General features: G+C 45.6%; 49 protein-coding genes (1 of these 49 running past the window's edge). All 49 read right to left on the bottom strand.

Annotated elements, in window-relative coordinates:
* Positions 1 to 1,727 carry the 5' portion of a JAB domain-containing protein gene (locus G636_RS18230; RefSeq protein ID WP_051226898.1) on the bottom strand. 784 nt of this gene lie to the left of the window's left edge, so only the first 1,727 of its 2,511 coding nucleotides appear in the window; the start codon lies at positions 1,725 to 1,727; its stop codon lies beyond the left edge, outside the window.
* The gene (locus tag G636_RS20550; protein ID WP_196803093.1) at positions 1,720 to 1,866 is read right to left on the bottom strand and encodes a hypothetical protein; all 147 of its coding nucleotides are present in this window, start codon (positions 1,864 to 1,866) and stop codon (positions 1,720 to 1,722) included. Before G636_RS20550 ends, G636_RS18230 begins: the two co-directional genes overlap by 8 nt.
* Before the next feature lie 60 nt (positions 1,867 to 1,926).
* Positions 1,927 to 9,942 carry a DEAD/DEAH box helicase family protein gene (locus G636_RS21285; protein ID WP_026508078.1) on the bottom strand — a complete coding sequence of 2,672 codons (8,016 nt, stop codon included), beginning with the start codon at positions 9,940 to 9,942 and terminating at the stop codon, positions 1,927 to 1,929.
* A gap of 173 nt (positions 9,943 to 10,115) precedes the next feature.
* Positions 10,116 to 10,982, bottom strand: a complete 867-nt coding sequence (locus G636_RS0110825) for an EamA family transporter (protein ID WP_026508077.1) — start codon at positions 10,980 to 10,982, stop codon at positions 10,116 to 10,118.
* A 127-nt stretch (positions 10,983 to 11,109) separates the two neighbouring features.
* Positions 11,110 to 11,520: an iron chaperone gene (locus tag G636_RS0110820; protein ID WP_026508076.1), complete on the bottom strand. Its 411-nt coding sequence runs from the start codon at positions 11,518 to 11,520 to the stop codon at positions 11,110 to 11,112.
* Positions 11,521 to 11,568: 48 nt separating this feature from the next.
* Positions 11,569 to 12,048, bottom strand: coding sequence for a GNAT family N-acetyltransferase (locus G636_RS0110815; RefSeq protein WP_026508075.1), 480 nt, complete (start codon positions 12,046 to 12,048; stop codon positions 11,569 to 11,571).
* A 19-nt stretch (positions 12,049 to 12,067) separates the two neighbouring features.
* Entirely contained in the window at positions 12,068 to 12,724 is a 657-nt protein-coding gene (locus tag G636_RS0110810) for a YoaK family protein (RefSeq protein ID WP_026508074.1), read from the bottom strand.
* A 241-nt stretch (positions 12,725 to 12,965) separates the two neighbouring features.
* A complete protein-coding gene (locus tag G636_RS0110800) occupies positions 12,966 to 14,117 on the bottom strand; it encodes a DUF5688 family protein (protein ID WP_051226896.1) in 1,152 nt (383 codons plus the stop codon).
* On the bottom strand, positions 14,114 to 14,281 hold the full coding sequence (locus G636_RS20330) for a hypothetical protein (RefSeq protein WP_155832380.1): 168 nt from the start codon (positions 14,279 to 14,281) through the stop codon (positions 14,114 to 14,116). Before G636_RS20330 ends, G636_RS0110800 begins: the two co-directional genes overlap by 4 nt.
* On the bottom strand, positions 14,274 to 14,513 hold the full coding sequence (locus tag G636_RS0110790; protein WP_026508072.1) for a hypothetical protein: 240 nt from the start codon (positions 14,511 to 14,513) through the stop codon (positions 14,274 to 14,276). The genes G636_RS20330 and G636_RS0110790 overlap by 8 nt, the downstream gene beginning before the upstream one ends.
* A 2-nt stretch (positions 14,514 to 14,515) precedes the next feature.
* On the bottom strand, positions 14,516 to 16,621 hold the full coding sequence (locus G636_RS0110785) for a type IA DNA topoisomerase (RefSeq protein ID WP_026508071.1): 2,106 nt from the start codon (positions 16,619 to 16,621) through the stop codon (positions 14,516 to 14,518).
* A 10-nt stretch (positions 16,622 to 16,631) separates the two neighbouring features.
* Positions 16,632 to 17,249, bottom strand: a complete 618-nt coding sequence (locus G636_RS0110780; protein ID WP_026508070.1) for a hypothetical protein — start codon at positions 17,247 to 17,249, stop codon at positions 16,632 to 16,634.
* An 88-nt stretch (positions 17,250 to 17,337) separates the two neighbouring features.
* A complete protein-coding gene (locus G636_RS18225) occupies positions 17,338 to 19,173 on the bottom strand; it encodes a CD1107 family mobile element protein (protein ID WP_035779528.1) in 1,836 nt (611 codons plus the stop codon).
* A complete protein-coding gene (locus tag G636_RS0110770) occupies positions 19,151 to 19,477 on the bottom strand; it encodes a hypothetical protein (RefSeq protein WP_026508069.1) in 327 nt (108 codons plus the stop codon). Before G636_RS0110770 ends, G636_RS18225 begins: the two co-directional genes overlap by 23 nt.
* A 17-nt stretch (positions 19,478 to 19,494) precedes the next feature.
* Complete coding sequence (locus G636_RS0110765; RefSeq protein WP_026508068.1) at positions 19,495 to 21,972, bottom strand: CD1108 family mobile element protein; 2,478 nt, start codon at positions 21,970 to 21,972, stop codon at positions 19,495 to 19,497.
* Positions 21,953 to 24,394 (bottom strand): VirB4-like conjugal transfer ATPase, CD1110 family, encoded by a 2,442-nt coding sequence (locus G636_RS18220; protein WP_442855992.1) that lies wholly within the window; start codon positions 24,392 to 24,394, stop codon positions 21,953 to 21,955. Before G636_RS18220 ends, G636_RS0110765 begins: the two co-directional genes overlap by 20 nt.
* A gap of 61 nt (positions 24,395 to 24,455) precedes the next feature.
* A complete protein-coding gene (locus tag G636_RS0110755; protein ID WP_026508067.1) occupies positions 24,456 to 24,875 on the bottom strand; it encodes a PrgI family protein in 420 nt (139 codons plus the stop codon).
* Positions 24,876 to 24,895: 20 nt separating this feature from the next.
* Positions 24,896 to 25,768, bottom strand: a complete 873-nt coding sequence (locus G636_RS0110750; protein WP_026508066.1) for a VirB6/TrbL-like conjugal transfer protein, CD1112 family — start codon at positions 25,766 to 25,768, stop codon at positions 24,896 to 24,898.
* A gap of 17 nt (positions 25,769 to 25,785) precedes the next feature.
* Positions 25,786 to 26,001: a Maff2 family mobile element protein gene (locus tag G636_RS0110745; protein ID WP_026508065.1), complete on the bottom strand. Its 216-nt coding sequence runs from the start codon at positions 25,999 to 26,001 to the stop codon at positions 25,786 to 25,788.
* Positions 26,002 to 26,302: 301 nt separating this feature from the next.
* Positions 26,303 to 28,111 carry a VirD4-like conjugal transfer protein, CD1115 family gene (locus G636_RS0110740; RefSeq protein WP_442855991.1) on the bottom strand — a complete coding sequence of 603 codons (1,809 nt, stop codon included), beginning with the start codon at positions 28,109 to 28,111 and terminating at the stop codon, positions 26,303 to 26,305.
* A 110-nt stretch (positions 28,112 to 28,221) separates the two neighbouring features.
* Positions 28,222 to 28,704: a PcfB family protein gene (locus G636_RS0110735; RefSeq protein WP_026508063.1), complete on the bottom strand. Its 483-nt coding sequence runs from the start codon at positions 28,702 to 28,704 to the stop codon at positions 28,222 to 28,224.
* A 91-nt stretch (positions 28,705 to 28,795) separates the two neighbouring features.
* Positions 28,796 to 29,281, bottom strand: a complete 486-nt coding sequence (locus G636_RS0110730) for a hypothetical protein (RefSeq protein ID WP_026508062.1) — start codon at positions 29,279 to 29,281, stop codon at positions 28,796 to 28,798.
* A gap of 11 nt (positions 29,282 to 29,292) precedes the next feature.
* Positions 29,293 to 29,478, bottom strand: coding sequence for a hypothetical protein (locus G636_RS0110725; protein ID WP_026508061.1), 186 nt, complete (start codon positions 29,476 to 29,478; stop codon positions 29,293 to 29,295).
* A gap of 114 nt (positions 29,479 to 29,592) precedes the next feature.
* A complete protein-coding gene (locus G636_RS0110720) occupies positions 29,593 to 30,249 on the bottom strand; it encodes a hypothetical protein (RefSeq protein ID WP_026508060.1) in 657 nt (218 codons plus the stop codon).
* A gap of 157 nt (positions 30,250 to 30,406) precedes the next feature.
* Entirely contained in the window at positions 30,407 to 31,450 is a 1,044-nt protein-coding gene (locus tag G636_RS19610; RefSeq protein WP_051226892.1) for a zinc-ribbon domain-containing protein, read from the bottom strand.
* Positions 31,451 to 31,454: 4 nt separating this feature from the next.
* Complete coding sequence (locus G636_RS19605) at positions 31,455 to 32,735, bottom strand: DUF6017 domain-containing protein (RefSeq protein ID WP_051226890.1); 1,281 nt, start codon at positions 32,733 to 32,735, stop codon at positions 31,455 to 31,457.
* Between the two features lie 2 nt (positions 32,736 to 32,737).
* Entirely contained in the window at positions 32,738 to 33,604 is an 867-nt protein-coding gene (locus G636_RS0110705) for a ParB/RepB/Spo0J family partition protein (protein WP_026508059.1), read from the bottom strand.
* Positions 33,601 to 34,380, bottom strand: a complete 780-nt coding sequence (locus G636_RS0110700) for a ParA family protein (RefSeq protein ID WP_026508058.1) — start codon at positions 34,378 to 34,380, stop codon at positions 33,601 to 33,603. The genes G636_RS0110705 and G636_RS0110700 overlap by 4 nt, the downstream gene beginning before the upstream one ends.
* Before the next feature lie 14 nt (positions 34,381 to 34,394).
* A complete protein-coding gene (locus tag G636_RS20325; RefSeq protein ID WP_196803092.1) occupies positions 34,395 to 34,817 on the bottom strand; it encodes a hypothetical protein in 423 nt (140 codons plus the stop codon).
* Positions 34,818 to 35,076: 259 nt separating this feature from the next.
* Complete coding sequence (locus G636_RS0110690) at positions 35,077 to 35,256, bottom strand: hypothetical protein (RefSeq protein ID WP_026508056.1); 180 nt, start codon at positions 35,254 to 35,256, stop codon at positions 35,077 to 35,079.
* Positions 35,244 to 35,849, bottom strand: a complete 606-nt coding sequence (locus tag G636_RS0110685; protein WP_026508055.1) for an HD domain-containing protein — start codon at positions 35,847 to 35,849, stop codon at positions 35,244 to 35,246. The genes G636_RS0110690 and G636_RS0110685 overlap by 13 nt, the downstream gene beginning before the upstream one ends.
* A gap of 206 nt (positions 35,850 to 36,055) precedes the next feature.
* The gene (locus G636_RS0110680; RefSeq protein ID WP_305803591.1) at positions 36,056 to 37,111 is read right to left on the bottom strand and encodes a branched-chain amino acid aminotransferase; all 1,056 of its coding nucleotides are present in this window, start codon (positions 37,109 to 37,111) and stop codon (positions 36,056 to 36,058) included.
* A gap of 145 nt (positions 37,112 to 37,256) precedes the next feature.
* Complete coding sequence (locus tag G636_RS18205) at positions 37,257 to 38,537, bottom strand: AI-2E family transporter (protein WP_242826958.1); 1,281 nt, start codon at positions 38,535 to 38,537, stop codon at positions 37,257 to 37,259.
* Between the two features lie 164 nt (positions 38,538 to 38,701).
* The gene (locus G636_RS0110670; RefSeq protein ID WP_026508053.1) at positions 38,702 to 39,529 is read right to left on the bottom strand and encodes an Mrp/NBP35 family ATP-binding protein; all 828 of its coding nucleotides are present in this window, start codon (positions 39,527 to 39,529) and stop codon (positions 38,702 to 38,704) included.
* An 87-nt stretch (positions 39,530 to 39,616) separates the two neighbouring features.
* Positions 39,617 to 40,108, bottom strand: a complete 492-nt coding sequence (gene leuD / locus G636_RS0110665; RefSeq protein WP_026508052.1) for a 3-isopropylmalate dehydratase small subunit — start codon at positions 40,106 to 40,108, stop codon at positions 39,617 to 39,619.
* Between the two features lie 28 nt (positions 40,109 to 40,136).
* Positions 40,137 to 41,402 (bottom strand): 3-isopropylmalate dehydratase large subunit, encoded by a 1,266-nt coding sequence (leuC, locus tag G636_RS0110660; RefSeq protein WP_026508051.1) that lies wholly within the window; start codon positions 41,400 to 41,402, stop codon positions 40,137 to 40,139.
* 31 nt (positions 41,403 to 41,433) lie between these two features.
* A complete protein-coding gene (locus G636_RS0110655; protein WP_026508050.1) occupies positions 41,434 to 43,917 on the bottom strand; it encodes a YfhO family protein in 2,484 nt (827 codons plus the stop codon).
* A gap of 98 nt (positions 43,918 to 44,015) precedes the next feature.
* A complete protein-coding gene (gene ilvC / locus G636_RS0110650) occupies positions 44,016 to 45,035 on the bottom strand; it encodes a ketol-acid reductoisomerase (protein ID WP_026508049.1) in 1,020 nt (339 codons plus the stop codon).
* Between the two features lie 129 nt (positions 45,036 to 45,164).
* On the bottom strand, positions 45,165 to 45,689 hold the full coding sequence (ilvN, locus tag G636_RS0110645; RefSeq protein WP_242826957.1) for an acetolactate synthase small subunit: 525 nt from the start codon (positions 45,687 to 45,689) through the stop codon (positions 45,165 to 45,167).
* A gap of 509 nt (positions 45,690 to 46,198) precedes the next feature.
* Positions 46,199 to 46,687 carry an acetolactate synthase small subunit gene (gene ilvN, locus G636_RS0110635; protein ID WP_026508047.1) on the bottom strand — a complete coding sequence of 163 codons (489 nt, stop codon included), beginning with the start codon at positions 46,685 to 46,687 and terminating at the stop codon, positions 46,199 to 46,201.
* A gap of 11 nt (positions 46,688 to 46,698) precedes the next feature.
* On the bottom strand, positions 46,699 to 48,327 hold the full coding sequence (ilvB, locus tag G636_RS0110630) for a biosynthetic-type acetolactate synthase large subunit (RefSeq protein ID WP_026508046.1): 1,629 nt from the start codon (positions 48,325 to 48,327) through the stop codon (positions 46,699 to 46,701).
* 47 nt (positions 48,328 to 48,374) lie between these two features.
* A complete protein-coding gene (locus G636_RS0110625) occupies positions 48,375 to 50,918 on the bottom strand; it encodes a homocysteine S-methyltransferase family protein (protein WP_026508045.1) in 2,544 nt (847 codons plus the stop codon).
* Positions 50,919 to 51,070: 152 nt separating this feature from the next.
* On the bottom strand, positions 51,071 to 51,508 hold the full coding sequence (locus G636_RS18200) for a FoF1 ATP synthase subunit delta/epsilon (RefSeq protein WP_035779519.1): 438 nt from the start codon (positions 51,506 to 51,508) through the stop codon (positions 51,071 to 51,073).
* Positions 51,509 to 51,590: 82 nt separating this feature from the next.
* Positions 51,591 to 52,979, bottom strand: a complete 1,389-nt coding sequence (gene atpD / locus G636_RS0110615) for a F0F1 ATP synthase subunit beta (RefSeq protein WP_026508044.1) — start codon at positions 52,977 to 52,979, stop codon at positions 51,591 to 51,593.
* On the bottom strand, positions 52,966 to 53,904 hold the full coding sequence (gene atpG, locus G636_RS0110610) for an ATP synthase F1 subunit gamma (RefSeq protein WP_026508043.1): 939 nt from the start codon (positions 53,902 to 53,904) through the stop codon (positions 52,966 to 52,968). Before atpG ends, atpD begins: the two co-directional genes overlap by 14 nt.
* Complete coding sequence (gene atpA / locus G636_RS0110605; protein WP_026508042.1) at positions 53,904 to 55,682, bottom strand: F0F1 ATP synthase subunit alpha; 1,779 nt, start codon at positions 55,680 to 55,682, stop codon at positions 53,904 to 53,906. The genes atpG and atpA overlap by 1 nt, the downstream gene beginning before the upstream one ends.
* A gap of 22 nt (positions 55,683 to 55,704) precedes the next feature.
* The gene (locus G636_RS0110600) at positions 55,705 to 56,211 is read right to left on the bottom strand and encodes an ATP synthase F0 subunit B (RefSeq protein ID WP_026508041.1); all 507 of its coding nucleotides are present in this window, start codon (positions 56,209 to 56,211) and stop codon (positions 55,705 to 55,707) included.
* A gap of 23 nt (positions 56,212 to 56,234) precedes the next feature.
* Complete coding sequence (gene atpE, locus G636_RS0110595; RefSeq protein ID WP_026508040.1) at positions 56,235 to 56,450, bottom strand: ATP synthase F0 subunit C; 216 nt, start codon at positions 56,448 to 56,450, stop codon at positions 56,235 to 56,237.
* 184 nt (positions 56,451 to 56,634) lie between these two features.
* Entirely contained in the window at positions 56,635 to 57,330 is a 696-nt protein-coding gene (locus G636_RS0110590; RefSeq protein ID WP_026508039.1) for a F0F1 ATP synthase subunit A, read from the bottom strand.
* Positions 57,331 to 57,671 lie beyond the last annotated feature (341 nt).

Raw genomic sequence — 57,671 nt, 5'->3', positions numbered from 1 at the left:
AGCTGTTCATATACCTTAAGTGCATCCTCAAGTCTGGGGATACCCTCATGCAGCTCTCCGAAGCTGTGGAACTCACTGCTTTCTGCTACCGTAAAAGTCACCACCTGCTTCGGTGTTTCCTTCTCCGCTACTTCAATAGTCTTATTCTGTTCTATCTGTGCCGCCTTTTCCGTCAGATACTTCTCCACTCCCGGCAAATACTGTGCCAGAGTTCCGGTCTCTTCTGTATTGATCGGATTGATATCAAGCTCAACCGTACCAAAGAGCATCCGCTCATCATGCAGGACATTGAAGAAATCATCCTCCCGCTCACTTCCGGAATAGGACACCACCACATCAAGGTCTGAATCTGTATTCTCAAGCCCACGGCATCGGCTCCCGGATACGATCACATCCTCAACGGTCACATCCAGGCCGTAATCCTCCGCGATCTGCAGAACACGCTCCCTGACAGCCTCCTCGATCACGGAAGGACCCATGCCATCCAGAGCCTTAGTATCAAACTTCTCTTCCGTTTTTGCCCGAAAGTCTGATACAATCTCCTGCTCTGACCTTACAGCCTGTATCTCTTCCTGTCCGATGGCATCTGTTTTTTCCATCAGATCATCATAATCCACCGCCACAGGCATATCCTTCTGTCTGATATTTCCTTGCAGCTCCGTATGGGTATACCGGTCATGCTCCGCATCATATACAGGCTGTTTCAGCTCGTCAGTTATCTGCTTCAAAGCCTCTCCTATACTGATATCGGGATCATCCAGCACTCCTCCGTCCAGAAGATGATATTTCTCGTCAAATATCGAGTAATCAAAGCCTTCCTCCGTGCGCTGTATGCTGATATACCGGTCTCCAAGCTTATATGCGGCTTCATCCAGTTCCAGATCTGCGACCTTTTCAAGCAGGAACTCCGGCACCTCCGTAAATCCAAAACGGTCCACATAGAAAGCCTTATCCTCATCACCCTGATGAAGCACCACGATATCACTCACGGACATGGAATGCCCTCTGAAATCCTCCGGATGCTGCATATTAAACTGATAATACAGATCATCCAGGCTTGTTCCCGGTTTTAACTCTGACTCATAGACCAGGTTATAATTGTCCCTATCCACCTTGTTCCCTTCAGCCTGCAGTCTTTCCAATCCTTCAAAGCGGATATACCGAAGCGAATCATCTTCCTTCAGCTGATATATGGCAAAGCTGTCTCCATCTATGGGCAGTCTCTCCCGAGGCTCCCGCACGACATAAGACATGCTCTCGGACACATTAAACATCTCAGGACTCTCTTCCCTGAAGCTGAACCGTTCCTTTGTACCACCACCCACGATGATATGATCAAGCACCGGGATATTCATGATCTTGCCTGCCTCGATCAAACGCTTTGTCACGTCGATATCCTCACGGCTTGCCTTTACTGATCCGCTGGGATGATTGTGAAACATCATGATACTGGCTGCATTTGAGAGTATCGCGCTCTTAAACACATTCTGGATCGGCACATGAGCCTGATTCACATCCCCGATACTCACCACATTGAAATTGATGGGATGATTGGCTCCGTCCAGATTCACCACACAGCAATACTCCCTGTCCATTTGTGAGAGAACCTGTGCCATGACCTCCGCAGCCTTATCTGGTGTTGTGATCTGCTCCGTGCTGTATATGGGATCCGCCTCGGCAAGCTTAAGCCTGACTTTCACCTGCTTCAGTTCATATTCCTCAGCCATTCTGATCACCGCCTTCCGCTTCCTTATCCTCTCCCGCCAGTTCCAGTACCACACTGACGATGCTCTTATCATCCGCGTTATTCTTCAGATATTCTCCGAACTGCTCTACGCTCTCTATCATTACTTCCTTTTCTTCCATATTGCTTTCCTTTCCGGGAAAAGGATCCCGACCGGTGAACCGATCGGGACCTCCCTGTTTTTATAATGATGTCTGCTTACTCTTTTCCTCTGCAGGCTTTGGGGGCGACTGCTTTGCCACCTCACCTTTCTTTGCCTCAAGCTTGTCGTGGAAAGGTCTGCCGGATTCAGCCTTTTCAGGCTTCTTTGCGGCATATTCCACTTTGAATTCAGATACCTTACCTCCGTAGCTTACAGAAGGCTCGGATGCCTTACGGACTTCCACCTGAGTATCCACATAGGTGATATTGCTGTGCTGAGTCTGTCCGTCCTGTCTGTCCGCTTGTGTTTCCTGCTTCGGGGCATCATCATCCATATCCACGGCTTCATCACCCTTCTCATCCATGTTAAGGAGCGCATTAAGCTCCGCCAGACGGTCCAGCTTCTCGGCCAGCTCTGCTTCCTGTGCAAAAGGCTTCACCACTTCCACCTTAGCCGTTTCCAGCTGATGCTCCACATTTTCAAGCTTTGCTACAGCCTCCTCCAACTGTTTTGTCATGCTCTCCAGTGCATTGTTGATACGGGTGATATTACCGGAAGGGTCTGATCCGATTTCCACGTTATGGCTAAGGTTCCCTTTTAAGGTCAGTGTGAACTTCTTAAAAAATGAATCAAAGGTCACAGCCATCTTCATCCCCAGATACTCACCCACGGATACCGGTGTATTGGCAGACTTCATTTCCTTGCAGACTGCGATCAGCGCAGTTCCCGCTTCCTTTCTGTCCTCATAAGTCTTTCCTGCCACGGTCATGGCAAAGATCTCCTTATCGGCAGGCTTCCTTGCGTTGTAATCCGCGATATCAGCCTTCAAACCTTCGATCTTTTCCTTAAGTGCCGAGATCTGCTTCGGATATCTCTGTGCGATATCATCCTCCAACCGATACTTCTGACTGGTATGATTCGCCTTCATGAGCTTAAGCTTGCTGACCTGGATATCTAAGTCCATCTTTTCCTTGATGTATGGATTACCTGTTGCCAGAGCCTTAACCTCTGCATAGGTAAGCGCGGCATCGTCAATATCCTCACAGCTTCTGACCGGAGATTTGCTCGTCATGATCTGACCGATGAACTTCTGCTTATTCTCGATCAGCTGCCAGCTGTAGGCATCGAATGTCCCTTCCGTGACATACCTGAAGATCTTCACCTTCGGATTGGTATTACCCTGTCGTAAGATACGGCCTTCCTGCTGTTCAATGTCAGATGGTCTCCAGGGCACATCCAAATGATGCAGCGCTATCAGCTTATCCTGCACATTCGTACCGGCTCCCATCTTTGCAGTGGATCCCAATAAAAAACGGACCTGCCCGCTTCTTACTTTCGCAAACAACTCCGCTTTCCTCAGTTCCGTATTCGCATCATGGATAAAGGCAATCTCTTCTGGTGGCACTCCTTTTGCTATGAGCTTATCCCTGATATCCTCATACACATTAAAGGTTCCGTCTCCCTTCGGTGTACTTAAGTCGCAAAAGATCAGCTGCGCTGACCTCTTATCTGCTGTCTTTTCCCATATCTCAAAGGCTTTCTCCACACATACATTTGCCTTACTGTTCGGATCATCCGGCAGCATATCGTTCATAAGCCTCTGATCCAGTGCCAGCTTTCGTCCGTCATTGGTTATTTTGAGCATATTATCGACAGAAGAATCCACCATACGGTTACGCACTCTCTCTGCTCTCTCAGCCAATGACTCCACCATCTGCTTCTGTGCTTCGGACGGTTTTAAGGTCACATTCTCATACTCAGCCTCCGGCACAGGAAGTTTCAGCATATCCGGTGTCTGTATATCGGCACTTTCCTTAAAGAGCGCGATCAGTTCCGGCAGGTTAAAGAACTTCGCAAACCTTGTCTTGGCACGATACCCTGTGCCCTCTGGTGCAAGCTCTATCGCCGTCTGTGTCTCGCCAAAGGTTGCAGCCCAGGAATCGAACTGTCCCAGTCCCATCTTCTGAAGCGTCGCATACTGAAGATATCTCATGTTGGTATAAAGCTCCGTCATACTGTTGCTGATAGGCGTTCCGGTTGCAAAGGTCACACCCTTACCGCCTGTCAGTTCATCCAGATACTGGCACTTATTGAACATATCCTGAGACTTCTGCGCTTCGGTCTGTGCGATACCCGCCACATTTCTCATTTTTGTATAGAGAAACAGGTTCTTATAATTATGGCTCTCATCCACAAACAGTCTGTCCACACCAAGCTGCTCAAAAGTTACTACATTATCCTTCCTGGTGGTATCGTTCAGCTTATCAAGCTTCGCCACAAGGGATTTACGGCTCTTCTCCATCTCCTTGATGGTATAGCGCTCGCCCCGCTCCGCCTTTGCCAGTGCTATGGCCGTTTCAATTTCCTCGATCTGACGCTCTATGATAGCGATCTGTCTCTCCGTGGAAAGCGGGATCTTCTCAAACTGACTGTGCCCGATGATGACTGCATCATAATCCCCGGTAGCGATACGGGAACAAAACTTCTTCCTGTTGGCAGGCTCAAAATCCTTTTTCGTAGCCGCCAGGATATTTGCTCCGGGATAGAGTCTTAAGAAATCACTAGCCCACTGCTCCGTTAAGTGGTTTGGCACCACAAAGAGCGATTTATGACAAAGCCCCAGTCTCTTACTCTCCATTGCCGCTGCAGTCATTTCAAAAGTCTTGCCGGCACCAACGCAATGAGCCAGAAGCGTATTATCTCCATACAGAACATGCGCTACAGCATTTTTCTGATGAGGCTTCAGTTCAATATCCGGTGTCATGCCCGGGAACTTAAGATGTGATCCGTCATACTCTCTCGGTCTGGTTGAGTTGAACAACTCGTTATATTTTGCCGTAAGCGCTGCTCGTCTCTCCGGATCCCTGAAGATCCAATCCTTAAATGCTTCACGAATCGCTTCCTGCTTCTGACTGGCAAGAGTTGTCTCCTTTTTATTGAGCACTCTTTTTTCCTTGCCATCCTCCACCACTGTATCATAGATACGGGTATCCTTCAGATTAAGACTATCCTCCAGGATTTTATATGCATTAGCCCTGCCGGTACCAAAGGTACTGTGTACAAGGGTATTGCCATAATCGGCATTCTTGCCCTTCACATTCCACTGCCCAGTGATACCTGAGAACTGCACACCTACCACATCCCTGTTAAAGAGATAATCCGGTGTCTGGAAAGTTTCACGCATGAAGTCTTCGATATACTTCGGATCGATCCAGGTAGCACCGATACGCACCTCTATCTCCGATGCATCCAGTTCCTTGGGCTGCACACACTCAAGTGCAGATACATTCACCGCATACTCCGGATGATTTTCCGCATAATTCCTTGCCACAGACAGCTTCTCTCTTACATTTCCGGACAGATATTCATCAGCGGTCTCCCACTTATCAGTCAGAGGATTCTTAAAGATAACTCCTGCAAGCTCATCGGCTATCTCGTCCTCAGATTTACCTGCAAGCTCCGCCATATACGGCAGATCTACCCTTGCTTTTTCGGATAAGGATACAGCCAGCGCTTCACTTGCCGTATCAACACTGGTTACAACCTCCGCACGCTTGATGGTACGCTTCGTGAACATATCTGCCTTGCCTTCAAACTTTCCCTCATCATCCAGCTTCTCCAGTGAGCAGAGCAGGCAGTAGCTTGAATCCTGGTTAAATGCACGCTTATTTGTCTGGGAACTGATCAGACCGAACTTCTTTGAAAAATCATCATATCTGTCGTTCAGTTCCTGCTGTTTGGCCGTGATCGCCGCATCGGAATATTCTTCCATCTGCATATTGATAAGTTCCTGCGTACAGTCACGAATCCCGATCATCCCCTTGATGCGCTCTTCCATGCTTTCCGACACATCTGCAGGCTTCATGATACTGTTCTCACGGTAATAGACCTTATCATCCACCACACAATAGCTGTAATTCTTCACATTCGGATCCGCTGGGATAGTATCAAAGACAAGCTCCTCGCCTTCTTCCAGTTCTACCGCTTCATAGGTGGCGGAGATATTGCTGATTGCGTCTCTTAACTGATCCTCAAAAGGTCTGCTCTCATCCAGCAGGCAGGCTGTCTCCATACCGTGAGGTCCCGATACCTCAGCCATCCTACCTACGATCATCTCAGGATGATCTGCAAAATACTGGTTCATGGAGATACCATCTGCATTGGTAGACAGATGCACCCAGTCCGGCTCGATATCCATCAGCCTGTCACGCTTCTTGAAAAAAAGAATGTCGGACGTTACTTCTGTTCCGGCATTCTCCTTAAAGGCTGTATTCGGTAATCTCACCGCTCCTACAAGCTCCGCCCTCTGTGCGAGGTACTTTCTCACCTGTGGCGACTGCTTATCCATCGTCCCCTTGCTTGTAACAAATGCGACGATACCGCCCGGTCTTACCTTATCAAGCGTCTTTGCAAAGAAATAATCGTGGATCTGGAAACCCAGCTTATCATAAGCTCTGTCCGGTACCTGATAGTTACCAAAAGGCACGTTACCGATCGCCACATCAAAGAAATCATTCTGAAAATCAGTCTTTTCAAATCCGCTGATACGGACATCCGCCTTGGGATATAACTGTCTTGCGATACGGCCTGTGATATCATCAAGCTCCACACCGTAAAGCCGCGAGTCCTGCATCTTTTCAGGCAGCATACCGAAGAAGTTACCGACACCCATGGCAGGCTCTAAGACATTGCCTTTTTCAAAGCCCATATTTCCAAGTGCTTCATAGATACTGCGGATGATCACAGGACTTGTATAGTGCGCATTTAAGGTACTCTCCCTTGCCGCCTTATACTCCTCGTCCGTGAGCAGTCCTTTCAGCTGGACATATTCATCCGACCAGTTACTCTTGCTTTCATCAAAAGCATCCGCAAGACCGCCCCAGCCGACATACTGGGAGAGTATCTGCTGCTCTTCCGGTGTTGCCACACGATTCTCGCTCTCAACCTGCTTTAAGGTCTCTATTGCAGCAATATTCCTTCTGAACTTCTCCTTCGGGCCGCCTGCACCAAGGTGATCATCCGTGATGCGGAAATTCTCTGCGCCGGTCTTGTCGATGGCAGGAGCCTGTTCTTTACTCTCATCCCTCGTCTCAGGTACTAAAGCAAGATCATCGTCGGGTGTCGGTGAAAGATCATTCTCCTTTTGCCCATAGGCTTCCCAAAATCTTCCTGTCAGCCTGCGCGGAAATGACTCGTCATCCATAAACTCGAAACGGATGTTATCGAGGTCTTCCATAGATTCTGCTTTTTCTATCTTCTGAGCATACCTGCCGACTCTTACCTCATCAGATAGCTTTTCTTCAAGCTTAGTAAGCTCTGCCCCGGATAAACGGTCATAGACATCATTTTCATCCGTATGGATAGAAAAGCTCTCCTCGTCTCCGTCATGTCTTGTAACCTCATAGTGCAGGGTCTGCCTTTCACCATCAACATCGGCTTCAAGCTCATACTCCGCTGTATGTCCGAAGTTACTGTATTCGGCGCTGATATACTGGATGTTCTGAATATCATCCGCTGTCAGGACTTTTTCAGCACTTTCTTCGACAGGTTGTATAATCTCTGCTATCTCACGCTCTTCATCAGCCATTGCCCGATCCACTGTATTCTCTTCATCCGATAATTCCTCCGCAGCACTCTCCAGATATCTGTTTTCGAGTTCTTCCTTCTCTGCCTGATTCAGATACCGGTCTTCGGCTACAAGCTCACGGATACGCTTTTCAACAATATTCCAGGAAAGGATTGCTGTTGCATAAGGCTCCATGATACTGCCCTTGGAGAGTTTTATCCCCTTTGCATCATGATCCTCCCAGCTCTGATCATTACCGATAAGGGCATGTGACCTGCCGCCGGTCCCGTATTCATTTTTAAGAAAGGCAATATTATCCTTGCTATCGTGTCTCTGCTGAAAATACTCATAGATACGGAGCTTTCCCCCGGATACTCCACTGCCGCCTGTCAGAATAGAGTCGATCTCATCCTGCGTAATGAAGCTCTCCTGCTTGATATCCACCTCATCAGGTGTAGGAAACTCTATCTTCTCCGTATCAAGATCCGCAACCTCATCAAGCAGATACTCCGGTGATTTGATATATCTCCATCTAAGCTCAACCTCTCCGCTATCAAGTGCCGACTTTGCCTTTTCAAGCTCCGCGCTGATCGTGTTGCGCCCCTCGTGCGTAGAAAGCAGCTCCATAAGGTGTGCTTCCCCATCGGGATAATTATTTCCCGCAATCCCAAGAGACTCCGGCATCTCGTCCAGTCCGTCACGGAAAAAGAAGTAGATATGATTGGCTACTCTGGCGCGTTCCGTCTGATCAACAAGGAAGGCTTCTGCACGATTCATATATGTGCCGCCCTCGACCATTCCTCTGACATAACTTTCTACTTCAGCCCAGCCCATCTCAAGAACCGTATTCTCTCTTGCAGATGTGCCAAAGCCTGCCTTCATTCCGCCCTCGTCAAACCAGACGGACACGGGACTGTCGCCAAAGGTGAAGCCTTTCCCGGTAGTACGGTACTCAGCCTTTAAGAACTCTGCCATTTCTGTAGGAGACTTATGTTCCTGGTACTTCGCATAGATACGCTTGCGGCTATTCTCCATTCCTCCGCCGGTGCGAAGGATCTCGTTTATCTGGTTATCAGACAAAGAAAATGCAGCGGGTTTTTCGTGTTTTACACTTGCCTCCGCTGCTATCATATTTCCCATCTGTTCTTCAAAGCTTGGGAACAGATCGAAAAGATTCAGTTGTTTTAGTTCTTCCTCTGGGGGATTTAGCTGTAGATCAGCTCCGATAAAACTATCTCCTCCGCTGAGTTCCTGATGTTGTTCATCAGACCTACCCACTTCATCTGATCGTTGCGCTTCATCTGTTCGTCCACGCCCTGATCCTTCGCCATCTGCTCTGTCAGAAGATCCATCCTCTGATCTGCCTGCTCCTGTATCGTCAGACAATGTTCTTTCAGTGTTCCCTTCAGAAGCATCCCGCTGTAGACTCCTCTCCTGTGCTCCTTCAGAAAGTTCTTCCTCATCAGTCCGTACTTCGTGAGCATCCCCTCCGGCTCTTTGTTCGCTGTCAGGTTCGGGATCTGAAAGTCTCCGCTCTGAATGTACTCTATCTGCATAATCGCTCCTTTCCGCGCCTTTGTCTGCGCTCTCGATATATTCATTACCTCGCTCCTCACCACTTGGCGTTAAGGCATTATAGCCACGCTCTGGCGCATTTGCAAGTCTTTTCTCGCCTCTTTCGCTCTGGCGGTCGATATATTCTTCGCGTGAGGCTCTGACGGCTTCCTGAGCCTTCTCACGGTCATATATCGAAATGCTCCTGCCGATCTCACGAAGAATGGGACCGGATAATTCGGATGAAGCCTCACCCATAACGGATAAAGATTCAATGGAGTTGAACTCATGAAGATAGGGAAACTCCACTCCCACTATATCCGCATCCATACCGCATCGTTCAAGAACCGTATAAGCGATACTTGCCGCCAAAGTCTGCTGTAACCTCACCTCCAGATTCAGTTCATCCAGTCCGTCGAGATAGCTGCCTTCAACAGACATTGATAACTGGTCTGATACGATATCCGGAGCCATCTCCGACGCGATCCTGTTTGCCAGCTCCATGATCCTGTTCTCAAAAGGCCGGCTCGCATCAGTCTCCCCGTAAATCTTCTCCAGAGAATCGATCACATAATTCTTATGCTCTTCCTCCATACTCCAGAGCCTGGGCTTGTGCCCTACAAACCTTGCTTCGTGCACATCTTTGACATCAAAAACATATTTCAGCCCCGATCTGTGCACCCCCTCCTCGTCAATGAGTGCGATGCCCTGCGCGCCTTTGTTGACCCAACAGTTCATCTTCTCATTCCAAAGTTCCAGTGAAGCACAGGCCGTTGCATCCGGTCTCTGAGCATGGATCAGCATCTGCTCTCTGAAAGGGTACTTGTACATATGTCCCGCCGTATGCAGAAACTTCTTCCACTGCTCTTCATCCGACACGATGGTCTTAGCCATGTACTCCGCAAGTCCTTTGATTTCATGGTATCGTCTTGCCATTTGATACATTTCCTCCTTCCATTTTTCTTTATAAAAAAAGCGGTGACCCTAAATCTTTCGATCTAAAGCCACCGCTTTGGTTACCGTATTCTGTTTTTCTTTTTTCACTTTATCTTCCGGTATAACGCGCTAACACATTATCTCTACAACTTGAATTTGCCGTTATTTGTTTCCTATGCCCAGATCGCCATCGCCAAAGTGCCGACAACGATCAGAATCAACCCGGCAAACGCCTTTCTGCTCAACTTTTCTTTGAATACGAAATAGGAAAAAGCGACGGAAACGATAATGCTGAGCTTATCGATCGGTACGACAACGCTGACGACGCCGTTCTGTATGGAGTAATAGTAACAGAGCCATGATGCGCCTGTGGCAATCCCGGACAGAGCTATGAATACAAGTTCTTTGGAATCAGTATTTTTCAGTTCAGCACCTTTACCTTTAACGAAGACGATCAGCCAAGCCATAACAAGAACAACACCTGTACGGATCGCCGTCCCGAGATTTGATTCTACATCCGTTATGCCGATCTTTCCCAGAATAGAGGTCAGGGCAGCAAAAACAGCGGAACCGATCGCGTAGGGCAGCCACGTGCGCTTTGTGTCCTTTGCTTCAGTTTTCTTCTTTTCGATCATCAGAAACACGCCTGCCGCAAGAAGTGCAGTACCGATCAGCTTGACCGCCAGATGTTCTGTCTCACTGAAAAGGATGATTGCGAGAAGCACTGTCAGAACCGTGCTGGATTTATCGACGGGTACGACCTTGTTCACATCGCCGACGGACAGGGCTTTAAAATAGCAGATCCACGAGGCTCCTGTCGCAAGGCCGGACAGAATTAAGAAGATGATAGATTTTGCCGATATTTCCGTGATCGTTCCGGCAGAGCCAACGATAAACACCATGATCCAGGCAAAAAGGAGTACAACGACCGTCCGCAGAGCAGTCGCCACGTCTGAATCAGTCTTTTTGATCCCGCATTTCGCAAGTATCGCCGTAAGTCCGGCAAAGAGCGCGGACAAAGCCGCCATGATCAGCCACATATCTTCCCCTTATTCATTGTCATATATTCTGGTAATTCTCGTCCATCAATTATCTCTAAGATAAATCCCGACTTTGCGTCATCCCGACAAACGGGAATCTACAGTGCTAATTCCAGCAGCCAGCAATCTACTTTTTGGAATAGTTCTCAAAGCACCATTTTGCGATCCTTATGATCAGTGCTTCCGGCAAAGGCTGATCATAGGGGATCCGTATCGTGCCCTTGCTTACGTCATAATCGGAGAGTTCCTCCGTAAATACAGCTATAGCCTCATCACCGGGATAAATGCCCAGATGTTTCTTTGATGCTGCGAAATGAATGATATTACGACCTTTCCAATAAGTGGGCATCGACCAGGAGATCCGTTCCTCCGCGTCCGGCAGTGCATCACGAAGGATCTCCCGGATCTCCATTAATCTGGGCTTATATTTCTCATCCTGGGCAGCAATGTATTCATCAATATTCTGCGGTTTCACACAGTAATGGTCCTGGTTTTGTCTGCTGAACTCTCTGCCGCATTTCGGACATTTCCATGCCATGGCTTCACCTCTTCAAATCTCGATTTGCTTAACCGTTTATACTGAAAGTTAAAGTGTATGATAGTACGGACAGATATTCTCGTAATGCCCGTCTTTCATTCTGAATCCACCCGGTATCGTTCCCAACTGCACAAAGCCTAATCGCTCATATAAATGTCTCGCATGCACATTGCTCTCAACTACAGCATTAAACTGCAATACCCGAAAGCCAAGTTCTTTACCTTTGGATAGACAATCTATTACCAGCTTTTCTCCAATATGCAACCCTCGACACTTTGAACTTACTGCATAACTTGCATTACAAATATGTCCACATCTACCGACATTATTCGGATGCAAAATATATAAACCAACAATCTGTCCATCGTCTTCAGCAACTCCAGTATAACTCTGCAATTCAAAAAACTCCCGGCCTGACACATCGTCAAGCAGATCTTCCTGAGGAAACGCTATTCCATCCTCGACAACTTCATTCCAGATTTCTATCATCTTACTAATGTCTTTTTCTTCATATTTTCGAATAATCATTCATATGCCTCCTCGTATCTCACTCCCTGACCATCATCAAAGCTACCACAAGAAGAATTGCCGGAGAGATCCATATCGTACCGGTACCGAACCTTGAAGAAAGTATCCCACCAATGCCGGCTCCTATGGCAAAGATAAAAATAATACCAAAGAAATGAAATGCCTTGTACAGGGATCCCTTCTCCTTCGTTCTGAAATACTGTGACAGGCTTTCCGTACCGCTCCTCAGATTGCCGATACACATCGTACTGGCATATCCATATCCATGGACCTTTCTGAATGTCTGCACCTGCATGGCACATGAAAATGATACCATGATATTTGCGAGCATACTTAACCCTGACGGCATAAACCCAACAGCCAAAAGCATTACGATCTCGATGAAAAGTATGATCTGTCTCCAGTGAATCTTGCTGCCTGTCTTAAACCTGCTCTCGATCCTTTCAGCCAAAAAAATACCAGCGGCAAAAGATATGAGTGGAAGCATATATCGTAACCCCTTATGCCACTCTCCCTGCATAAAATTCTGACTCATCAGTACCACGTTACCGGTCTGGGCATTAGCGAATACACCATCCCTCACATTATAAGTATATGCATCCTGTAGTCCTCCCGAAAATGAAAGCAACGCACTTAATCGAAAGCTCTCAGAGGTCTGCGTTTTTGCTATCGACATCTCTTTCCTCCAAATATGCCCATTAAAGTTATATCGACATATTTACCTTCGGATATTATAGCATGGCAAGCAAAAACATCAGGATAAATCTGCCTACACAGGATGCTGCAAATACACCCGCTATTACAAGTACAACATCCTCACTATCGTAATCGTCCATCTTCATTCCCCTCGTAAAGAATCGGGGCAGCCTTTCGACTGCCCCAATCCGACAACATTTCCTGCAAACGGTCATGCAGCTTTACGCCAGTGCCGTCTCCTTCGTCTTGCTTGGTACCGGATGTTCCCGGTTTGCTTCGTTTTTTGCGACTTCCGCCTTCTTCTCGGGAAGCTTCTCCTTCATGGATACACGCTCGCGCTCCGGCTTCTTTTCACCGCGCTCTGTCTTATCGGGCTTATCAGCCTGTTCAGCTTCCTTGGCATCCTTCTGAGCTTCAGCTCTCTGCTGCTGGCGTTCCTCCATCTTGTCGGCAAGGACAAGCTCCTTAGCCTGAGAATCATACATATAAACATGATCGGAAAGCCTTTCCTCTGGAGCGACCTGGCCTGCATTAACATCCTGCACCATTGCTTCCAGGGTATGTCTATCCATATCCTCATTCAGAGGCAAAACGATGGTCTCATGGATACTTGAAGGTAAAACCACGAAATCGCCGCCCAGCTTCTCGGAAATATCTTCCATTGTTTTAGCATCCAAAAGTGCGGCAGCTCCGTTAAGCTTGTCCGCATTGGAAAGCACGTACATGGAAGGATTCTCCTCTTCGGGCGGGAGCATGAACGCTCTGGGATCCCCTTCCTGGATTCCATCAGGGAACATCATATCCACCAGTACATCCCTCATTGTCTTGAACTCGATCTGAGACTCAGATAGATTCTGAAGTGCGATATCATGAAGTTCCTCCGTGGTCACTCCGTACTGTTCCATAAGATTGTTGGTGATAGGTGCGCTCATACGACCGCCTTCACCACCGCCGAGGTCTACCGCATATACGACTGCAAGATCCTCCACAAGAGTGTGGGGCTTATCTGCAAGGTAATCTGCGTTCATCTCGGCATTTACAAGCTTACAGATGATATGATCCTTCACCTGGTCAAAATCCGTAATCTTGCTCACGTCAAAGGCCTGTTCCATCTCATGGTTCACACGGATATCAGCGATATGCTGAAGAATATTCCCCAGATTCTCTCCATCCTGATACTGTGCGAAGAAGTTCTCAAGATAGATATTCGGAGCGATATTGCTGTCCTCGGTTCTGATAAGAAGACCGGTCAGCACGGTATCGTTATTCTTGGTCACATTCTGCAGATCGACAGTTGCATCTGCATACTTCTCAGGCAGATAATCCTTGATCTGTTCTGCCACACTTGCCTTAAACTCTTCAAAATCCATCATACTGCGCCTCCTACTCTGGCAGCCTTCTCGCGGCTGTTCTTCTCTGACTGTACCCTCTGCTCCAGCTTACGAAGTCCCTGCATATATGCGGTATATCTCGCACGCTGTGCGCCCTTGCTTACGCTTTCTGTTTCAACCTTTGGCATAGTTTTAATCTCACTCATCTTCGTTGTCCTCCTCAAAAATGAAATCCTCACGATCACATCCGTTTTTACCATGGATATAATCTGTAAACTCCTCCATCGTATTGGCATAATCTTCCATCAACTCGATGTGAGCATCCTGAAGTCGCTCATATTTCTTGCAATTCCTGTGATTTACGATCACGCCGGTGATAATACCTGTGACAGCAGCACATACAGCCGCAGCTGCCGCATAAATGATGTGTTTCTTCATGATCACTTCTCCTCCTTCTTCGGGAATTCCATCTTGAAATTGTACTCATAGCCGGTTGCCTGGGATCCGTCCTTCTTTGTATAGGAATACTCCCTGACACCATCCGGTATAAGATAGGCATTGTAAGTGCCGCCCTTCTTGGACTTGATACCTTCAACAAAGATCTTCTTGCCCTCAAGCAGATCCTTCACCTGCTCCTCGGAAAGCTCCTTACCAAAGGCTCTTCCAATGTTCATGCCGCACTTTTCAGAGCAGTACAGTCCGTACTTGCCTCTGATCACATCGCCTCCACACTTAGGGCACTTACCCAGTGCATCATTTGATCCAAACATATTTCTGTTCTCCTCTCCGACCCCGTTATAGGTCTTTACTAAATCTGTTACCATGTTCCTTATCCCGTTCATGAACTGCTCCGCGGAATATTCGCCTTTTGCCACGAGAGTTAATGCGTTTTCCCAGTCAGCAGTAAGCTTGGGACTCTTGACTACATCCGGCAGGACGGTGATGAGCTTTATTCCGTCATCTGTCGGGATCATCTGTTTCTTCTCCCTTTTTACAAAGCCATCTTTGACCAGCTTTTCGATGATATCCGCACGGGTGGCGGGAGTTCCAAGCCCCTTGCGTTCCACATCATCGCCCATATCCTCTGCGCCGGCACGCTCCATAGCAGAGAGCAGGCTGTCTTCCGTGAAATGCTTCGGCGGCTGTGTAAAGCCCTCAACCACCTTGCACTCGGAAGGCGAATACATGAATCCTTCTGTCAACGGAGGCAGCGACTTAAGCTCTTCATCCTCCTTTTCCATCCTGACCTTATACTCACTCCGAAGCGCCGCGTCATACCTCTTCCATCCGGGTTCCACCACAGTTGTTCCCGATGCAGTAAAGGTATTACCTCCGCATTCCAGTTCTGCCTTGATACTCCTGTACTGATACTTTTCTGCAGTTGCCATACAAAGCTTGGCAGAGATCAGCGCAAGGATCTTCTGCTCTCCGTCTGAAAGCTGTACATTGTGGTAGTTCTCGATCTGCACTGTAGGAATGATCGCATGGTGATCGGATACCTTTTTGCTGTTCATAACACGCTTAAAATCCACGCTCACCGTTCTTTCATCCTGCAGATATGGAAATGTACTCTGCACAACGGAAAGTACGTTCTTTGCCGTATCTTCCATATCATCAGAAAGGTATTGCGAATCCGTCCTCGGATACGTACAGAGCTTCTTTTCATAAAGCGACTGTGTATATTCCAGTGTCTTTTTTGCAGTAAATCCAAAGATTCGGTTGGCATCTCTCTGAAGTGTCGTCAAGTCATAAAGCCTTGGTGCAGCTACAGATTTATCCTCGGAAACTACAGATTTCACCGTAGCCGGATGATCCTTACAGGAAGCGGCAACAGAGTCAGCCCTTGCTTTGTCCGGATATTTTTCTGATACCGCATCCATTCCTGCTCCGATCAGATGGACTGTATAAAAAGGCGTCTTTTTAAAGCTCTGTATCGCTGCCTCCCTGTCCACCAGCATTGCAAGCGTGGGAGTCTGCACCCGACCAACCTTAAGGACCTTGCTTCTGTAAAGCACTGTAAAAAGTCTTGTGCCGTTCAGCCCCACAAGCCAGTCCGCCTGCTGACGACAGAGTGCTGAAGCATAAAGATTGTCATAATCGGATCCGGGTCTTAAGTGATCAAACCCGTCACGGATCGCACTCTCCTCCATAGACGAGATCCACAGCCTCTTGATCGGCTTTGAACATCTCGCCTGCTCATAAACAAGCCGAAAGATCAGTTCCCCCTCTCTTCCGGCATCCGTTGCACATACTATAGCGGTGATATCCCCGTTTTTCATAAGGTCTTTCAATACCTTGAACTGGGCTTTGGTGTCCTTCTTGATCACATATTTCCAGTCCGTCGGCATGATAGGCAGCGTATTGTATGTCCATCTTTTTAAGGTTTCATCGTAGGCCTCGGGAGTTGCAAGCTCCACCAGATGACCGACGCACCAGGAAACAATGTAGCCGTTTCCCTTAAGGTACCCATCGCACCTTTCTTTTGCGCCGATCACCATGGCGATGGACTGTGCAACCGAAGGTTTTTCAGTTATCACAAGCTCCATATGCTCCTCCTTATAAAGCTGCTTCCTTGGACTTTGCCTTGGCCTGATAGTTCTCCGCCGGCTTCTGCTCCGCAACAACAGCCTTCTTTTCCGCAAGCTTCTCCTTCATGGAACTACGGTCACGATCCTTATCCTTATAGGCTTCCACCATCTTCTTAAGGTCCTTATTTGATACCTTGGTCTTCTCGGTATCCCAGATAGGCTTGCCCTGTTCATCCTGCCCGACCTTTACGCTCCTGTGAAGTGTTGTTGTCCCATTGGCGGGAAGCTTGCACCACATGCCTTTACCGTACTGGTTCTCATGCACATGATTTGCCTTTACGACAAAGGTCTGCCAGGGGCGGTGATCATCCTTGTCCTGATTGGGAACCAGGATCTCCTTATACTTCACGCCATCTTTCCCCTGGAACTCATCACCAACGCAGCCTTTACCGAACTTAAGGGTGATCTCATCCATCTTCTTTTGACCATCCTCTGTCCCTTCCGGTTGTGCCTGCTCTGCCTTGCTGTCTGCAAACTGATCTGCAAGAGTCTTCTCCTCTTTGGCAGTCTCCTGCGTGGCTTCTCTTTTGGCAGCGATGTCATCCATCACATCCTGTACCACTTCATTTGTTGTTCTTTCGTCCATGATCTTCCTCCTTATCATGATCAGAGCCGGGGCTTTCGCCTCGGCTCTTTATACTTGGTGCATGTGCACCGGTTTATTGGTTTATCTCTTACTCTTTGTCAGAGTCAGATTCATAAGGATCATCATCCTCGTCAGCATCCTCTATGGTATCGGCCACATCATCAGCTGAAGGCGCGGGTCTCTCAGATTCCTTCTTCTCCGTTTCACTAAAGAAATCATCCTCTGAGGAAGCCTCCTCTTCGGATTCATAATCTTCATCCTCGTCCTCTTCGTCCTCATCCTCTACAAAATCTCCGTCCTGCTTCTTCTTTACCACCTTGAAGTAATAAGCAGCACCGATCACTCCTGCACCAAGGATACCCATGATAAGATATCCCACCAACGGATTGCTCTTTACAGGTTCCTTTTCTTCCTCCGCAGGCTCTTCAGAAGGCTCTTCTGTACTTTCCTCTGCAGGTGTCTCAGTCGGAGTAGCCACCTCATGTGTCTCCTCATAATCCGTATTGTTATTCGGGAGTGCGCTTTCCGTCACAGGGATCTGTGATTCAAGGGCCGCAGAATTCTTAGGCAGTGTTTCGGAATTGTCTGTCGTTACATTGAGCAGATCGTTCTCCGTGATCTCCGTTAAGAAGTACACCATTTCCTCTTCGCCATCACGGTCAATGATCAGATAAAAGACCTTACCGCTTGCAGCCTCGATGGTATAAAACTCTTTGCCAAGATTCATATCTTCGCCCTTTTCATCATCCGATAACGCTGCTTCTTCTGCATCAGCCCTGGCGAACTCCTCCTTTTTCTGCTGTTCCGGAGTCTTCGGTGTCTGGCTTGTGGTATTGCCGTTACTGTCAGTCTGTGTATGCTGAGTTACAGTTGCCGTGGCACTGGAAGGATTTGTCGCCTCCGCACTGACAGGCAGCTGTTCTGCGGGATTGGAATCATCCTCTGACTTTGGATCCTTATAGTAAGGATTTTTCGTCTTATATACCTCAGACACATTGCCGGCATTATCCATAGCCGTAATGGTGAAATACTCATAACCTGCATCAAACTGAGACAGACGGATGTTCAATGTTCCGTTTGTAATGTCATCCTTAAATTCATATCCGTTCACATAGATGACTTTGATCCCGGACTCTGTATCAGATGCCTGTACCGTAAGAAGTCCCTCTGATACTGCCGCATTAAGCGTAGGCTTTGTGGTATCAAAACAGTTGATGGAACGGCTGCGCTCATAACTCTTATCATTCGCATCCGTTACCAGGACATATACAGAACAGTTCTCCGTGATCTCGATATACATATCCTCGGTAACATCCTGATAGCTTCCGTTCTGTCCGATCTTTGCCCTGACAGACTTAACTGCGAAGTTGCCGGTATCAAGGATATCCTCAACTTTGAACTTCACCTTTACAGAGCTTCCTCTTCCATACCAACCGCTTGGTGCGTCGATGGTGATCTTCACACTCGGATCCTTGTACTGGCAATCCTTATAGTTTGCACTGCACACAGGGCAGTCCTTGTTGTAGTCATACTGACTGCACTTATGCTCACAGATACACTCCGGTTCGGGTTCAGGCGTCGGCTCCGGTGTGGGTTCGGGATCATCTCCCTCTTCTCCGCCTTCCCCGGATTCATCACCTTCACCGTTGTCGGAATTTCCGTTACCGGTTTCTCCGTCACCGGCATTTCCGTTATCGGTATTCCCGTCACCGGTTTCTCCTCCGATCGTCTCACCGTCTGTAGCATCTCCTGTGCCATCACCGGGATTCGTATTATCACCCGATTCATTCCCGGACACATCATCTTCCGCATATGCCGTGACAGCATTTGAAGTGTTCGCAATAAAGGCTCCCACCGGCAGTGCAAAAAGCATCACCGAAAGGATCAGCGATGCCGTAATCCTACGAAATAGTTTCTTTTGCATGATTTTGATTCTCCTTTTCTTTCTTATCTTCCGTCACCTCCAAAGGCTCCGGCTTTTCAGGTTCTTCGATCTCTTCCTCTATGAACTCCAGAACCTTCTGTAATTGTTGTTTACTTGCATATTTGAGCTTAAGAAGCTCGTCAGCGCTTAAGTGATGCCTTGCAAATATCTTTTGCGTGGCAGCTGCGACAGCCAGATCACGTTCCCGCTCCAGGTCGGATATTTTTTTGTCCATCTGCTCGTTATACGCCTGCTTTTGCGCTTTCCACTTCTCGATCAGCTCATTCATCTTCTCAATCTTCATAAGCCTCCTCCGTGAATCTATGGTGAAGCAGGCAAACGACCAAAGGCATAGAAATGATTCTGCCAGTATGGCGTATTGATCGAGGTATACTTGATGGGATCACCGCAGTGGATCATCTGTCCGTTTCCGGCATAGATTCCTACGTGGGTTACCGGATTACCGGAGTTGTATGTTCCCGTGAAGAAAATGATGTCTCCTGCTTTTGCCTCCGATGCGCTGATATGCTGGCACTGGTTATAAATGCCCTGTGCTGTTGTCCTCGGCAGATTGTAATAACCACTGTGGGTCACCACGTAGCAGACAAATCCCGAGCAGTCAAAACTCGTTGAAGGACTTGAACCGCCCCATACATAAGGGTATCCAAGATACCTTTCCGCCTCGTCAAACAATGCCGCCACATCACCGTTACCACCTATGGGGTCCGTTGTGCCATAGATCGAACCGTCTCCGTTCTCAAAATAAAAGAGTGGATTGTAATACTCTCCACTCGCAAGGCACTCCAGATGTAAATGGCTTCCGGTACTGGATCCGGTATTTCCTGTTTTTCCTATAACCGCTCCATGCTTGACAGTCTGTCCGGCAGAAACATTCATACTCGACAGGTGTGCATATTTCGTCACAAACCCGTTCGCATCTTCTATGACGATATAGTTTCCGTATTCACTGTTATACTCTGCCGTTGTTACCGTTCCGTCCTGTGCCGCATAGACCTCTGTACCTTCCGGAACCGCTATATCAATCCCGCGATGGAACTGATTCTCTCCCGTGACGGGATTCTTACGATATCCGTAATAGCTTGAGATCAGGTTGTACCAATCGACATCAAGAGGCGTGTAAAACTGCTGAAGTGCACCGTTTGTAGCCTGATAAGCCACATAAAGCGAACTGGCATCATCATTCCCGGTAAGTCTGTCCGCCACGATATCCTCAAGCGGCTTTCTGGTCAGCTCCACATCAAGGATCGTTACCGTGTATTCCTCTTCCACTTCTTCCTCTTCACCTGTTTCTTCATTGGTCTGCGTGACCGTTCTTGTTCTTGTTTCTTCTCTTGGCGTAAGGGTCAGCTCATACATTTCATTAAAAAGTGATTCGATCTCGGCATCACAGTCCGCAGCCACCACATTCACCTTTGTCGCTGAAAGATAATTGATCAGCGTGAACGGATTATGCCCGATCTCTGCAAGGTTATAGTTGTACTCGTCGTAGTCCGGGTAGTCCGTTTCAATGGAATCAATGGTATTCTGCAAAGCCATCTCCCTTGAGGTCATAGCCTCATCGGATGCATCCAGCTGTGCAGGCACACTCTGGTAGCTCCCTGCCATGGTCGTTGAAACCCCGCCGTTAAAGATGGCAGCACAGCTCGATACACCCGCCGCGATCAGCATAAAGAAAAGCCCGAAGAGTCCTATAGTTGCGATCGCTCCTATGTGCTTCCGGGCAAATTCCTGTAACTTTCTTGCGATTGTCGTGGTTGTCTGAGCTGCTTTCTTGGCGTATCCCGCCGCCTGCTTTGCCTCCGTTCCTTTCCTTAATGCTTTGGCATATTCCCGCTTGATCTTCTGTTTCTGCAACCTCTTCTGTATGGCTTTTTTCTTCACCTCCGGGTGTTCTTCCAGAAACTTCTGATAACGGAAATTGACTTCTGCCTTAAACTGTTTCTTCTCCAGAGCTGCTACTTTGTTGGCACGGCGGGCATATTTGTCACGCTTAAAACGTCTTGCATAATCTATCACCGCCTCTCCTGCCTGTTCAGTCTTATGAGCACCTTCGACACCTGCGTTTTCCTTTTCATTTTCCGCGATCTTCTGGTGCACAAAGCCTGTGGCTTCCATCGCAGCCCTGCGCTGTGCCGCCGTTATGGGATTTCCGTTTTTTGGTCTCTTTGGAACTTTATTTGTCTGAAGCTCATAAGTGACCTTCCCCGTCTTTTCATCAAAGTGGCGTACCAGTTTGTATTCCTTACGCTGTGGCAGCTTCTTACGCGCCTTTTCTGTTTTCTTTCCCGCTTTTTCTGCTTTCTTTTCAAGCTTGTCCAGCTTTTTGCTATCCAACTCAGCTCCGGCTTCCTCCACAAATCCTGTCTTATCATGGAAATCACCGTCTGACTGTATGAAGCTGTCCTTAACGCGGGTCCGCGTATCGTGCTGCCTGTGAATGCGTCTTGCTCTTGTCTCCTCGCGCTGGGATGCATATTCGGTATTTCTTTCATCCTCCTGCTCATGCTTGCTAAAGAACTCCTGATTTGCCTTTCTGCTCTGCTGTTCAGACTTGGAACCGACTTTGTTCTCAGTCCCCTGCGTGAACATCTCCTGCGCCTCGGAAACAGTTTTTTCCTTCGGGGATAAATTCTTACCCCCGGTCTTCGCGGATCCTTTCGGACCCGCTCTTTCATTCTTAAACTCTCCGGTATCAGACTTTGCGTTAAAGCTCTCCTGCTTCATGGCATTCTTCTTTAACACATCATCCTTTGCCGGATTATTCTGTTTCTTTGCCATCCGCATCATCTCCCTGTTTAGCTGCACCCGCCGGCTCGTCTACTTCCTCCGGCTTCGTATTCATGATCTTGTATGTCTTGGTATCTGTAGGATATCTGTCAACAAACGGGATCACTACGTCATTAAAAAGAATGAGTCCGCAACCTGATTCAGAGTTTGTTACATACTGAAGCTGCTTTGCTGAAAGCCCCAGCTTATCGGCCAAGATCACCTGGTCCTTTGCGTTCTGATTCAGAAGATATACAAAGTCACTGTTACCGAGGATTCCCTCGATCTCTTCCGAACGCAGGAAATCACCAACGTTCTGAGTCAGTCCCGTAGGAATTCCGCCCCACTTTCTGAATCTTTTCCAGATCTCAACAGAGTACTGTGCCGTCTGCTTATCACGAAGGAGCAGATGGAACTCATCACAGTAGTATCTGGTCGCCACATGTCTTTCACGGTTCCTTGATACTCTGTTCCAGACCGCATCCTGCACGATCAGCATGCCCAGTTCCTTCAGCTGTTTTCCCAGGTCTCTGATATCGAAGCAGACAATACGGTTCTGAGAATCCACATTTGTTCTGTGATTGAAATAGTTCTGAGAGCCATGGACATAGAGCACAAGGCTGTTTGCGATACGTACCGCTTTCTGCCTTGCATCCACTGCAAGCTGTTCTGATACTGCTTTATCCGGCTCGTACTGGATCAGCGCATTATACAGGTCTTCCAATAGGGGCATGTTCTCCGGTCTCGGATCCTTAAAATATTCATCGTAGATCTTCTCGATACAGCGGTCGATAATACCCTTCTCATCATTAGCAAGGCCTGTCTCACCGCCTGCGATAGCATCACAGAGCGTGATAAGGAAGTCTGACTTAAGCTTTAATGCTTCTCGATCATTCTTATGGGATAACTGGATATCCATAGGATTTAAGTAATCCTTTGAATTGGTTGCCAGCTTTACGACTTCACCTCCGAGTGCTTTTACAAGCGGGTAATACTCACCCTCAGGATCACAGATTAAAATGTCATCCCTTGATACCAGGAAGCTCCCAAGGATCTCTCTTTTTGCTGAGAAGGATTTACCGGAACCGGGCGTACCTAAGATTACGCCGTTCGGTGTCCTGAGTTTCTTACGGTCTGCCATGATCATGTTGTTGGATAAGGCATTAAGGCCGTAATACAATGACTGTCCCTGCTGGAACAGTTCCTGTGTATTGAACGGTACCAGGATCGCCAGGTTCTTTGTGATCAGATGCCTTCCCTCTTTTGTATCATTGATACCGATTGGAGCTGCGGCATTCATAGCCACTTCCTGCTTATACTGAAGATCGATCAGTCTGCAGTTGGCCTGCTGAATGATACCCGATATCCTCTGGGTCACACTCTCCAGTTCCTTCTTGTTCCTTCCGAAACCGGATATCAAGATCGTGGTCCAGATAAGCTTCTGGTTACTGGTATTCAGATCATCCAAAAGTTCCATGGTGTTCTTCTCATACAGAACGATATCCGTAGGTAAGATATCCATGTCATATCCGGCTCTTACTGCCTTCTTCTGCTCGTCGATCTTGGTCTTCTGTACATCGGACAAGGCACGTTTCAAGAGCTTGATAGCCTCAATCGGCTCTATGGTCTGCATATGGATGGATATGGATATGTTGCTGTCGATATCCAACAGACGCTTCAAAAGCTCATCATTTAACTTCGGCGATATGATATCCAGATACTTGGTCGCGCCAAACATATGCCCCATCTTGTATCTTCCGGGGAAACGGAACTCGAAGCCCTGCGGTGCGATATAATCCTTCACACTGTTGCCGGACTCTGCCATTTCCTTAAATGAAAAATGGAAAGGTTCCATCTTGTCCTGGTTGAAGAACTCATACAGGACTCTGAGGCGTTCCTTTCCATCAAGGGACTTGGCATTGGTACCAAGGTTTCTTAAGTTCTTTATGATATCCGCTTCGATGCTTATGAACCTCTGGCGCGCTTCTTTTAAGTTCTCCGCTTCGATTCCGAAGATTAGGTACTTACTTTTGATCACGCCGTTATTACCTCTTGAGGAAAGGTTTTTGAGCATGTCTGAAAACTCCTCACGGATGTCATCAAACTTATCTCCCTGGGCGGCGATATCAAACTGCGCCGCAAGGACTTCTTCATTCACATGCCTGTTAAAAAGGAAGATCTGAAAGCCGATACTGGGATCAAAGTAATTGATCAGCTGTGAGTACAGCCCCAGGATATCTGCTCTCTCATCCTCATCCAACAGGACATAGTTCAGATCGAAGAATTCGATCATCTTCGTATAATAGTTTTTTCTTACTTTGCAGATGCCGTCCTTATACATCTTGTCAAAGGTTATGGTTTGCTGCGTGGAAATCTGCTTACCGGACTGTACCGGATCTCCCGATAATTCTTTCTTAAGCTTCTTTAGTTTCAGATGCTCAGAAAGCGTAAGCCCTGTAAACTTCTGAAAAAGCGATACGGTATTGGCAGGCTTCTTAGCCGGCCTGCTTTTCTGTTTGACCGTAGCGCTCTTCTTTCCACCTTTTTTGTTTGCGTTCAAGAGCTTCCACCTCCTTCTCTTTAAGTTCTCTTTCTTTCAACTGCTCGTAGAGGTTTTCTACCTTATATCTGCGTATCCCGGGCCGGATAAATTTCATCTCAATGACCTGCTTTAAATACTGCTCCGCAGGCACTCCGTCCTTCTCATACATTGCTATGAAGAAGAACGGGAGCATGACTGCCACCATCATTAGGGCAGCCACGTCCGTCCCGATTACCTTTCTTGTCAGCAGATAGAAGGGAATACCAACCACGGCAGCCGCTCCAAAGCAAATGACCTGGCGCTTGGTGAAGTTTCCGATGAACTTCGACTTGATCGCCTTGGGGTCTTTTGCCACATCTACTGCGATTGCCATAGGCTCGTCACCTCCGTCTTTTAATGTGCATTGAGGATGCTCTTTGCAAGAGAGCCTGTCTTAAACAAGGTAAAGCAAAGCACCACGGTATAAGCCATTACCTGCCACAAAGCTGAGTGCAGGTTTGAAGCCACCGTAACCGTGTTGACCAGGACTGCATATATCGCAACGCAGACCATGATGAAAAATCCCTGAAAAGCCAAGGCTATACATCCCTTGATATAGTTTGATCCGATACCGCCCCATTCCCTGTTTACAAGGGTTGCAAACGGCACCGGTGCTACCGATACATAAAGGTAGATTTCGATCATACGTCCGTACAAAATGACGGTGATCAAAACGGACATGATCTTCATACAGAAGCTGCAAAACATCGTTTCTATGCCGAGACCAATTAACTCACCTATCTCCATGGTTGACAGCTGCGATGAGAACATCGACTGGATGGTTGCTCCGACATTAAGCGCAGTAGAACCCGTGATCGCAGTGGCGGCTTCATTTACCATGTGACCGCCAACATCAAAGATCGCCATGACGATATCCGAAGTCTTGCTAAGAAGCATTACTGCGATGCAAGCCTTAAAGAGATACCGGAAGAAAAGCGAAGTATCGAATTCATGCATGTTGTTTTTGTCTATGACCATCGTGATCAGCTCATAACATAGCACGTAGGTTATGATGATCCCGGCTATCGGTATGATGACCGTATCTGACAAGGTCTGTATCATAGTGAAAACGCTGGCATTCCATGCGCTTGGGGTCTGACTAACCTCTCCGGCGATGGTGCCTACCTTTGTATTCACATCGGTAAACATTCCTTCGAGGTTAGACATTACCCAGCCTTGCAGCATTTCCTTTATGAGTTCGGTAATCTTCTCAACGATAGTATTCATCTATCGCGAAGTTCTCCTTATGAAAAGAGAGTTGTGAGCTGAGGGATCACCGTCTGGGCGATGATTACGATACCTCCGCCCGCCATCAGCTGTTTAATTCCCTGGCTCTTTGCACCGGGGTTATCATTTCCGTAGCCCTCAAGCAGGTTGATGATTCCCCATACGGCTACACCCGCTCCGATGGCGGTTACGACGGTCTTCAGTGCTGTTACGCTATTAGTAAAAAATCCCATTTCTTTGTTTTCCAAAATCTTATTTCTCGGTTTTTTTGTTCATAACCGGGAGTGATCTTGGATTTCCTCCTTCCGATTGTTTGAAAAATGTTTACGTTACTTCCGGAAGGCATAAAAAAGCCCTGCGCCATCTTCTCTTGTGATAAAATGAACACAGGGTCTGGTTATGCCATTCCCGCTTGGGGCAGATGATGATGTTTGCTTGGTAGGCGCTCATCGTCTGCTTCCTTTATTCAGTTGTAGTAGCTCCGGTATCAGGTTTGCTCTTATGAGTCCGTTTAGCCTTATGCCTATTCAGTTGTCAGGCATCATCTTCGACGACACCCATTTCGTATGTTTCCACGATCTGACTCTTTTTCATCTTCAGCTTCGTAGATAAAAATGCTTCGACATCAAACAGGTTCGCTTCATCAAAATCCGACAGTTCTTTGTACCGCTTATGCTTTGTTATATCAAACTTGTCTGAGAAAAATGGTCTCACGCCTCTAAGCTGCATGATACATTTCCCGCCGTCCATGACTGCGATCTCATCCTGCGACATCAGTTCTTTCCCCGTTTTCTGATAATTCAAACCGTAGGACGGGGACTGTCCTCTGGTATCCGATGTATTGTAGAGGTCAATGGTCTCTTTACCCAAAATCTCCGACATCTCTTTCAGTGTCGTCTTCTCTTTTCCTCCCAGGAACAGGGTGGTATCACAGTTGCCCTCTATCGTATCGGCATTATCCTTGTAGATTGCTTTCAGCTGACTCTTTGACTGCAAAATAATAGAAGCAGAGATTTCCCTGCTTCGTATCGTCGCGATCAGCTTATCAAATTGTGGTATCTGGCCGATATTGGCAAACTCGTCCAAAAGAAATCTCACATGAACAGGCAGCTTGCCGTTATGCTTATCGTCAGCGCATTCGCATAAAAGATTGAACATCTGTGACTGCATCATCGCCAGTATAAAGTTGAAGGTTCCATCGGTGTCCGACATGATCATAAACAGTGCGGTCTTTCTTTCACCGATCTGATCAAGTTCCATTTCGTCGTATTCTGTCAGGTCACGAAGCTCCTTGATATCGAAGGGAGCAAGCCTTGCACCGCAGGAAATCAAAATAGATTTCGCGGTCTTGCCGGCCGCCAGCTTATACTTTTTATATTGCTTTACAGCAAAGTGATCCGGCTCGTCTGCTTCCAGTTCTTCAAAGATCAGATCTATCGCATTTTTGAAGCTCTCATCATCCTCTCTCGTCTCCGACGCATTGATCATATCTATGAGCGTTATGAAGTTTTGTTCCTCTTCCACACACTCATAAAATATGTATCCAATGTATGCCTGATACAGCAGCTTCTCTGCTTTGACCCAGAAATCCTCGGTGGCCTGTTGTCCCTCGCCTTTGGTGTTTACAATGAGCGTATTCACCAGTTTTAAGATGTCTTTTTCATCGTGAAGATAGGCGAAGGGATTGTAGTGCATCGACTTCTTGAAGTTGATCGTGTTGAGTACCTTGATCTCGTATCCGGCATCATAAAGCATTTGGCCCACTTCGAGCAAAACGGTTCCTTTCGGATCCGTTACCACATATGAAGAATGGAGCTGCATCAGGTTCGGTTTCACAAAAAAGCGAGTCTTACCGGAACCTGATCCACCTATGACCAGGATGTTTTTATTCCTGGCATACTTAGGCCCCTTTGGCTTACCGTTCATGATAAGTCCTTCTGTCTGGGTAAGGATCACGTTATTTTCCGGATCATTCAGATCCATGTAGGGTTCGATATCCTTTGCATTGCCCCACCGGGCGCTACCGTATTCCTCGCCCTTGCGAAACTTCTTTGCATTCTTGCTTTTGAAATATACAACAAGTCGCATGCCAACTCCGAATACCGCTCCGAAGAGCAGATCTGCAAGATTGAAACTTGGCAGGATATTCTCAAAGGCCGGTCCGAGATTGGAAAGACTTCCCATCAGTTTATTGAAAAAGTCCGGTGCTTCCGTCACACGATACGCATATGCCATCTTGTTTCCGAAGTATCCAAAGAGCAGATAGGGGAACACTTTCAAAAGCAGCTTTGTGCCGCCTGCTTTAACAAACTTCTTCGCTACCAATGTCAGTGCCTGATCAATTGGATTACTCTTCACAGATTTCTTTTGCGCCGGTTTCCTCGCACCGCTTTTCTTTGGCTTTGTTCTGCCTTTACCGGTACTCTTTTTGGCGGCAGGCTTTTTTACTTCACTCATAAGCTCTGCCCCCTGTTCTTCTGTCTGGTCTTCTCCCTCTCGCGGTTCTTGTCCATACTCATGGAACGATCGCGGAACTTCTTCAAAACCTGCCTAAACGGTGTGCGTTCCTTCTTTCGGTTATTGCTTGCAATAAACTCCTTAAACGCCATCGTCATCGCATCCTGATCCCTGCTTTTGAAGAAAACGAAATACTTCGGTGGATCAAGCGTCTTGTCCTTTTTCACAGCGTAGTCGATATGATACTTTCTCGCCACGCGGTCGAAGGACTTGATATTGCTCTCGTCCACCTCGATATTTGTCGCCCCGGCATTTTGTTCCATCAGCTGTTTTAACGACTGTTTCCCGTGTTTGAACTGATGTGACTTCTGCTTCTGTGCATCCAAAAACATCTTCATCGCCTTAGCCAGCACATTTGCAGTAAGCTTCCCTGTTCGGATCCCGAGGGATACGACCTTCTGATTTACTTCTTCATGCATCTGTTACTCCTTTCCGGGCATAGCCCTGTATTTGCAGTGGCGTCAGGGAGGCACCACCAGCCTGCGTAAGAATCTTTTCATATTGATCTCCTTAATAATCGTCGTGATACTTTTTCCTGTCTTCCATGAGAGACTCGTATGCTTTGATCACATCTCCTGATCCTTCCACATAATCCATGAATGTGTGCATATCAATGTCACTCTCACCAAAGCCCAATGGCAACAGCCAATCCAGCATTGTAGAGAATTCATCATAGAATCTCTCCTGTTTATACAGGTCAGTCGTAAACTCAAAAACCCGCTGCTTGTGCTCGATGTGACAAGCCTCATTTACGGTCACATCAATGTCTCCACTGGTGAAAATCGCGATATTCAGATACTGACCATATCTTCTCACCGAGAAATATCTGTTAGTGTTTGTGATCTGAATTTGAATCTTGTTGGAGGTTCTCATATCAATGGAATTCTCCAGCATTTTTGTCATCAGTATTTCATAGCATTTTTCCTTAAAATGCCTTCTGTTTTTTGCATCTTCTCTTGCCTGAGCTGTTTTGCTCAGCTTTTTCTCTTCTGCCATCCTTTACCTCCTCACGCGTAATTGTATTGATGAAGAAACTTCGGTTTTTCTTTCAAGAGATTGTTACGCCACAGGATGTCACAGATCACTTCATCATCTACAGCATTAAGCTGAGCAAGAATCGGTATCATGCGCTTTCCACCGCCGTTTCGCCGGAATCTGTGGCATATTTCACTCTCTGTCATTTCAAGCTGCAATCCATCCTCCTTTCCACTTCAGGACCGTCGGTCCTAAAGTTCCTTAAACGCAAAAAAGCGCGGATCCAAGATTTCTCTCAAACCCGCGCTTATCGCTGTTCCTTGCAAGTTACTTTATTTCAAAAAATATATCGTATAGAGTTTTGCTTCAAACAATCCATCTACCGGATGTATATCATCCAAAAGTAAACACTGGAAAGGGACTGCCCGAACATCTGATAAATGATAGATCTGCTTATTGATATCCCCATCTATATAATATGGGGCATCCCGGAATGCCAGGTCTTTTCGATTCATAATGCTGAGCAGATATAATCCGTTTATAATATGTTTTCCCGACATAGGAAATGCATATGTTTCAGTTCCTTCATATACAAAACGATACCGATCAAGCTCTGCCTCCGGAAATGAAAAGAAGCATGGCACTGTTTCCACAAAGGTTTTGCCTTCATACACCGGCTTAAGCCTTTTGGCATAGGTTATTGCGTTCAGATAGTTGGCATTACGCTCCATCACATTATTCCGCCTGTGGAAACTATCCCCGCGAAGAAGATGATTTTCGGTATAAACATTATTTCTCGTCATATCATTTGCCAGATTTTCATACTCTGCAATTCTCAAAAGATAAACGAGAACCTCCTTCAGCTTTGATTCTGATGTGATCTCCTGTAATGCATCAGGTCTGTAATCTATATGCTCAAATGCCATCGGAGCACTTCCTTTCTTTATTTCTTTGTCGATCATCCTTCTGATATCTCTTGTTGACTCCATGTTCTCTCCTTTCAACTTCAGGACCGACGGTCCTAAAGTTCACAAAAAAAGAGCAGCTACAAGATTTCTCTCATAACTGCCCTATCGCTGTTTGTTTTCGTCCGGATCTGAACTTCGTTCAGATCTTACCACAAAAATGTTGCGTTGTGCGCAACTTTCAAAACTTTTTTGAAATACTTTTAATCTCCAGTAAATCCCTTTCTATATCAACATCTGCATCAATTCCGAGCATATCGAAGATCATTTGTATCGCCAGACTGAGGACTTCAAGCGATCTGTTCTCAAGAGTAATACAGATACAGTTTTCATAATCGTCAGATCCCGGATCAGCTATGCGAAACAGTTTTATCCCTGCATTCAGACAAAGCCAGTTCTTTGCATTTTCTCGCCGTACAAGGCAGTCCCTTATCAGAGGCTTTGAGTAAATTGCTGCAGCTTTATATTGGGGAAAATATACATCCAGCGGAACTCCGATAATGTCATCACTTCCCATTATCACTTCAGCATTGGCAATGTTCGCATAATAAGCAATCACATTATTCTTGAAAACCATCTCTTCTTCAGCGTTGCTATATGCAACTTTTGCCATACGTTCCTGCCTTAAACATTCAGGACAACCGGAACCTTTAACTCTGCTGTCAATCACTGCTTTCCACTCATATCCGCAACTACCACATCTCCACCAGACATTCTCCCTGGACTTTGATCTGACCTCTGAAGGATCCTTATCATTCTTCCCTGACCACTCCGCTGCAAGTTCAGGATGTTCTGTAGCAAAATCATTTATACCCTTCACAAGTCGCTCTCCGGAGCACACAGGGCATCCATGTCCGTCTGTCCTGTCGGCTATCCTGGAGCGCCATGTCTGACCGCAACGAAGACATTTCCATGTTATCTCTCTGTTGGCCTTTCTTGAAACCATATCCGGCATAAGCGGTCTATTACTCTCGTCCCATTCTTCAACAAGTTGAGGATATAGAGTAGCCAGATCATTCACCCCCTTCAAGACTTTATTACCTGAGCAATACGGGCAGCCATGGTTGTTTCCTCTGTTCTTGATCGATGCTGTCCATGTATGTCCGCAGCTCCCATTCCAAATAACCTTTTTATTTGATCCATATGAAATGCTCTCAGGCCTTATCTCATTTTCCTTTGCCCATTCCGAAACGAGGTCAGGATGTTTTTCAGCAAATGATACCATCAGATCAATCCTCCCTTCTCTGTTGTGTCCAATCGGTGCCATAGTAGCTGTGATTGAAGAAGTTCTGGAACTGTATATCTTTTTCATCCCTGGCATTATAAAGTGCTGTCAGAAGGTAACTCCTCATATTCCGGATCTCAGTTTTGTTCTCCTTGAATCTATCCAGTACATGAATGATCGTCTCATAATCCATTTTCAGAAGCCTGCTCTTAACGACCTCATGCGAATACTGTCTTCCATTCACCCGTTCATATCCATCCGGTGGAACAGTAGTTGCGATATCAGCTATGATGTTTAGGATCCCATCAACGATGTTCACCTTTTCACCATATGTATCCTCCTGAAGAATACGGTCATACTGAACCTGATCCTTTAAGATCTCGATATAGATATCTCTGTCAGTCCGTCTGTCTACAGGTGTTTGCATCTTTACCTTTATCGGCTTCGAGTAATCCACAGGATCTGACAATTCATCATCATCAAAGTTATCCACATCCTCTGCCTGACAAGACATGACTGGACTGTTCTCTCTGTGAGTAATCTCTGTTGTGTTCTGTGTCGTATTCTCTCCTGTAGTCTCTGTAGTAATATATGTATTTGTCCCCACATTCGGCGTAGGATATCCTGCATCATTTTGTAGGACATGGGTACATTCCTCCGTAGGACGTGTTACATTATTCTGTAGGGGGTCATACATTTTTTTGTAGGAGGTCCTACAAAATTTTGTACCACCCCCATCAGAACCCGCCAAATCAGCGGTTTGGGAGGGTATATATGCCTCAGATGCAGGAACATCTGACTCATCATTTTCATACTTCGGGACCGACGGTCCTAAAGATGAAGGTTCAATATCATAATGGGAAATCTCCTCAATTCTGTTCGGAAAGATCTCAATATACATGACATTGGGAATCTTCGTTCCATTTTTCAGTTTGATATCCCGAAAGACTTTTCTGATCAGACCAAGCTCCTCCAGTCGGTCAAGTGCAGCCTTGATCGTTCGCTTTGATTCTCCGTACAGATTCGCATACTCATCATAGGTTTTCTGAAGCAGATCGCCTCTGAATCTTTTTCTTAATCCGATCACATAACCGGATGATTCATCCCTGTCTTCTACGGGGCGATACCAGTACACGATATCCGCAAGCAATGTAACAGCAAGAAGATAAGGCTTGCCATTATCGCGCAGTATCTCCTTGTACCAGCTCTGAGGAATGATATTTCCCGATATTCGTATTCTGTCCATTGCATCTACGGCAGCACAACCGCTGGATCGTATCCCCATGGTTACCGACCTCCTTTATCCTTCCATTCATCAAGAATCCTGATGATTTTTTCTTCTATTTCTTCCACGGGCATATCCTCCGGGAAGTACCTTGATAGCTTCTCTCCCTTAAAAGTAATCTTTCTCGGCTTAGGCTTTTCCTCTGAAAGAATCTCATTCAAGAGCGCCTTGGTTAGTTCTTTACTCTGTGAATATCCTTTGATTTTTTCGGCCTGCGCCGGTGTGATTACTACACCAGTCGATCCAACGATCTCCTCAATCCAACCCTGCTCCTTGTCCGTCAAATATGAGATTTCAACACCGGATCGTATTGGCAATTTCTTTTCATCAACAAAGCCCAGGAGTGTATCTGACAAGTTGGATAGCCATATATACCGCTGTACCGTCTTACCACTCTCGCCGGCAGCTTCACCGATACTTTCTACGGTTCTGCCTCCAGCGGAACCCTGGTGCTTCATAGCATCAAACTTCATTCGATAAGCATGAGCCTTTTCGCTCGGAAGTATATCCTCACGCTGGATGTTAGTGTCTACCATGGTTACGGTAGCTTCATCATCCGTGTAGTTCTTAATCAGAACCGGCATTGTCGCAAGCCCTGCAAGCTCACAGGCTCGCTTTCGTCTATGACCGGCTATTATCTCATAACCACCTCCATCCATTCGTGGTCTGACAATTCCCGGCATCAGAACACCATTTTTTCTGATGCTTTCAACCGTTTCCTCCATCTTCTCATCATCCAAAACTCGAAATGGATGATTCTTAAATTCATGGAGATCCGATAACGGAACCTCTGTAACTGCGGTATCATCTCCACCAACGATATCTGCAAAAGAATTCAGTTTTATCTTTCCTGCTATACTCCTGCTCATCCTGCAAGCACCTCCTTTGTCAAAGAGGTATATGCTTCCGCGACCTTGCCTTTAGGATCATGTTCATAAATACTCACTCCTATTGCTGAGATTTCTGAAGCGCGAACTGATAGAGGAATGATATTTTTGAAGAAACGGATCTGGCTGCCATACCCTTCCTCAAGAAGCTGAATTACTTCTTTTGCATAATTTGTTCTGCCATCCACCATTGTCAGCAATATGCCTTCTATCTCAAGCTTAGGGTTGATCTGTCTCTTTACCTTGCGAACTGTTTTGATCAGCTGTTCCAATCCTTTAGCCGGCAGATATGCTGCCTGTACCGGTATAAGAACGCTGTCTGCCGCTGCGAGAGCATTTATCGTAACCATTCCAAGTGAGGGAGTGCAGTCGATCAGGGCATAATCATATTCCTGCTCGATCATACTCAGGTACTCTTTAAGTACAGTCTCCCTGCTCATTACATTTACAATAGATACTTCCAACCCGGATAGCTCAATATTGCTGGGCATCAGATCCACACCTTCCTCGTGGTGCAGAATTCCCTCTTGCGGATCTATGGTCTCTTCGTTTATAATCTTGCCAAGAACCGTGGCGAGCGTGTATTCCATCTCATCCGGCTCTTCATAACCAAGACTTGCGGTGAGCGAACCTTGTGCATCCGCATCGATCAGGATCACTTTCTTTCCTGCTTTTGCAAGTCCGATTCCTAAATTTGCGGCGGTTGTGGTCTTTCCCACCCCGCCTTTTTGATTGGCTATTGCTATCACTTTACACATGAGCATCCTCCTTATCAGAACTTTCTTCTGAAGTTCCTTTGCTTGTTTTTCCTCTGCTGCTGTTTCTTTTCGTATTTCAAATCCTTGAACGTTGCGAACTGTCGGAGCCTCGGTCCGGATCCTGAGTTCGGCATAATCTTTGAGCAACTCATCAGCTCTAATCCTTTTTCACTTTGTACAAGCTCAATCACCCTTTTGATCTGGTATGATGTATTTGCCTGCACCCTTACATTTACAAGGTCTTCGGGAAACCTGGTGTTTCTGTTTTCCATTGCGATATCTCCTCCTATGGCGACTTGTTTTTCCGCAGGCTCATGTGGTTTTTTGTGTGATGCAACAACACATGCACTATCGCTGTACCGTACATTTGCGGTTCTCCTCCTTCCTGACCTGTAAATCTGAAAATCTGACTGACAGTTCCAAAGATTTTTCACCATAACAACAGACAAAAAAAACACTCTCCAGAAATTTCTTTCTTAGAAAGTGTCCTTAAGTCTTACTATATTCGGTTATCCCGGAAACCTATCGAAACTTCATATTACCGCATATCTGCTCATTTCGATTGGAATTTTTGCTGTACATTTGCATGACTTTCATCTTCGGTCAAGTCCGCAAACCCTTGTATTTACTAGGGTTGCGTCAGCTGAGGCTCTTCAAAGTCGGGAACAAAGAAACATCACCATCTCTGCGATATCCTCAGGCTTTCCAAGCATCGCCTACATTAAGTCCGTTATCAGAAAGCCATGCATCTTCTACGGAAACAAGCTTTGTTTGTCCCTCCTCATTTTCAAGTGTTACTGAAACCTTTGGCCTTTCTCCGGGTGCAAGCTCCTCGCAGCCAAAGTCTCCATCAAAAATCTGCTTTATCTTCCACATGAATATTCCTCAAATTCTTCGTTTATCAGATCTTCGCTTGCTGCCATAGCCTGAAGAGTCATGGTAAGCAGCTTATCAAGTTCCCAGCCAAGCTGCTGCGCGCCTCGCTCAATTACTTCTCTGGAGCAGCCTGCGGCAAAGCCCTTGCTCTTGTACTTTTTCTTGAGAGACTTAAGTTCCATATCCTTAGTGCTCTTGGACGGTCTCATGAGCGCCGCTGCCCAGATAAGTCCGGTAAGCTCATCTGCTGCAAAAAGAACTTTCTCCATTTCGTGAATGGGTTCCACATCTATAGTTGTCCCGCATCCAACAGTTATTCCATAGCCATGCGAGCATACAGAGTGAATAATGTCGTCACAGACACCACCTTCTCTTAGGAGTTCAGGAGCCTTCAGGCAGTGCTCTTCTGGATACAGTTCAAAGTCTATATCATGCAAAAGACCTACAATCCCCCAGTACTCTGCTTCATCAGAGTATCCCAGTTCATTTGCATACCACTTCATAACAGCCTCAACTGTCAATGAATGCTGGATATGAAATGGATCCTTGTTATATTTCTTTAAAAGTTCAAACGCCTCATCTCTTGTGATCATACAATTCCTCCTCACACTATGTAGTGCTATTCTTCCCCAAACCTCTTCTGCAATATCTCTATATTCTCATAAATAAACCTCTGTCATCTGGATCATGATGGCAGAGGCTTATATATAACACAAAAAATACTAAATCCTATATCTTATAGCTTTATCCAAGCTCTATATCTAAGATTATCATCTGATCATATACTTAGACATATATCTCACATCTTGATCTCGTGGATCCAGCCTTCGGGAGCTTCTACATTACCCATCTGGATGCCTGTAAGTGTGTCATAGAGCTTCTTGATAACAGGTCCCATCTCGTCCATACCGCTGGCAAAGCAGATTTCCTTGCCATGGTCGTTGATTTTGCCTACAGGGCTGATAACAGCTGCTGTACCGCACAGACCCATCTCTACAAAGTCAGATACCTCAGACAGCTTAACAGGTCTCTCCTCTACGTTCATGCCCAGGATCTCTCTGGCAACATATACGATAGACCTTCTTGTGATGGAAGGAAGGATTGAATCTGTATGAGACTGAGGTACAACCAGTCCTCCGTCCTTGGTAACGAAGATGATGTTGGCACCGCCTGTCTCTTCAATATATGTTCTGGACTCAGCATCCAGATATACATTCTCAGCAAAGCCTTCATCATGAGCTGTAACAATAGCATGAAGGCTCATAGCATAGTTAAGACCAGCCTTGATATTGCCTGTACCGTGGGGTGCTGCTCTGTCAAAATCAGAGATCTTAACAACAATAGGCTTTGCACCACCCTTGAAGTAAGGGCCTACAGGTGTAACAAAGATACGGAACTGATATTCATCAGCAGGCTTAACACCAATAACGTTACCTGTTGCATACATAACAGGACGGATATACAGTGTTGCACCGCTTCCGTAAGGAGGTACGAAGTCCTTATTAGCCTTTACAACTTCCTCTACAGCCTTGATAAAGCGATCTTCAGGGAAAGAAGGCATCTCCAGTCTTGATGCTGAATCCACCATTCTCTTGGCATTCAGATCAGGTCTGAAAGTGACGATCTTGCCGTCCTTGGTCTCATAAGCTTTAAGACCTTCAAAACATTCCTGGGCGTAGTGCAGAACACCTGCGTCCTCACTGAGTGTCACTGTAGAATCGGTAGTCAGCTCGCCGTCATCCCATTTGCCATCCTTATAGTTGGAAATGTAGCGGTAATCTGTTTTCCAGTAGTTAAATCCGATATTACCCCAGTCAATTTCCTTTTTTGCCATCTTTCCATCCTCTTTTCTTATTAGATTTCAAACACTCGCATAAATGTGAATGTCATTAGATATATGATAATTTTACTTATATATCAGTTCAACGCATTAAAGTTATTAGTTGTATTATAATTCCATATCCCATCATGTCAAGTAGGAGCAATCAATATAGAGATATTTACTCTATGTGATGATCCACATTCTCGTGCTTATCAGTGGATAGAGTTCCTGTCTTTATAGCAGGTGCCTTCTCCCTTTTTGCAGCCTCATTTTTATGCTTGGACTTAAATATCCTTCGCCAGGATGATGACTGCTTCTCAGATCTGTATTTGGTAGAACTGGGATCTCCCAGATAATGGAACTGTCCCTTCTCGATATAAGCTGTCTCTATAAAGGTGTCCTCATCTGTGGTCAGGTCCTTGGCTTCAAGCCTTCTGTCTGTCACATATGCCACAAAAGCATACAGTACAGCAAAGATAGGCACACCCAGTACCCATCCTATGAAGCCCCAGATACTGCCAAAGAACATAATGGCAAATATGACCCAAAAGCTGGAAAGACCTGTGGAATTACCCAGGATCTTAGGACCCAGGATATTGCCATCTACCTGCTGCAATATGATCACAAATATCAGAAATACAACTGCCGTGGGAGGATCGATGAGGACCAGTATCAAAAATCCCAGAGCCTCACCTATATAAGGTCCAAAGAAGGGAATGATATTGGTCACACCCACTATCACAGCTATGAGCACCGGATAAGGTATCTTGAATATGATATTGAGGATATAGCAGACAATACCGATAATGATGGAATCCACTATCTTGCCGGTGACGAAGCCTGTAAAGGTTTCATGGACAAACCTAAAGCCGGCGATGATCTCATTGGCCTGCTCTTCTCTCAGGAAGGAATATGCCAGTTTCTTGCCCTGTCCGCAAAATTGCTCCTTTGAATGAAGCACATAAAAAGATACTATGATACCAATAAATATATTAAAGAAACCACCAATTATATTAAAAGCATACTTGGAAACGGTCTGGAGAATATGAGTCATATTGGGAATGATATTCTCCTGGATAAAGGAATTGATCCTGATATATACCTGGTCTATCACGTAATTGACAGCTGCCCTGGTCTGAGGATCTGAGCTCTCCAAAAACTTATTGACTGCCTGATCCGCATTGCGGTAATAGACATTGATATTCTTGATGATATCGCTGATGCTCTGCAAGAGCTGCGGCAGTATATAAGCAAAGAAGCTCACCAGCAGGATTATAAAGATAGTCATAGAGAAGAGAATGGAAAGATTTCTGATCAGTCTCCACTGCTTGAACTGTCCATTCTCATCCCTTCCGGCACCCAATGCCTTAAAGATCTTCTCCAGGATCTTGTCCTCTATGAAATTCATGACCGGGGACATGATATAAGCTATTACAAGTCCCCAGACAACGGCCTCCATTCCTCCCAAAACGGTCCTGAAAAAACTGATAATGTGCCCGCCTTTAAAGATCACATAATAGGCAAGCATTATCATAATGGAGGTCACAAATATTGTAGTTCCCCATGTAATCTGTTTTTTACTCGGCCTGAATCTCACGTTAACTCCTCACACTAAGCCCCGTATCAATCGTTGTCGGATTCCCCTAATGTCTTAAGCTTGTATACCAGTCTGTCAATGTCTTCACTGACAAAGCTCTCTATGTCTCCCCTATCGCAATAATTTGCATATCCGGGATCCAAAGGAAGTCTTGCTACCAGATCAAGTCCTTTGGAAGCAGCATAGCTCTCGATGCCGCTTTCTCCAAATACATTCAGCATCTCTCCGCAGTGAGGGCACTTCATATAGCTCATATTCTCTACAAGGCCTATCACAGGGATATTCATCATAGCTGCCATATTAACAGCCTTTTCAACGATCATGGCTACCAGGTCCTGAGGTGTAGATACTACGATAACACCATCAAGAGGAAGTGACTGGAATACTGTAAGCGGTACATCACCTGTTCCCGGAGGCATGTCTACAAACATATAGTCCACATCTCCCCAGGCAACCTCATTCCAAAACTGCTTTACAACATTTGCAATAACAGGTCCTCTCCAGATAACAGGATCAGTCTCATTCTGCATCAGCAGGTTAATGGACATGATCTTGGTACCCTCTCTGGACTCTGCAGGTACGATCAGCTGCTTGTCATTAACATGATTAACTGAGGATACACCAAACATCTTGGGTATAGAAGGTCCTGTGATATCAGCGTCCATGATAGCTGTCTTAAAACCTTCTCTTCTCATAGCGCATGCTGACAGAGCAGTTACAAAGCTCTTACCAACGCCGCCCTTACCTGACACGATACCGATCACCTTTTTGATATTGCTTCCTTCTGCAGGCTCCACCTTGAGGTTTACCGGTTTCTTTGCCGCAAATTTCTTCCTTAAATCTTCCTGTGCCATAATGTCTCTCTTTCTATTACTGATTTTATGTCATCAATACATGGATGTATTTTGACATGCTTAGAAGTGCACGGATGCACTTCTATGTCATCCATTCTGGTTGATATAATTTACGAGACCTTCGCAGTCAATGATCTTCTGCATAAAGGGAGGAAATGCCTGTCCCTGGTATTTTTTCCCAGTAGTCTCATCAGTAATAATACCACTGTCGAAGTCAATATTCACCCTATCTCCTTCATTAATTTCAGCAGCGGCTTCAGGACACTCCACAATGGGCAGTCCTATATTGATGGCATTACGATAGAATATCCTGGCAAAGGTCTCTGCGATAACGCAGGATACGCCTGCAGCCTTGATAGCAATAGGTGCATGCTCTCTGGAAGAACCGCAACCAAAGTTCTTGCCGGCTACCATGATATCTCCGGCAGATACCCTGCTCACAAAAGTCTTATCAATATCCTCCATGCAATGAGCTGCCAGATCTGCAGCTTCTGTACTGTTAAGATATCTTGCAGGAATGATAACGTCTGTATCTACATTGTCTCCGTATTTAAATACGCTTCCGTTTGCGTTTTTCATAAATCTAATGTCCTCCAATATTCTCAGATCATATATCCAGGGGGCTGCTGATCTTACCTGTAAGAGCACTTGCAGCTGCTACTTCAGGTGAAGCCAGATAGATCTCTGAATCAATGGCACCCATACGACCTACGAAATTCCTGTTAGTAGTGGATACGCACTTCTCTCCGCTGGCCAATACACCCATATAGCCGCCCAGGCAGGGTCCGCAGGTAGGTGTGGATACTACGCAGCCTGCATTTATAAATGTTGCGATCATGCCTTCATTTAAAGCCTGCATATAGATAGCCTGAGTAGCAGGGATCACGATACATCTGATACCCTCAGCAATATGCCTGCCCTTAAGGATCTCTGCAGCTGCTCTAAGGTCGGAGATCCTGCCATTAGTACAGGAACCGATCACAACCTGATCTATAGCAATATCACCTATCTCATCAAAGGTCCTGGCATTCTCAGGCAGATGAGGGAATGCAACTGTAGATTTCAGACTTGAAAGATCAATATCATAGGTCTGTACATATTCTGCATCTTCATCAGCTTCAAATACAGTATATTCCTTGCCCGGAGCATGCTCCTTAAGATATTCCACAGTAAGCTCATCCACAGGGAATATGCCGTTCTTGCCGCCTGCTTCAATAGCCATGTTGGCAATGGTAAATCTGTCATCCATGGAGAGATTTGCAACGCCTTCTCCGGTGAATTCCATAGACTGGTAGAGTGCTCCGTCAACTCCTATCATACCGATGATATGAAGGATCAGATCCTTACCGGATACGTATTTGGGAAGCTTGCCTGATAGATTAAATCTGATGGCAGAAGGAACCTTGAACCATGCCTTGCCTGTTGCCATGCCTGCAGCCATATCTGTAGAGCCCACGCCTGTTGAGAAAGCGCCAAGGGCACCATAGGTACAGGTATGGGAGTCAGCACCGATTATCAGATCTCCGGGTACTGTCAGACCTTTTTCAGGAAGGAGTGCATGCTCGATTCCCATCTCACCTACTTCAAAATAGTTGGTGATCTTGTTTCTTCTCGCAAATTCCCTGACGCACTTGCAGTTCTCAGCAGACTTGATATCCTTGTTGGGAACAAAGTGATCGGGTACCAGTGCGATCTTGTCTTTATCAAATACTCCGTCAGCCCCCAGCTTGTCCATCTGAGCAATGGCAACAGGAGAAGTAATATCATTACCCAGAACCAGGTCCAGTTCAGCTTCAATGAGCTGTCCGGGACTTACAAAGTCAAGACCTGCATGTTTTGCCAGAATCTTCTGGCTCATAGTCATTTTGCTCATATAATAGTCCTCTTTATTCTTATAAAATAATTTATTCATCATTGTAACTGCTACTGTCAAAATCAAGGTCCCTGGATTTAAATAATAGTGAGCTTGTGATCAGCAGCACCAGTCCAATTATGGACAATATGATCCCCTTTTGAAGATAAGGAGGAAAATATCGTAAACTAACCACATGCACTCCCAGGGGCACTCTGACAGCCATCAGTCCAAAGTCCGCCTTGATGATCTCAGTCTCTGCCCCGTCAACTTCTGCTCTAAAGCCCTTGGCATAAGGAACAGAGAAGAATACAAGTCTGTCCTCGCTGTTATTTGCAGATACTGCTTCAAATCCGCTTTTCAAGGTCTTGAACTCAGTACATGCACTTTCTCTTCTAAGAGCGCACTGCATCCTGAAGATATCCATATCATCCCTTGCTGCGGACAGATCAGAAGCTGTCAGCTTTGTCATAGAAGGAAATGCCTTCTCTACGTCTGATATCTTGTCATCAGGCAGGATCAATACTTTCACCAGCTGATAATCCACAGAAGCAGGCTCAAGCTTCTTCCATTCCGACTCACTTATGTAATAGTCAAAACTAAAGCCCATAGGTATGAAATTAAGATTCTCAAATACCGTAAAGCCATTATCAGCACCTATGGACCCAGTGAGGTTATAATCAGCTGTTCCGTCACCCGATTCAAATTCCCTGTTGTCATTGATCCTGGTATTCTCCAGATAGTATCTGGCTGATAATATAGCTCTCAGCCCTTTTCTGCTAAGGGGTGAATCTGATTCAACCTTGCGGGTAATACCACAGGTATCATTATAAAAATCAAATATCCCTCCTGATACAGTAGACAAAAAGCAGTGTATTGTAGGTATCCCCCAGCTCATCTCATAGTTGGTGGCTGTATGGTCCGTCTCTATCCTGTAGAATTCTTCGCCGAAAGAAGCAGGCGCCGTCTCCAGCATCTGCATCTGCCACATCTCTCTGCCATAATCACTGATAAGGTATGATCCGTTTATCAGGGTGATCATGCTACCAAAAGTTGCTGCCGTTATAGCTGCCCCCATAAGTAGACTGAGCCTGGTCATAAGTTTTTGTGACAGGAAGAGTATCAAGATCAGAGCTGCATAAAAGACTGCGGTACCCAGGACATCCAACCAGAATATCTCTTTATTGAGCGCCATCTCCATAAATACAAACTCTCCCTCATCATTTCTCACGGGGAGCAGCGCTATTATCACAAATAGCAAAAAGAGCATCGTGGAGCAAAGGCTTCCTCTTCTTACAGGGCCGGGATCAGTATTTTCAATACACATGGCTGTTGCAAGAGCCATGAGCATGACCGGCATATAATACCATCTTGCATAATACTGGGCATTAAAAAGTGAGAATGCTGAATTCAGCCCGGGAATAAAGGCTATTATAAGACATGCCAGCAGCATCTTTTTAAGCCAGGGAGCCACCTTTTTACCGGGGACAAAAAGAGCAAACACTCCTGTAAGGCCAAACATAGGTAGATACGAGGCGAGGGAGGCATTCTTAACAGCATCTGTATAAAATAAGGTTCCTCTGCCTATGATATCAGGCAGCATCACCAGACTCTTGATGATATCCCAGTATAGATAGCCACTGGAATAAGCAATGGCATCATAGCCGGATATATAATCAGTAAGCCTGCTATTTCCTACAAGCCCCATAACGGCAGGAAGCAGAAATGCCGCTGCTATCATCAGACCGCAAATAAATGCCAGAAGCGTAGTCCAGACTCTCTTTATAAAGCACCAGATATCCTTCTCAAAGGCATATCTGATCCAGAAATACAGAGCAAGGAATAAGGCCATGCCAAAGAAGAAATAGTAGTTGATGATACTGCAAAAGGTTATGGTAAATGCAAAGGCGGTAAAATTACCGGAAAGCTTGCCCCTATGCTCACATCCTGCCATAAGCTTCTCAAAATTCATGAGAACTATGGGAAAGAATGCCACAGCATCTGTAAAGTGATTAAATACTATATTACAGGTATTAAAACCGCTGAAAGCAAAGATCAGTGCCCCTGTCGCGGCTCCTCTGAAGGTCTTTGTATATCTGCGAATATACAGATATGAATTAGCCGAAGCTATACCAAACTTAAGAGCCATGAGGAAAGGCATCAGATAAGGGATCAGCTTTTCGGAAAAAGGAATGGTAAGCCAGAAAAACGGACTGCCCAAAAGATAAAAGGACATATCCTCCAAAAGATCCCCGCCCAGATCCAGATTCCAGTTCCAAAAGAAGTTACCGCTTCTGATAGCTCTATGGGCCAAAATATAGAAGGGTACCTGCTGGACATTATAATCACCGTAGTAAAAAAACAGGCCCTTATGTCTAAAGAGTATAGGACAAACAGCTACCAGATATATAAGAAATCCAATAGCAAAAAGCGACATATAACCCTTCAGATTACCCTGTTTCCTTGATCTGTAGTTAATTTTTTCATCACTACTGAGTCGAAAAGGCTCCTTAAGTTCCAAATTAAGCTCTGCCACTGTTCTCTCCTGCAACTTTATTTAAAAGAGGTGTCACCTTTGATGGTGCCACCTCTTACTTTACCGTAATTGCAGCAATGGTGCAAACAGGTCAGGATTTAGTTGTTGATGAACTTGTCGTTCTCATTGTTCCAGCTATAAAGCTTTCTGATCTCAGCGCCAACTGTCTCTGAAGGATGAGCTGCAGCCTTCTTCTTCATAGCCTGGAAGTGGATCTGGCCATTCTTCATATCCTGGATGAACTCAGAAGCAAATGTACCGTCCTGGATATCTGCCAGAACCTTCTTCATAGCCTTCTTGGATTCCTCAGTGATGATCTTGGGACCTGTTACATAGTCACCATACTCAGCTGTATTGGAGATGGAGTAACGCATACCTGCGAAACCTGACTGATAGATCAGATCTACGATGAGCTTCATCTCGTGGATACACTCAAAGTATGCATTTCTGGGATCATAACCAGCTTCGCAAAGAGTCTCAAAACCAGCCTGCATCAGTGCGCAAACACCACCGCAAAGAACTGCCTGCTCACCAAAGAGGTCAGTCTCTGTCTCTGTCTTGAAAGTAGTCTCAAGGATACCTGCTCTTGCGCCGCCGATACCAGCACCATAAGCCAGAGCCAGGTCAAGAGCCTTACCTGTAGCATCCTGCTCTACAGCAACCAGGCAGGGTGTTCCCTTGCCAGCCTGATACTCGGATCTTACTGTGTGGCCAGGAGCCTTGGGAGCGATCATAGTTACGTCTACATCCTTCGGAGGCTGGATGAGCTTGTAGTTGATATTGAAACCATGAGCGAACATCAGCATATTGCCTGCTTCAAGGTTGGGAGCCACATCAGCATAATACATATCAGCCTGCTTCTCATCGTTGATGAGGATCATGATGATATCAGCCCACTTAGCAGCATCAGCTGTATTCATAACTGTCAGACCCTGAGACTCAGCCTTAGCCTTGGATCTGGAGCCTTCGTAGAGACCTACTCTTACGTCGCAGCCGGATTCCTTCAGGTTAAGTGCATGTGCATGTCCCTGAGAACCATAACCGATAATAGCAATCTTCTTGCCCTCAAGAAGTGAAAGATTGCAGTCTTCCTGGTAAAAAATTCTTGCGTCTGTCATTTTAAATATCCTCCATTTTAAATTATTGACTTATCAGCTACTCCCGAAACCGGGTATCGCTTGGTATTACTATATATTCATAAGAAAACTGCTCTTTGGCAATTTTCAAAAATGAACTCTTATAAATGCTCAGTCGTCTATATAGACAACATTCTCTACGCCTCTTCCAAGGCCTGCAAGACCTGTTCTGGCCAGCTCTAATATCTCATAACCATCCAAAAGTCTCAGGAAGGCGTCTATCTTATCCTGACTTCCTGTGATCTCTATGATGAGATTCTCACAGCCTACATCTACGATATTGCCTCTGAATACATTGGCAATAGCTATGATCTGCTGTCTCTGGGATGCATCAGTCCTGACCTTGACCAGTGCCAGCTCTCTGTATACTGACTCCTGAGGCTTAAGTTCGTGGATATCTCGTACATCTACCAGCTTACCTACCTGCTTCTCAATCTGATCAAGTACCACTTCATTACCGGAAGCCACAATGGTGATCCTGGTGAACCTGGGATCTGATGTTACTCCGGCGGTAATACTCTCAATGTTATATCCACGCCTTGAAAAAAGGCCTGATATACGGCTCAGAGTACCTGCAGTATTATCAACTATCAGCTGGAAGACTTTCTTATATGTCATTTCTTCAGAAGCAGACATGATTCTTTACTCCTTTAACGTCTTAAAGTAATCCAAAGACTTATTTTTGTTTCTTAGGTCATCAACAAATTTAGGTCAATTATACTAGGGCATTTTTAAGCTGTCAACAAGACGAATTTACTCTATTTTCGTAGCGAAATTAATCTCTCTTTGCATTTTTAAATGGTATCCCCGTTAGGATAATCTGCTGCATTTTGTCACGCTTTAAAGTACAAAAGCCGCTTTGAAAATACTAACTTTAGCTTGATTTTAACTTTCCTTTTACAGTACATATATGTTCTGTATTTCGTATTTTGATATTCCGGCATATCTTCATCATTTAAATCCGGCATAACGCCTTCCTGTTAAAGACTTTCAAAATAAAATACATTCTTGGATAAAATCCATGAATATATTTGTGCTTATATAGATCAAAAAAGAGTTTGTAATAAAGCTCTCAGCCTTTGCTGAACAAGCTTCATCACAAACCCTTCTTTTTTTCACTTATATAGTGCGGGATACCACAGTCTTTATTTCTCATTCTCACAGCACTTGGTAAGGGCCAGTGTTCCAGTCCTTGCTACTTCTGCTATGGATACGCCCCTTAGCATGGATAATAAGAGCTGGGCTCTTTCAGGTACATCACAGATCTGTATCATCATATAATTCTTGCTCATATCTACTATCTGAGCATTCATGATCTGACAGTTCTCCATGATATCACGCCTGTTGGCCTTGGTATATTTGACCTTGATGAGCATCAGCTCCCTTGCCACAGCCATGGATTCGTCAAAGGTCTTGACCTTAATGATATCCAGCTTCTTATTCAGCTGTTTCTCAACCTGCTCGAGTATTGCGCTGTCACCACTGGAAACAATGGTCATCCTGGAGACCGAAGTATCCTCAGTCTCTCCCACAGTAAGTGAATCTATATTAAAGCTTCGTCTGGAGAATAAGCCTGCCACCTTGGACAGTACACCTGTTCTGTTCTCCACCAGAACCGAATATATCTTTTTCATATTATCCCCCTTTATGCCTTGGCCAGATCATAAGGATCAGTCAGGACTTCAAGGAGCACCGCCTTGTCATCCTTTAGAAAACTATCACTTACCTTTGCCATATCCATAGTGCCATCCAGCTTCATATAATCCATATCATAAGCTTTGGCTATCATCTCAAGATCAGGCTTACCGGCTATATCTACCATAGTATACCTGTCCTTGCAGGCATAATGCTGGTATTCCCTTACCATACCCAGGTAATTATTTCTGAATACCACGATCTTAAGAGGGATATCATTCTGATTCATGGTAGCCAGCTCCATCATGGACATCTGGAAACCGCCATCTCCGCAGGAAGCGATCACCTGGCGATCAGGACAAGCCATCTTGGCACCCAGCGCAGCAGGAATGGCATAGCCCATGGTACCCATGCCGCCGCTGGTCAGGAATCTCTGATTATTCTTGATACGGAAGAAGGAGGTAGCCCATATCTGGTTCTGACCTACATCTGCCACAAATACACCGTCATCATCCATATTAGCGGACAGATATGAGAGGAATTCCTTGGGATCAGCGTAATCCTCACCTATCTCCGGTCTGTTATCCGGATGTTCATTTCTATAATCTGTCAGCATTTTAAGCCATTCTTCATGGGTATCAGCCTTGATCTCCTGCTCATTGAGACGCTTGAAGATATGCTTGAGATCACCTACAAGAGGAATGGTAGGACCTACATTTTTGCCTATTTCTGCAGGATCTACATCAATATGTACCAGTACAGTATCCTTGGTGATCAGCTCAGGCCTGTTCACTGCCCTGTCTGCCACCCTTGCACCCACCATCAGTACAAGATCTGAATCCTTAAGTGCTTTATTAGCATAAGCTCTTCCGTTATTACCCACCATACCAAAATAGAGAGGATTATCATTAGTGATAGTACCAAGGCCCATCATGGTAGATACTACCGGTATGTGATTATTATTTACAAATTCACGTATCTCTTTTCTGGCATCAGAAAGGTGTACGCCGCCTCCCACGCACATAACAGGACGTGAGGACTTCTCTACAACCTTGATCAGCTTCTTGATCTGAGCCATATTGCCTTCTACTGTAGGCTTGTAGGTACGCATATTCACTTCTTCGGGATACTGGAACCTGCCTATGGCAGCCTGCTGGATATCAATGGGAATATCTATGAGCACAGGGCCTTTTCTGCCGGAATTGGCTATATAAAAGGCTTCCTTAAACACTCTGGGTATATCATTGACATCCCTTATGAGATAGCTGTATTTGACAAAAGACTCCACAGCACCTGTAATATCTGCTTCCTGGAAAACATCAGAGCCTATCATGGAGCTATTTACCTGGCCTGTAATGGCTACCAGAGGTATGCTGTCTGCAAATGCTGTAGCGATACCCGTTATCAGATTGGTGGCACCGGGGCCGGACGTCACAACGCAAACTCCCACCTTGCCGCTGATCCTGGCATATCCCGATGCGCAGTGAGCAGCATTCTGCTCAGTCCTTATGAGCACCGGCTTGATATCCGTATTGTATAAACTATTAAAAAAAGGTGCTATGGCTACTCCCGGGTAGCCGTAGAGTATCTCTACTCCTTCTTTTTCAAGACATTTTGCTATGGCATCTGCACCTGTCATATTATTCCTCCGTTCCCCTTATCTTATCTAAGGCTATCCTGTTATCATCAGGACGCATTTCCCAGCATATTATCAATCAGTCTAACACAATCAGCTGCATCAGCTGAATAGCCGTCTGCGCCGATCTCATCAGCATATTCCTGAGTCACACAGGCTCCACCTATGACTATCCTGGCTTTGCAATTTCTCTCATTAGCCAGTTTTATAACATTTTTCATTTCAGTCATGGTGGTGGTCATAAGAGCGCTAAGGCCTATAACGTCGGCATCAACTTCAAGAGCCTTGTCAATGATAGCCTCTGTCTCCACATCCTTACCCATGTCATATACTTCATAACCGCAGTTCTTCAGCATCAGTACCACCAGGTTCTTGCCTATATCATGAACATCCCCATGTACTGTAGCAAAGACTATTGTACCCTTGGAAGGGCCGCCTGCACCTTCTGCCTTTAATAGGGGTTCCAAAACAGCTATAGAGAGCTTCATAGCTTCTGCGCTTCCAATGAGCTGGGGAAGGAAATACTCGCCCTTATCAAACTTTTTGCCCACCTCATTTATGCCTGCCATGAGGATATCGTTCAGGATCTCTTCGGGCTTTAAGCCTGCATCCAGAGCTATCCTGGTATTTGCTTCGATTTTTCTCTTATTGCCGCTCATCAGGTCCTTTTTGAGCTGAGCTGCTGCATCTTCCTTGGGATCAAGGGGCCTTGAGACATCAGTCCCATCCCCAGACCTGACCAGAGTCCTCTTATCTTTGCCGGGCGCAGTCTGATCGCTTCCGGGCCTAATCATACCGAATTTGTATGGCTTGCCGTCTTCTCCGATATACCTCTGCATCCTTTCTATGTATCTGATATCAGCTCCGTCTCTCATCTTGAGAAGGTCTGAAGCAAATGCTGCATTGACCAGCATCTCCTGTCCGGGATTGGCTATTGCCATGGTCAGTCCTCTGTCGATGGCCATGGTCAGAAATGCTGTATTTACAAAGCTTCTGAGAGGCAGACCAAAGGATATATTGGAAAGACCGCATATGGTAGCAAAGCCGTTTTCACTGCACCAGCTGATAGTATCCAGCATCTTGATGGCAGCTTCGGGATCAGCACCTACAGTAGCTACAAGGCCGTCCACTACTATATCATTTATCTTAAGGCCGTATTCATAGGCCTTATCAGCCAGTTCCCTTATATTATCGATCTTTTCTTCCACGGTTTGAGGGATGCCGTTTACGCCTACAGGCAGAAGCACAAACATAGCACCGTATTTCTTTGCAAGAGGAAGGAGCTTTTCAGCCTTTCCCTCTTCCAAAGATATGGAATTGATCAGAGCTCTGCCGGGATAGATCCTGAGAGCAGCTTCTATGACCTCCGGATTGGATGAATCTATACATAATGGAAGATCTGAGATCTGGGTAAGCTCATCTATGGCTTTAAGCATGATCTCCTTCTCATCAATACCGCTGCAGCCCACATTTACGTCCAGGATAGCAGCGCCGTCTTCCTCCTGCCTGGCTGCAAAATCACATACCAGGTCCATACTCCCCTCTCTTAGCTCAGCCTGCAAGGCTTTCTTACCTGTGGGATTGATCCTCTCACCCACTATCATAAAGGGATCGCCATCCTTGAATTTTAGGATACTTCTTGAAGAAGTAAGGACTCTGCAGGCAGGATCTATTCTGCAAGTTTCATCATCATTTGAGACTACTATAGCTTTGGTGTCAAGGTCTCTATACTTATCAGACAGAGCCTTGATATACGCAGTCGCTGATCCGCAGCAGCCGCCAAGAACAGAGGCTCCTGCTCTGATAATATCTTCAAATTCCGAGCAAAACTCCTCAGGAGTCATCTTGTATACTGTCTGTCCATCCACTATCTGAGGCATTCCCGCATTGGGCTTGGCTATAATGGGTATAGAACAGGAGGATGCCATTTCTCTGATCACAGATACCATCTGAGAAGGTCCTGATGAGCAATTGGCTCCCACAGCAGCAGCTCCCATGGCTTCCATTACAGCAGCTGCACATCCGGCCTCTGTACCATAGAGTGTCCTTCCGTCTGTTTCAAATGTCAAAGTCACTATCACAGGCAGCTCAGACACTTCACCTGCAGCTATAAGGGCAGCTCTGCATTCCTGCAGGCTCATCATAGTCTCTACTACCAGGAGATCTACTCCTGCATCGTCCAGAGCTCTTATCTGCTCCTTGTATACATCTATAAGTTCTTCAAAATCCAGATCGCCCACAGGCTTTAGCTGCCTGCCTGTCATAGTCAGGTCACCTGCCACAAGGCATTTATCTCCTACCGCCTCCCTGGTCAGCTCCACCAGAGACCTGTTCATCTCATAAAGCTTGTCCTCAAGCCCATATTCTGCCAGCTTGATCCTGGAACAGGTAAAAGTAGGCGCATATACTATATCGCTTCCTGCAGCAGCATAGCCTGCCTGAAGCTCTTTCATCACATCGGGATGCTCAAGTATCCACTTCTCAGGGCACACACCTGCAGGCATACCTGCCTTCATCAGATTGGTACCGGTGGCACCATCGAGGAATACCGGTCTTCCTGATGAGAGTAGTTCTTTTAAAGTCTTTACAGCCATATAACTCCTTACAAAATGCTTATTTCCTGACATAATACGTATTGTATTATAAATATGAGTAGGGATCACGCTTTCGTACCCTACTCATTTCTATTACTAAATAATATATCAGAACTAATTAAAAATATATAGTGCATATTTATTGATTTATTTTAATCAAGCCCGCCTATTCTCCTATTTCCGCTGGATGCCGCCTTCATCCGGTTAAGAGCCCTTGCCAGCGCAGCCTGGGACATCTTGTATTCTGCAATGGAATTCTTTTGCCTGATGCGCTCCTGGGCTATCTCAGCAGCCTCTTTGGCCCTGATATAGTCTATATCTTCAGGCTTCTCAACAGTATCTGCCACGATCATGCACCTGTTATTGGCAAACTGAAGGGAGCCTACTCCGCATATACCGGTGACCCACTCGCCTTCCCTGGTCTCTATCCTGATCTCACCCTCATAGATAGCCAGCCACATTTCCTCATGATGGGCACATATCTGCATGCTGCCATCTAAGCAGGGCACCACCACAGATCTTACCTTATCATTAAAAAACACTCCGTTTATGGACATGATATTCAGTTCAAATACATGTGTCTCCGCCATTGCTACTCCAATCAGAGCTTATATAGATATAGATAATACGGGAAATAATCAGTAACGATAAAAACAAATATAAGCAGCGATATCAAACAAGGCTCTTTGCCTTCTCTCTTACATCATCTATGGTTCCTACGTTAAAGAAAGCATTTTCGGGATAGTCGTCTGCATCGCCTCCGATTATCGCTTCAAAGCCCTTAAGAGATTCCTCAAGGCTCACATACTTGCCGGGGACCCCTGTAAACTGTTCTGCCACATGGAAAGGTTGGGACAAAAAGCGCTGTATCCTCCTGGCTCTGAGCACTGTCATCCTGTCGTCCTCTCCCAGCTCGTCCATACCAAGGATAGCAATGATATCCTGCAGTTCCTTATATTTCTGCAGCATTGAAGTCACCTTCCTTGCTACATCATAATGTCTCTTACCTATGATATCAGCTTCCAGGATCCTGCTGGAGGATTCCAGCGGATCAACAGCAGGATAGATACCCTGCTCCACGATCTTCCTGGATAATACCGTAGTTGCATCCAAATGAGCAAAGGTAGTAGCAGGGGCAGGATCAGTAAGATCATCAGCAGGTACATATACAGCCTGAACCGATGTTACAGAACCATTGGCAGTTGATGCGATCCTCTCTTCAAGCTCTCCCAGGTCAGTAGCCAGTGTGGGCTGATATCCTACAGCGGAAGGCATACGTCCCAGAAGCGACGATACCTCAGAACCTGCCTGGATAAATCTGAATATGTTATCTATAAAGAGCAGCACATCCTGACCTTCTACATCTCTAAAATATTCAGCCATGGTAAGCCCTGTCTCGGCCACTCTCATCCTGGCTCCCGGAGGCTCATTCATCTGACCGAATACAAGAGCAGTCTTGGATAATACTCCCGACTCTTTCATCTCACTCCAAAGATCATTACCCTCACGGCTTCGCTCTCCAACCCCTGTAAAGATTGAATAACCGCCATGCTCCGAAGCAACATTTTCAATAAGCTCCTGAATCAGTACAGTCTTACCTACGCCGGCGCCTCCAAAGAGTCCTATCTTGCCGCCCTTGGAATAAGGGCACAGAAGGTCTATGACCTTGATACCTGTTTCCAATATCTCTACTACAGGACTCTGGTTGCTAAGAGAAGGAGCCTTTCTGTGAATGCTCCAGTGTTCCTCATTTTCCAAGGATCCTTCTCTATCAATGGTATCACCAACTACATTAAACAGTCTGCCAAGCACAGCCTTGCCAACAGGGACAGATATAGGGCCTCCCATGGGATGAACAGGCATATCAGCAGCCAGCCCCTCTGAGGGCGAGAGCATTATACATCTCACACTGTTGTTTCCGATATGCTGAGCGACTTCCATTACAGCTTTTTTATCCAGATTCTCAACAAAGAGTGCATCTTTGATCCTTGGCAGCTCGCTATCTTCAAACTGTACATCCACAACAGGTCCCATGACCTGTACTATCTTACCATCTTTCACTGTTCTTCTCCTGACTGAGTTCTTTTGCCCTTCTAAGGGCTCTGGCTCCGGCTGCCACTTCAGTTATCTCCTGGGTGATCCTGGCCTGTCTTTGTCTGTTATATTCTATGCCAAGCTCTCTGATCATGTCTCTGGCATTCTTATTGGCAGTATCCATTGCCATCATTCTGCTGTTCTGGACACTGCAAAAGGCTTCAACAAGTGCTCCGTATATATATCCGGTCATAAGACTGGGAACAATATTATCAAGTACTGCTTCAGGACTGGGTATCATCTGAAACTCTTCCTGCTCAGCTGTAATTCCTGTGAGAAGCCTTGGATCAATGTTCATCTTGGGCATTTCCAAAGGAAGCAGCCTCTCGTACCTGCTCTCACATACAATAGAATTTTTCATGGCAGTATATATGATGGATATCTCATCCACTTCTCCTGCCAGATAGGGCTGTAATACCATGGAAGATATCCATCTGGCCCTGGACATGGTGGGATTTTGGACTGTATACTGAAAGGCTTCCTCCACCGGGATATTTTTCCTTCGAAAATATTGCCTTCCCACTTCTCCTATCACATAGAGCTTATAGTGGGTGCCACCTTTATCCATATGCTCCTGGGCCATTTTTAAAACGTTGGTATTATATGCACCGGTCAGTCCCTTGTCATCGGTGATGATGATGTAGGCCCTGACTTTATCCTCATCCTTTTTCTTATTGTTCTGACTCAGGAATATATCCTTTGAGCCTTCGGGAAGATGCCTCATGATACGATTGATAAATCTTTGTATCCCATAGAAATAAGGCTCGGTATCCTCCAGCATCTTCCTTGCTTTTCGAAGCTTGTTGGAGGATATCATATACATGGCGTTAGTGATCTTAAGAGTATCATTAACGCTTTTTATCCTTTCCTGTATCTCTCTGGTATTAGACATTAGCCTTCCTCAAATACATCACCTGCTCCATCCAGGAAATTATCGCAGGCTTTTAATATCTCTTCTCTTAACTCATCAGGCAGCATCTTGGCAGCTTCAAGCTCGTTTACTATATCTTTTTCCCGTGCTTCAAAATATGCCAGCATATCAGCAAGGAGTTGTCTTACCCTGGATACCTTGACATTATCAAATCTTCCCGCATTGGCAGCCACTAATGTCAGTACCTGATCATGCATGGACATGGGATGTGACAGTGGCTGTTTTAAGAGCTCCATCAATATTCTGCCATGCTTAAGGAGCTTTTTGGTTGCATCATCCAGATCCGATGAAAACTGAGTAAACACGGCCATCTCACGATATTGGGCAAGGTCTATCCTGATAGAACCTGAAGCCTTTTTCATAGCCTGAGTCTGGGCAGATGAGCCTACACGGGAAACTGATAAGCCAACATTTACAGCAGGCCTCTGGCCTTCGGCAAACAGATCCTGCTCCAGGAATATCTGACCATCAGTAATTGAGATGACATTTGTTGGTATATATGCAGACACGTCACCTGACTGCGTCTCTATAATGGGAAGGGCTGTCATGGAACCGCCTCCCTTCTCCATGGATAATCTGGCCGATCTCTCAAGGAGCCTTGAATGAAGATAGAATACATCTCCGGGATAGGCCTCTCGTCCGGGGCTTCTCTCTAATAGCAGGCTGATAGATCTGTAAGCCTGAGCATGCTTGGACAAATCATCATATACTATAAGGACATCATCACCCCTATTCATAAAATATTCGCCAATGGCTGTACCGGCATAAGGTGCTATATACAAAAGAGGCGCAGGATCTGAAGCGGTAGAAGCCACTACGATCGTATAGTCCAGTGCACCTTTCTCCCTGAAGGTATTGATCAGATGAGCAACAGTAGATGCTTTCTGTCCTATAGCTACATAGATACAGATCATATCCTTGCCCTTTTGATTAAGGATCGCATCTGTTGCTATAGAAGTCTTACCTGTCTGCCTGTCTCCTATGATCAGCTCTCTCTGGCCTCTTCCAATGGGAAACATGGTATCTATGGACAAAATACCTGTTTCCATGGGACGATTTACAGGGCTCCTGTCAATGATCTGTGGCGCAGATTCTTCTACAGGATAATAGTCTTCAGCCTTAATGGGGCCTTTGCCATCGATAGGCTCGCCAAGAGCATTGACCACTCTTCCTATAAGAGCATCACCCACAGGCACACCGGCTTCTTTATAGGTCCTGATGACCTTGGTAGACTGCATGATATTCTCATCAGAGTCGAAAAGTATAGCTCCGATATGATCTCTCTTGATATCCTGGACCATACCCTTACTACCATCTTCAAAGGTCAGTATCTCACCATAAAAGGCTTTCTTGATGCCTTTGATATGAGCTATACCATCTCCTACCCAAGATACATTGCCCACTTCCCTGCCTGACATATCCACGTCAAATTTGGACACCTGTTCCTTGATCATGGACACTATGCTGTCAGACTCGCTGATATCTGTTCTATGAGAAATATTGATCCCGGCCCTGAGCTGGGCAGCTCTTCCAAGATCACTCCAGTCAAACTCATAATTACCACACTGGATGATAAAGCCGCCGCCTATGGAATCATCCTTTTGGAGGATGATCTCTACATCAGAAAGCCCCAGCTGCTTTTTTAATACTTTTTCAATGCCCTCCAGCTGCGACTCACCGGGCGCAGTGCCTGCATATCTGACCAGCGCGCTTAATGTTTGTGTCTCATTATTAGCCATAATAATCTATCCTGTAATCGAATTATTTTCTCCTGGACTTCCTGGACTCCATGGACTCCTTGATAAATCTGTCATAGAGATCGGAATCTGTTTCCGGAGTATGAGCAGTGGCAGCAATCTTGGAAGCTGCATCTACGACTACATCCGAAAGATCAGATAATATCCTGTTCTTTTCTCTCTCTGCATCAACCTTGGCATGAGACTTCGCTGCATCAATGATATCTTCGGCTTCCTTATTGGCATGGCTGATGATCTCATTGTACTGTTCATATGCTTTTTCTTTAGCATCAGATATAATACTGTCTACCTGATCATTATGAGCCTTGAGCCTGGCTTCGTATTCATGCTTCATCATCTCAGCATTGCTCCTGGCCTCTGTAGCTTCATCCCTCTCCATATCAATGATGCGCATTCTCTCTTCGAGTATCCTGTCAACAGGCTTAAAGAGAAATCTCTTAAAGAGCAGTGCCAGGATAAGGAGGTTAATGATCGTATAGACAACATTCATATTCACATTCAGAAGATTCATTTATAAGTCCTCTTTTCCACTGATCAAAAGAATAGAATGAAAAGAGCTACGATCATTCCGTAAATAGCTGTTGCCTCTGCAAGTGCGCCGCCCAAAATAAGTACAGGCATGATCTTGCTGCTGGCTTCAGGCTGCCTTGCCACTGCATCCACAGCCTTAGCTGTTGCGATACCTATACCAATACCTCCTCCGATACCGGTAAATGCTGCGATTCCTGCTCCGATTGCTGTTAAATCCATAATTTCTCCTTTCGATACCGCTCCTTGCGGCAATTGTTTATAGATTCAATTATTTATTATTCCAGATGGTGTATTTGTTATATTCATGTATTAACGAAAAATAAAGTAAATGTATGTATTATTAGATGAGCCTTCAGAAACACGCATTTACTGCGTGTTTCGTGAGAACATATGATAATTTAAATCATTCGGTGCTTTCATTGATATATAGGCTGGTAAGAAATACAAATACATATGCCTGAAGCAGACCATCAAAAAGATCAAAATATATAGAAAAGATAGCGGGCACACCTAAAGGCACCAGCATCTTTAACAGCTCCATGATGATAGTAGCACCAAGGACATTACCAAATAAACGCATGCACAGCGATAATGGCCTTATCCCCAGCTCCAATACATTCATGGGAGCTATAATGGCTACAGGCTGAGCAAAGCTCTTAAACCAGCCTCCCAGCTTCTTCTTATGAATAGCTGAATACTCAACAATAATGATAGCAAGTACAGCCAGACCTATAGTCACATTAAGGTCCATAGTCGGAGGTAGGCCGCCAAAAAGGCCATACACATTACTGGCACCTATATATAAAAGAATAACTATAACTATGTCTGTATATCTCATTCCTCCGGGACCTATAATACCGCCAATAAGATTACGTAGGGATAGGACTATAAATTCAGTTACTGCCTGTCTCTTGGAAATATTAAATACTTTGAGATTGTGGGTTAGAAAAATAGAAATGACAAGAAGCACAGCCATAATGATCCAGCTGTTTACAACACTCTGATTGATATTAAAGAATCCATTGCCAAAGGGGATCTCAATAGCTGTCTTGTCCTCCCCCAGAAGCTCTGTAAATAAATCCTTGATAGCACCGGCCACGCCAGAAGCCTCAAGTAGTACTCTGCTATATATCATTAGTGTTACACCCCATTGACCCTTTATTTGTCTCTAATGAAATATTAGAGAATATAAATATGCCTCCCTATATTGTATAGCAGTTTTGGGAAAATGTAACTATAAAACTGAAATTATCAGATCAAGAACTTCAAAAATGCTCAATCTACAATGATCACATACATAAACAGAAAACTATTATAGAATCAGATCATGGATATAATTTTATGACGTAAGGGTCAAAAGTCATTTCGATTCGAGCTTGCTCGAAATCGAATATGAATTTATGACCCGCAAAACATGAGCAAAGTAGCACGTAGTGCGGA

The sequence above is a fragment of the Butyrivibrio sp. MC2013 genome, assembly GCF_000424585.1.
Lineage (GTDB): Bacteria > Bacillota > Clostridia > Lachnospirales > Lachnospiraceae > Butyrivibrio.
The sequence above is the reverse complement of the archived record's forward strand: the minus strand, read 5'-3'. Positions and strand labels throughout refer to the sequence as shown.

Coding starts and splice junctions, on each gene's coding strand:
- G636_RS20550 (WP_196803093.1), bottom strand. CDS start 1,866: ATGGAAGAAAAGGAAGTAATGATAGAGAGCGTAGAGCAGTTCGGAGAA.
- G636_RS21285 (WP_026508078.1), bottom strand. CDS start 9,942: ATGGCAAGACGATACCATGAAATCAAAGGACTTGCGGAGTACATGGCT.
- G636_RS0110825 (WP_026508077.1), bottom strand. CDS start 10,982: ATGTGGCTGATCATGGCGGCTTTGTCCGCGCTCTTTGCCGGACTTACG.
- G636_RS0110820 (WP_026508076.1), bottom strand. CDS start 11,520: ATGGCATGGAAATGTCCGAAATGCGGCAGAGAGTTCAGCAGACAAAAC.
- G636_RS0110815 (WP_026508075.1), bottom strand. CDS start 12,048: ATGATTATTCGAAAATATGAAGAAAAAGACATTAGTAAGATGATAGAA.
- G636_RS0110810 (WP_026508074.1), bottom strand. CDS start 12,724: ATGTCGATAGCAAAAACGCAGACCTCTGAGAGCTTTCGATTAAGTGCG.
- G636_RS0110800 (WP_051226896.1), bottom strand. CDS start 14,117: ATGATGGATTTTGAAGAGTTTAAGGCAAGTGTGGCAGAACAGATCAAG.
- G636_RS20330 (WP_155832380.1), bottom strand. CDS start 14,281: ATGAGTGAGATTAAAACTATGCCAAAGGTTGAAACAGAAAGCGTAAGC.
- G636_RS0110790 (WP_026508072.1), bottom strand. CDS start 14,513: ATGAAGAAACACATCATTTATGCGGCAGCTGCGGCTGTATGTGCTGCT.
- G636_RS0110785 (WP_026508071.1), bottom strand. CDS start 16,621: ATGGAGCTTGTGATAACTGAAAAACCTTCGGTTGCACAGTCCATCGCC.
- G636_RS0110780 (WP_026508070.1), bottom strand. CDS start 17,249: ATGGACGAAAGAACAACAAATGAAGTGGTACAGGATGTGATGGATGAC.
- G636_RS18225 (WP_035779528.1), bottom strand. CDS start 19,173: ATGCAAAAGAAACTATTTCGTAGGATTACGGCATCGCTGATCCTTTCG.
- G636_RS0110770 (WP_026508069.1), bottom strand. CDS start 19,477: ATGAAGATTGAGAAGATGAATGAGCTGATCGAGAAGTGGAAAGCGCAA.
- G636_RS0110765 (WP_026508068.1), bottom strand. CDS start 21,972: ATGGCAAAGAAACAGAATAATCCGGCAAAGGATGATGTGTTAAAGAAG.
- G636_RS0110755 (WP_026508067.1), bottom strand. CDS start 24,875: ATGGCAATCGCAGTAGATGTGGCAAAAGACCCCAAGGCGATCAAGTCG.
- G636_RS0110750 (WP_026508066.1), bottom strand. CDS start 25,768: ATGAATACTATCGTTGAGAAGATTACCGAACTCATAAAGGAAATGCTG.
- G636_RS0110745 (WP_026508065.1), bottom strand. CDS start 26,001: ATGGGATTTTTTACTAATAGCGTAACAGCACTGAAGACCGTCGTAACC.
- G636_RS0110735 (WP_026508063.1), bottom strand. CDS start 28,704: ATGCATGAAGAAGTAAATCAGAAGGTCGTATCCCTCGGGATCCGAACA.
- G636_RS0110730 (WP_026508062.1), bottom strand. CDS start 29,281: ATGGCAGAAGAGAAAAAGCTGAGCAAAACAGCTCAGGCAAGAGAAGAT.
- G636_RS0110720 (WP_026508060.1), bottom strand. CDS start 30,249: ATGGAGTCAACAAGAGATATCAGAAGGATGATCGACAAAGAAATAAAG.
- G636_RS19610 (WP_051226892.1), bottom strand. CDS start 31,450: ATGGTATCATTTGCTGAAAAACATCCTGACCTCGTTTCGGAATGGGCA.
- G636_RS19605 (WP_051226890.1), bottom strand. CDS start 32,735: ATGGGGATACGATCCAGCGGTTGTGCTGCCGTAGATGCAATGGACAGA.
- G636_RS0110705 (WP_026508059.1), bottom strand. CDS start 33,604: ATGAGCAGGAGTATAGCAGGAAAGATAAAACTGAATTCTTTTGCAGAT.
- G636_RS0110700 (WP_026508058.1), bottom strand. CDS start 34,380: ATGTGTAAAGTGATAGCAATAGCCAATCAAAAAGGCGGGGTGGGAAAG.
- G636_RS20325 (WP_196803092.1), bottom strand. CDS start 34,817: ATGGTGAAAAATCTTTGGAACTGTCAGTCAGATTTTCAGATTTACAGG.
- G636_RS0110690 (WP_026508056.1), bottom strand. CDS start 35,256: ATGTGGAAGATAAAGCAGATTTTTGATGGAGACTTTGGCTGCGAGGAG.
- G636_RS0110685 (WP_026508055.1), bottom strand. CDS start 35,849: ATGATCACAAGAGATGAGGCGTTTGAACTTTTAAAGAAATATAACAAG.
- G636_RS18205 (WP_242826958.1), bottom strand. CDS start 38,537: ATGGAGGCCGTTGTCTGGGGACTTGTAATAGCTTATATCATGTCCCCG.
- G636_RS0110670 (WP_026508053.1), bottom strand. CDS start 39,529: ATGGCACAGGAAGATTTAAGGAAGAAATTTGCGGCAAAGAAACCGGTA.
- leuD (WP_026508052.1), bottom strand. CDS start 40,108: ATGAAAAACGCAAACGGAAGCGTATTTAAATACGGAGACAATGTAGAT.
- leuC (WP_026508051.1), bottom strand. CDS start 41,402: ATGAGCAAAATGACTATGAGCCAGAAGATTCTGGCAAAACATGCAGGT.
- ilvC (WP_026508049.1), bottom strand. CDS start 45,035: ATGACAGACGCAAGAATTTTTTACCAGGAAGACTGCAATCTTTCACTT.
- ilvN (WP_242826957.1), bottom strand. CDS start 45,689: ATGTCTGCTTCTGAAGAAATGACATATAAGAAAGTCTTCCAGCTGATA.
- ilvN (WP_026508047.1), bottom strand. CDS start 46,687: ATGAAAAAGATATATTCGGTTCTGGTGGAGAACAGAACAGGTGTACTG.
- ilvB (WP_026508046.1), bottom strand. CDS start 48,327: ATGACAGGTGCAGATGCCATAGCAAAATGTCTTGAAAAAGAAGGAGTA.
- G636_RS0110625 (WP_026508045.1), bottom strand. CDS start 50,918: ATGGCTGTAAAGACTTTAAAAGAACTACTCTCATCAGGAAGACCGGTA.
- G636_RS18200 (WP_035779519.1), bottom strand. CDS start 51,508: ATGGCGGAGACACATGTATTTGAACTGAATATCATGTCCATAAACGGA.
- atpG (WP_026508043.1), bottom strand. CDS start 53,904: ATGTCTAATACCAGAGAGATACAGGAAAGGATAAAAAGCGTTAATGAT.
- atpA (WP_026508042.1), bottom strand. CDS start 55,682: ATGGCTAATAATGAGACACAAACATTAAGCGCGCTGGTCAGATATGCA.
- G636_RS0110600 (WP_026508041.1), bottom strand. CDS start 56,211: ATGAATCTTCTGAATGTGAATATGAATGTTGTCTATACGATCATTAAC.
- atpE (WP_026508040.1), bottom strand. CDS start 56,450: ATGGATTTAACAGCAATCGGAGCAGGAATCGCAGCATTTACCGGTATC.